Here is a 45,539-nt window from a genome sequence, read left to right as displayed (position 1 = left end):
CGAGCAAGCTCGACTCTACCGAAGTGCGCCTCCGACCAAAGCCGCATCGAACCCGGGCCGCGTGAGCGCCTACCATGGGATTCTGTTCCCGTTCCTGCCAGGTGCGTGCCGATGACCGCCGACCCCAGCATCCACACCATCGATACCGGCTTCCAGCGTCCGGATTTCGACGCGGCCTATCTGATCGTTGAAAACGGCCGCGCCGCGTTCGTTGACTGCGGCACCGGCCTGTCGGTGCCGGCGATGCTGCAGGCGCTGGCGGACGCCGGCCTGGGCGTGGAAGCGGTGGACTGGCTGCTGCTCACCCACGTGCATCTTGACCACGCCGGGGGCGCCGGCCTGCTGATGCAGCAGCTGCCGAACGCCAGGGCGGTACTGCACCCGCGCGGTGCGCCGCACATGATCGACCCGACCCGGCTGATTGCCGGTGCCACGGCGGTGTACGGTGGCGAGGAAATCGCGCGCAGCTACGGCCGCATCGAGGCGATTCCGGAGACGCGCGTTGTGGTGGCCGAAGACGGGCACCGCATCGATCTGGCCGGCCGCGAGCTGCTGCTGTTGCACACGCCGGGCCATGCGCTGCACCACTACTGCGTGTGGGACGCGCGCAGCCGCAGCTGGTTCACCGGCGATACGTTCGGCATCTCCTACCGCGAGCTGGACAGCGCGCAGGGCGCTTTCATCTTCCCCACCTCGTCGCCGGTGCAGTTCGACCCGGAGGCGATGAAGGCCTCGATCCGGCGCATGCTCGACTACGCGCCTCAGGCGATGTACCTGACCCACTATGGCCGCGTGCAGCAGGTGCAGAAGCTGGCCGACGATCTGTTCGAACAGATCGATGCGATGGCCACCATCGGCCGCCAGTGCGATGGCCGGCCCGATCGGCATCGCTGCCTGCTGGCCGCGTTGCAGGCGCTGTACCTGGAGCGCGCGCAGCAGCATGGCTGTGCTCTGGACCAGGCCGCGGTGACGGCCGTGCTGGCGATGGACATCGAACTCAACGCACAAGGCCTGGCCTGCTGGCTGGACCGCGTCCACAGGTAGATCCACGCCACGCGTGGATGAGGCGAGCCGACGCTGCACCGCGACGTCATGACCACGTTACACTCTGGTGACTTCCAAGCCTGCCGTGGTATTGCCGTGAATCCGATGCGCGTGTTGCTGCTGTCGTCCTGCCTGTTCGTGGGTGGCCTGGCCCAGGCGGCCAATGACCTGCCCGGCGGCGGCATCGATCCGCAGGCACTGTCGCGCCATGTGCGCGTGCTGGCATCGGATGAATTCGAGGGCCGCGCGCCGGCCACCGAAGGCGAAGAGCGCACGGTGCAGTACCTGATCGAGCAGTTCCGCAGTTACGGCCTGCAGCCGGGCGGTGTGGACGGCAGCTGGGTGCAGCCGGTGCCGCTGGTGCGTGCGCAGCTGGACGGCGCTGCCAAGGCCAGCCTGTCGCTGAAGGGCGGCAAGCGTGCACTGGCGAACGGCGAGGACGTGACCCTGCAGAGCCTGCAGCCGCGCAAGCGCGTGCAGATCAAGGACGCGCCGCTGGTGTTCGTCGGCTACGGCATCGACGCGCCGGAACGCCACTGGAACGACTACAAGGACGTGGACCTGCACGGCAAGATCGCCGTGGTGCTGATCAACGATGCCGATTTCGAGGCCGATGCGCCGGGCGCGTTCGATGGCAAGGCGGTGACCTACTACGGCCGCTGGACCTACAAGTTCGAGGAAGCCGCACGCCGTGGCGCCGAAGGCGTGCTGATCGTGCACGAGACCGCGCCGGCCGCCTACGGCTGGGCCACGGTGAAGAGCTCGGGCACCTCGCCGCTGTTCGACATCGAGCGCGGCCAGGCCGAGGCGATGGCCCAGCACACGCCGCTGCGTGGCTGGATGCAGCGCGGGCTGGCAGAGGCGATCTTCGCCGACGCCGGTCTCGACTTCGATGCCGAGAAGCGCAAGGCGATGCGCGCCGACTTCCGTCCGGTGGCGCTGGACAACGCAACGCTGAGCGTGGATTTCGCGCTGAAGCGCGAGCAGGTGGTGACCCGCAACGTGGTGGCCAAGCTGCCCGGCGGCGAGCACGGCGACGAGGCGGTGATCTTCTCGGCGCATTGGGATGCCTTCGGCATCGGCCAGCCCGATGCCAAGGGCGACCGCATCCGCCGCGGTGCGATCGACAACGCCACGGGTGTGGCCACGGTGCTGGAACTGGGCCGCGTGTTTGCCGCAGGCCCGCAGCCGCAGCGCACGCTGTACTTCGTGGCGCTGACCGCCGAAGAGAAGGGCCTGCTGGGTGCCAGCTACTACGCCGCGCATCCGCTGGCGCCGCTGGACAAGACCGCCGCGGTGCTGAACATCGAGATGTTCAGCCCGGACGGCCCGACCCGCGACATCGCCTCGTGGGGCAAGGGCCGGGTGTCGCTGGAAGGCGACCTGGAGCGCGTGGCCAAGGCCCGCGGCCGCAGTTACAGCCCGGACCCGAACCTGGAGGCGGGCTTCTTCTACCGCGCCGACCACTTCGCCTTCGCCCGCCTGGGCGTGCCGGCGATCACCATCGGCCCGGGCCTGGACAAGCTGGACGGTGGCGTGGAGGCCGGCCGCGCGCTGCGCGAGAAGTACTTCGCCGACTGCTACCACCAGGCCTGCGATGCCTGGACCCCGAGCTGGGACCCGAGCGGCCACGCCGCCGATACCCTGCTGGTCTACGACCTGGGCGCCGAGCTGGCCAACAGCCGCCGTTGGCCGACCTGGGAAAAGGAATCGGAGTTCCGCGGCGCGCGCGACAAGAGCGAAGCCGCCCGCCGCTGAGGTAGTGCCGGCCAGCGGCCGGCATTACCGTCGCTGGCGCAGCAGCTTCCATGCGCCCCAGCCACTGACGGCGAGCGCGGCCAGATAACACGCCACCATCGTGCGCAGGCCAACCTGCGACCCGGCGTTGATGCCGCGATGCAGGCGCAGCTGCAGCGAGCTGTGGCCGCTGCCCAGGTCCACCGCCAGCTGCAGCGCCAACGCGGCACAGAACACCAGCAGGGCGATCCCGAAGCCGATACGCGGCCACGCGGCCCGTGCGTTGGGGCGGCGCAGCAGCCAGGCCAGTGCCGTGGCTGCGGCCAGCGTCGCCGCGATCCACATCAGAGGCGTGGCGGGAGACGCAGCGGCCACCGGCAGTGCACCGGTGGCCGCGATCACTACAGCGCCCTTACTTGCGGGTGCCGTCGAGCCAGTTCGGGCCCTTGTTGGTGAGGAAGAACACATAGACCACCAACGATACCGCGATCGTCGCGGTGACATAGATGGCGAACCAGTCGACGTGGCCGGTCTTCAGCGCACCCTGGTACAGCAGCGGGGCGGTGCCGCCGAACAGCGAGTTGGCCAGTGCATAGCCCAGGCCCACGCCCAGTGCACGCACGTGGGTGGGGAACAGTTCGGCCTTCACCACCGCGTTGATCGAGGTGTAGCCGGTGAGGATGACGAAGGCCATGGCCAGGGTCAGGAAGGCCAGGGTGGCGTCATGCTGGTGCGGCAGCTGGGTGATCAGGTACCAGCTGTACAGCACGCCGCCGACGCCGAAGAACACCAGCAGGGTCTTGCGGCCGATGATGTCCGACAGCCAGCCACCGACCGGCTGCAGCACCATCAGGAACGTCAGCACGCCCAGGTTGATCAGGGTGCCGGTCATCGGGTCGTTGCCGGCGAAGGCGCTCTGGATCATCTTCGGGCCGTTCACCGAGTAGGTGTAGAAGGCCACGGTGCCACCGGCGGTGATCAGGAAGCACAGCAGCAGCGGCCGCCACTGGTGCACGAACAGTTCGTACATCGAGCCGGACTTCTGTGCCTTGCCTTCGCGCGCGGCCTCGATGGACGACTCCGACAGCGACTCGTCCATGCCCCGGCGCAGCCAGAACACCACCACCGCGGCGATGCCACCGATGCCGAAGGCGATGCGCCAGCCCCACTCGGAGATTTCCGGCTTGCCCCAGAAGGTCAGCATCAGCAGCAGGGTCAGCTGGGCCAGCACATGGCCGCCGACCAGGGTGACGTAGTGGAACGAGGACAGGAAACCGCGACGGCCGGGAATGGCGGCCTCGGACATGTAGGTGGCACTGGCACCGTACTCACCGCCGGTAGCGAAGCCCTGCAGCAGGCGCGCGAACAGCAGGATGACCGCCGCCCAGATGCCGATGCTGGCCGCGGTGGGCGTGATGGCGATGAGGAAGGAACAGACGGCCATCAGGGTGACCGACACGGTCAACGCCAGGCGGCGCCCGTGGCGGTCGGCGAAGCGGCCGAAGAACCAGGCGCCGATCGGGCGCATCAGAAACGTGGCGGCGAAGATCGCCCACACATACATGGTGGAGTTCTTGTCGTCCGGCGAGAAGAACTGCGATTCGAAGTACACGGCGAACACCGAGTACACGTAGACGTCGTACCACTCCACCAGGTTGCCGGCGGAGCCTTTGAGGGTGTTGGAGATCGACCGCCGCAGGGCGGCGCGGTCGTTCGCGGGAACAGCAGGTTGGGACGTGGTGCTCATCTGGGTGGGAATCCTCGATGCGGCGCGTCCGTGCGCAGGGAAAACGGCGCCCGGCCTTGGGGCGGCGCGGCCGGGCAGCCTCTTGGTACTGCATCGACCGTCAACACGGGGTAGCAGACCAGAGCAGGGTGCATGGATGGATGACAGCGTGCCACCGTCCGGGGTCCCGGACCATACTCAAAACGTCCTAGAATCCGCCTTCCCCCGGCTCCTTGGTGCGTCATGTCGGCTCCCCCCTCTCCGTCTGCGGCTGCCCCCCGGGGTGGCCTTGTCGCGCTGGCACTGCTGCTGGTCTATGTGGTCTGGGGCTCGACCTACCTGGGCATCGCCAAGGCCCTGCACGGCGGCGCGCTGCCGCTGACGATGGTCTCCGGCAGCCGCTTCATCATTGCCGGCGGGGTGATGTACCTGGCGCTGCGCCTGTTCTGGAAGCTGCCCAACCCGACCCTGCGGCAGTGGCGCAACCTGGTCATCATGGGCGTGACCATGCTGGTGCTGGGCAATGGCATGGTGGTGCTGGCCGAGCGCGAGGTGTCCTCGGGCCTGGCCGCCACGGCCGTGGCCTCGGTGCCGCTGTGGATGGCGCTGTTCTCGGCGCTGCGCGGCCAGCACGCCAGCCGCGGCGAGTGGCTGGGTATCGCCATCGGCTTCCTGGGCGTGGTCTGGCTCAATGCCGGCAGCAGCCTGACCGCATCGCCAACCGGGCTGGTGCTGCTGCTGATCGCACCGGTCGGCTGGGCGTTCGGTTCGGTGTGGGCGCGCGGCCTGGACCTGCCGGGCCCGTTCATGACCGCGGCCGGGCAGATGATCTGCGGCGGCGTTCTGCTGGTGCTGATCGGCCTGGCGGTGGGCGAGCGCCCGACCACCTTGCCCGACACCAGCGGCCTGCTGGCGATGGCTTACCTGTGCGTGTTCGGTTCCATCGTTGCGTTCACCGCCTACGTATGGCTGCTGCAGAACGTGCGCCCGGCGCTGGCCGGCAGCTACGCGTACGTCAACCCGGTGATCGCGGTGCTGCTGGGCGCGCTGCTCAACGGTGAACGGTTCGGCTGGCGCGACCTGCTGGCCATGGCGGTGATTCTTCTGGGCGTGGTGGTGTTGACGATGGCAAGGACGCGAAAGCAATGAGCATGGACGAGAAAGAACAACGCCGGGGCCTGCTGGTCACCGCGTCCACCTTCGTGATCTGGGGGCTGGTGCCGGTGTACTGGCACCTGCTCAACGAGGTGCCCTCGTTCCAGATCATCGCCCACCGCATCATCTGGAGCACGGTGATGGTGCTGGGCTGGCTGCTGATCAGCTCGCGCCTGGGGTGGTGGAAGAAGATCGCGGCGCAGCCGCGCGCGCTGCCGATCCTGCTGGTGTCCAGCCTGACCATTGCCTTCAACTGGGGCCTGTACATCTGGGCGGTCAATGCCGGGCATGTGATCGAGACCAGCCTGGGCTATTTCATCAATCCGCTGGTGAACGTGCTGCTGGGCGTGCTGGTGCTGAAGGAACGCCTGCGTCGCCTGCAGTGGGTGGCGGTGGCGATGGCGGCAGTGGGCGTGGCCTGGCTGACCATCGATGCCGGCACGCCGCCGTGGATCGCGCTGGGCCTGGCCTGTTCGTTCGGCCTGTACGGGCTGCTGCGCAAGCTGGTCTCGGTTGATCCGGTGGCTGGCCTGGGCGTGGAGAGCCTGTACCTGTTCCTGCCGGCGCTGGCGTTCGCGATCTGGGCCGAGAACGGTCATGGCGGTGCCTTCTTCCATGGCTGGGGCTGGCGCAACGACCTGCTGCTGATCTTCGGCGGCGCGGTCACTGCGGTACCGCTGATCGGCTTTGCCTACGGCGTGAAGCGCATCCCGCTGTCACTGGTCGGCATCCTGCAGTACATCGCGCCGAGCCTGCAGCTGCTGCTGGGCGTGTTCTTCTTCCACGAAGGATTCGATACCGGCAAGGCGATCGGTTTTGCGGCGATCTGGGCCGGCCTGGTGCTGTTTGTCGGCGACAACATCCGCACGATGCGGGCTGCGAAACGATAGCGCCTGGCCACGCCCGGCGAACACGATGCAGGAAAAAGAACGGCGCCCCGAAGGGCGCCGTTCTGCTTCCATCCACCGCCAGGAGAGAGAGATGGCGGTGGCGGGAACGCGGGTGCAGGCTTAGAAGCGCTGCTGGTACTTCATGTACATGAAGCGGCCGATGTCGAAGCCACCGTAGTAGGTGAAGCTGCTGTTCGGCTGGCTGTACATGGTCGGACCCTGGTGGTTGAACACGTTGTTCACGCCCAGCGACACGGTGCCATCCCACGGCAGGCTGTAACGCACCTGCAGGTCGTGGAAGGTGTTGGAGCCCACCTTGTTGGTCGGCGAGGTGCTGGTGTACGGCGAGTTGAAGTCCGGCAGGTTGCACTCGTCCATGTACGAGCACTTCTCCTTCATGCTGGAGTAGTAGCGCGCGGTCCAGCCGATGCCGAAGTCGCCGTACTGCCAATCCAGGTTGAAGGTGGAGCGCACGCGGAAGTCGCCGCCCCAACCGGTACGCTGTTCCACCGGAGTGGTGACGGCGTTGTCGTTGCGCTGCTCCAGGTAGTCGGTGTAGGTGGTGTTCCAGTTGACGGCGAACTTGCCGAACGTGGTGTCCGGCAGGCGGTAGCGCAGGTTGATGTCATAGCCGGCGGTCTCGCGGAAACCGGCGTTGACCAGCGAGCGGTCCAGGCTGTTGACCTGGCCGTTGCTGCCGCGGGTGAAGCGGCCGCAGGCGGCGTCCGAACCCTGCACGTAGCACTGTTCCAGCAGGTTGGTGGCCGACTCGCCGACGATGGCGTTGTTGATGCGGATCTTCCACCAGTCCAGGCTGACGTCCAGGCCTGGCACGAAGTCCGGGCTGTACACCAGGCCCACGGTCCAGGTCTTGGCGGTTTCCGGCTTCAGTTCCGGGTTGGAACCGGAGCTGAAATCGGTGGTGGCCTGCTGGCCGGGCTTGGTGGCCACGCTGCCATCGCTGTTGAGCTGGCGGAAGTTGGCCGGCACCTTCAGCGCCTGGCAACGGGCGGCGACGGCAGCGCTGGTGGCAGCGGTACCGAAGGAGGTATCGCACGGATCGGTGAACGCGTCGCGGCTGCTGACGGTGCCACCGTACAGGTCGTCCACGGTGGGCGCACGGAAGCCGGTGCCGTAGGTGGCGCGCACCAGCAGGCTGTCGATCGGCTTCCACTTCAGCCCGAACTTGCTGTTGGTGGTCGAACCGAAGTTGTTGTAATCCGAGTAGCGACCAGCCACGTCCAGCGACAGTTCGCGGGCGAACGGCAGGTCGGCCAGCAGCGGCACCTGCAGTTCCAGGTAGACCTCGTTGAGCGAGTAGTTGCCACGGGTCGGCTGGCCACTGGTACCGGCGATCTCGCCCTTCTGCACCTTCGCATCCGGGGTGTAGCTGGCTTCTTCGCTGCGGTGTTCGACGCCCAGCGCGGCCAGGATGTCGCCGGCCGGCAGGGTGAACAGCGAGCCGGAGATGTTGCCGCTGGCGACCTTGGTGGTGCTCTGCATCTTGTCGACGAAGCGGGTGAACAGGTAGTCCTGCACGTCCTGGTTGCTCAGCGAGCCCGGGCCGGTGTAGCCCATCGGCGCTGCCGGGTTCCACGGCACGCAGCCGGCGATCACCGCGCCCGGCGTACCGCAGCGGGCCACGTCGCCATCCATGAAGGACGGGCCGACGGCCAGGTTGACGTGCGGCTGGTACATGCTGCCGGTACCGATGCGCTCGCCTTCATTGCGGTTGTACATGTAGCTGACGTTCCAGTCCCAGTACCGCGAACCGGTTTCGAAGCTGCCTTCCAGGCCGATGCTGGCGCGCTTGGTTTCCAGGTTGTTCTCGGTGCCGCGCGGCAGTTCCTCGGTGCGGTGCGCGAACAGAACGTCCTGGCCCCACAGGTTGAATGCGCTGTCCTTGGACAGCGCGGCGCGGCTGCCGCTGCGTGCCTGCGCGGCACTCACCGAGTACGGGTAACCGGCCAGGTGCTTGATCGACTCGCGCTTGCTGTACAGCGCGTCGGCGACGATGCGCAGGTCGTCGGTGATGGAGAAGCCACCGTTGGCGAACACCGAGGTGCGCTCCAGGCCGGTCTGCAGGCTCATGTTCGACTTGGTGTTGGCACCGTCGGCCGGGTCCGGCGCGTGGAAGTTGCCCGCCTTGCTGGGGTCGCCGCCCGGGCCCACGGTCAGGTTCTTGCCACCCACGGTGACGTAGCCCCACGGGGTGTTGCCGTTCAGGCCGTCATTGGGGTGGCGCGGGCCGTTCGGGTAACGGCTGAACTCGCGGTCCTTGCCCAGCACCTCGTCTTCCTTGGTGCGCTCGGCGCCGACGCTGAACCAGCCGCGGTCGAAGGTCTTGCCGAAGGTGGCGCTGTAGGAGCGCTTCTGGCCGTCGCCTTCGCCGTACTGGCCGACGTAGGCACTGGCCTGGCCGCCATCGAAGTTCCTGCGGGTGATGATGTTGACCACGCCGGCGATGGCATCGGAGCCGTACAGTGCGGAGGCACCGTCGGTCAGCACTTCCACGCGCTCGACAATCGCCGATGGGATCGAGGCCAGATCGGAGTAACCGCCGGCGCTGACGCCCATGCGGCGGCCGTCGATCAGCACCAGGCTGCGTTCCGGGCCCAGGTTGCGCAGGCTGACGTACATGCCGCCGAAGTCGCGCGAGGAGGTCAGCGACGAGGCGCGGCTCATGCTGGGCGCGCCTGCTGCAGGAATGTCCTGCAGGATGTCGGCGACGTTGACGTAGCCCTTCTTGTCGATCTCGGCGCGGCTGAGCGCGATCACCGGCTGTGCGGTTTCGACACTGGCCTGGCGGATGCGCGAACCGGTGATTTCGATGCGGTCGAGGTTGGTGGTGGTATCGCCGGCGCTCTGCGCAAAGGCGGGGGTGGTGCAGCTGGCAGCCAGCGCGATCACGATCGCGTTGCGCAGCGGAGTGGTTTTCAGGGACATCCGTGACATCTCGTGTTTCAGGAAAAACAAGCGCCCGTTCTGTGGGCGCGTGGGGTGCTGCAAACCAACGTGGGGGGCCGGATTCTAGAGTGTTTCCATCCGTAACTGTTTGCCTCTGCGCTGCTGCATGCGTGCGAAAATGAATCGCAACCAACAATCCACAGATGCACTGTGCGCAACGTCACGTGCGCTGCGTTTGCAATGGGCAGAGGCATCGATAGCGGCACGAACCCGGCACGCTTGAGGGGTTGCGACAACACGCCGCAGCGCGCGCTTGTACGCAGGCGCGCATCCGTTGCGATGCATCAACCTGCATGAAATGCTCTTCGCGTCGTCGTCGAAAGTGGGAGATGAAGGAATGATCCAGCTCGAAGAAGCTCGCCGTCGCGTGCAGGCTGCGCTTGCAAGAGATGATGAGCCGGTTGCCATCACGCATGAGCATGAAGTGGTCGAAGGCTGGCTGTTCTGCTTCCAGTCGCTGCGCTACCTGCAATCCGGCGAAATCTCGGATGCGTTGGCCGGCAATGGACCGATCTTCGTCGACCGGCATACGGGCGAGCAGCACGTGCTGGGCACGGCGTATCCGCCGGAGGACGCCCTTCGCCAGCATCTGGCCTCGCGCGCCTTGCCGTCTGATGCCGCAGCGGCAGATTTCTGAGTTCGGCAAACGAAAAAAGGACGGAGCCTTCGCTCCGTCCCTCTGCGCGATGCGCATTCCATCGCTGCGTGATGCTCAGGTTTCACGCAGTGCCGTGGTGATCGGCAATCGCGCCGCACGCAGCGCCGGGAACAGGCCGCCGACCAGGCCGATGCCCAATGCCCATTTCAGGCCCGTCCACAGCAGTTCCGGCGACACATGGAACTTGAATACCACTGCGCTGAAATTGCTGCCGATGGTGGACACGCTGTAGCCGTTGAACAGCAGCCACGCCACCGCGCAACCGAGCAGCCCGCCGAGCAGGGCCAGCAGCATCGTCTCCAGCATCACCGCGGTCACCACCGGCAGGCCGCGGAAACCGATCGCGCGCATGGTGGCGATCTCGCGCGCACGCGTGGCCACGGCGGCATACATGGTGTTGAGTGCGCCGAACACCGCACCCACCGCCATGATCGTGCCGATCACCTTGCCGAGGATGTCGATCAGCTTGGTCAGACCGCCGCCCTGCTTGCTGTAGTAGACGCGGGTGGTTTCCACGTCCAGCTTCAGCCGCGGGTCGGCGGCAACGGCGGCCTTGAACTGCTCGAAGCCGGCCTTGCCATCGGTGCGCACGCTGATCGACTGCCAGGCACTGCGCTGATAGGTGGTGGCCAGCGTATCGGCATCGGTCCACAGTTCCGAATCATGCGCATCGCCGGTGGCGAACACGCCGACCACGGTCCAGGTCTGGTTGCCCAACGTCAGCGTCCTGCCGACATCCATATCGCGGAACTGGCCGCGTGCGCCCTGGCCGACCACGATCTCGCGCAGGCCGGCGGCGAACCGGCGCCCTTCGATGATCTTGACCTTGTCATGCACGGCCCACGCCTGCGGGCCGACGCCTCGGAACTGCGCGTTGACGTCGGTGCCATCGGCCTTCGACACCAGGTTGACCACCTGCGACAGCTCCGGCGACAGCATTGGCCGGCCCTGCGCATCACGGCTGATGCCGGGCAGCGTGGACAGCGTGGGTACCTGCTCGCGGGTGATCACCGAGTTGGTCTCGGCCTGCGAACCGCCGCGCAGCACGATGGCAGTGGTGTCATCGCCGGTGTTGTTGAGCGTGGCCTTGAAGCCTTCGCCCATCGCCAGCATCGCCACCAGCACGCCGACCACGCCGGCGATGCCGACCACGATCACCGAGGAGGCGCCCCAGCGCTGCGGCAGGCTGGCCACACCGATGCGGGTGGCGGCCAGCGCCAGCCGTCCGCCGCGGGTCAGCAGCAGCCACAGCGCCACCAGTACCGCCACGGCCAGTACGCCGATCCACGGCAGGCTGATCCACAGCACCAGGCCGATCACCAGCAGCAGCACGGTCAGCGCGTTGCCCAGCCACTTCTTGAGTTTGCTCTTGAACATGTCGGTGTCCTCCTCAGCGGCCGGCCAGTGCGTCGACGATCTTCAGGCGCTTGGCACGCAGCGCCGGCAACAAGCCGACGATGATGCCGATCACCACGATCAGGCCCAGCCCCATCAGCCAGGTCGGCGTTGGCACGTGCGGCGGCAGCATGCCCATGCTCTTCGGGCTGATCGCGGGCAGCACCAGTGCGGCCAGGCCCATGCCGATCAGGCCGCCGAGGCCGATCAGCAGCACCGACTCCACCATCACCAGGGTCAGCACGGTGCTGTCCCTGAAGCCCAGCGTCTTCAGCGTGGCCAGTTCGGGCACGCGCTCGCGCACCGCCTGCGCCATGGTGTTGCCGGTCAGCAGCAGCAGGGTGAAGAACACCGCGCCCATGATCGAGGTGACGATCATGCCGATATCGGCGAACTGCTTGACGAAGGCCTGCTGGAACGCCGACTCGGTCTGGGTCTTGGTCTCGTGGTCGGAGTTGGCCGAGATCGCATCGATGGCCTGCGCCACGCGCGAGGAGTGGTCGGGATTGTCCAGCGTCACCGTGTACCAGCTCACCTGGTTCTTGATGTAGTCGTTGGATTCATCGAAGTACTTCCAGTTCATCATCAACTGGCGTTCTTCGTTGGCGGCCAATGCACGGTCCTTGGAGCGGTAGATGCCCTTCAGTTCCAGCGGCCAGTCGTTGCTGCCGCCGCGCGGGAAGATCGTGGCCTGCAGCGGGATGGTGTCACCGATCTTCCAGCCGAACTGCTTGGCCAGGGTTTCGCCGACGATGGCGCCGGTGCGGGTCTGCTTCCAGTCTTCCAGCTGCGCCGGGTCGATCTGCAGTTCGCGGTACACGTCGAAGTAGTTGGGCGACACCGAGAAGTTCGGGAAGAAGTTCTTCGGGTCCTGGTAGATGCCGCCGAACCACATGCCATAGGCCACATCACGCACGCCGGCGACCTGGCGGATCTGGGTCTCCAGGCGGATCGGCAGCGACTGGGTGATCGACAGCCGCGAGGCCACCACCAGCCGGTTGGCCCCTTCCACGCTGCCGCCGGAATTGAAGGCCACGCGTACCGAGTCGAGCATGCCGAACAGCAGGAACGCGGCCACCACCGAGAGCAGGGTCAGCAAGGTACGTGTGCGGCTGCGGAACAGCTGCGCCCACACCAGTGAGAAGTATTTCATCGCGGTGGCCTCCGTCAGTGGGCCAGCGGGGCGTCGGCCAGCTCGCCCTTGTCCAGGTGCACGGTGTGCGTGGCGTACTCGGCCGCCTTCGGGTCATGGGTGACCATGATGATGGTCTTGCCGTGCTCGCGGTTGAGCTGCTGCAGCAGGCCCAGGATCTCTTCGGCGGACTGGCGGTCGAGGTCGCCGGTGGGTTCGTCGCAGATCAGGAAGGTGGGGTCGGAGACGATCGCACGGGCGATCGCCACGCGCTGCTGCTGGCCGCCGGACAGCTCATTCGGGCGGTGGCTGCGGCGGTCGGCCAGGCCGACCAGGGTCAGCGCGATCTCCGCATTGCGCTTGCGCTGCGCGGCGCTGAGGTGGGTCAGCAGCAGCGGCAGCTCGACGTTCTTCTGCGCGGTCAGCATCGGCATCAGGTTGTAGAACTGGAACACGAAGCCGACGTGGTGGCTGCGCCAGGTCGACAGCTGGCCGCCGCTCATCTGGTCGATGCGCTCGCCTTCGATGCTGATCTCGCCGCCGCTGGGGTTGTCCAGGCCGCCGATCAGGTTGAGCAGGGTGGTCTTGCCCGAACCGGAGGGGCCCATCAGCGCGACGAAGTCGCCGCGCGCGATGTCCAGGTCGATGCCGTGCAGCACCTGCACTTTCTCGGGGCCACGCTGGTAGGTCTTGGTGATGTTGCGCAGTGAAACCAGGGTCGACATGGGTGGTTCTCCACGGAAGGCGGGAAACGGGGCACTGCGCCCGCGGTGGCCGCGGGCGTGCGTCGAGCGGTGCTGCCGGCGGCGCGCGGGGGCGCCAGGCCGTTACTGCGCTTGTTTCTGTTGCACCTTGGCGCCATCGCGCAGGGTCTCCGGTGGATTGACCACCACCGACTCGCCCGCGCTCACGCCCTTGAGGATCTGGCGGTCCTTGCCCATCGCCTGGCCGGCCTCGACCGTGCGCTGCTGCACGCGGCTGTCATCGCCCAGCACGAAGGCGACCGTGCTGCTTTCACGCTGCACCACCGCGCCGGCCGGCACGCGCACACCCTGCGGCGTGCTGGCGGCCTGCGGCTGTGCCTGTTCCAGGAAGCTGACCCGCACGCCCATCTCCGGCACGATGCGCGGGTCCTTCACCTTCAGTGCCACGCGCACCTTCACCGTGGCCTTGCCGCGGTCAGCGGTGGGAATGATGGCGATCACCTCGCCCGGAATCTTCCATTCCGGGTAGGCGTTGAGCGTGGCTTCCACCGGCATCTTCGGCTGCACGCGGCCGATGAAGGCCTCGCCGACCTCGACCTCGATCTCCAGCGAATCCATGTCGACGATGGTGCCGATGCCGGTACGGGTGAAGCCGCCGCCGGCCGACAACGGCGAGACGATTTCACCCGGTTGCGCCGCCTTGGCGGTGACAACCCCGGAGAACGGCGCGCGCACCACGTTGTTGTCCACGCCGAGGTCGGCGATGGCCAGCTGGTCGTGGGCGACCTTGACGTTGCGCTGGGCGGTGTCGAGCTGGGCACGCAGGCTGTCACGCTGGGCCACGGCCTGGTCGTACTGCGAGCGCGACACCAGCTGCTGGCCGACCAGCGCCTGCAGGCGGCTGGCTTCGGCCGCGGCCTGCTTCTGCTGCGCTTCCAGCCCGGCGACCTGGCTGCGCGCGGCCTGCAGCTGCGAGGCATACAGGCTGCGCTGCGCGTCGGCATCGATCGGGTCCAGCGTGGCCATGATCTGGCCCTGCTCCACGCGCATGCCTTCCTCGATCATCACCTCGCGCACCTTGCCGGTGATCTTGGCCGAGACCGTGGCCATGCGCCGGGCCACCACGTAGCCGCTGGCGTCGAGCACCGAACTGCTGGCGCTGCCCTGCTGGATAGCCACGGCAGGCGCGGTTTCCACTTCCACGGCCGGCGTGCGGCCGAACAGGAAGGCGATGGCGGCGGCGATCAGCAGCACCACCACGATGATCGCGATCCACAGCCAGCGGCGGCCACCGCCACTACCGCCGGAGGCAGTTGGCGGCGATTTGCGGTCGATACGGAGTTCCTTCAACAGCTCGGCAGAAGCGTTCATTCGTTCCATCACAGGCGTTCGGGCGGGTGTGGCCGGAAGCGCGGACGGCGGCGGTTCCGGCGAGGGAGCGTGCGGCACAGCATGAAGGCAGGTACGGCGATGATGGCAGTGACAGCTGTCATCCGATGACACTGACGGTGGCAACTGCGAAACGTGACCACGGCGGCACAGGATGGCAACGTCCCCGCTACCGGTACCGCCCATGGATCCGATCGCCCCGTCGCTGGCCCGCCTGCAGCAGGTGCAGGTGCGCTATCGCGACCATACCGCCCTGCATGGCATCGACCTGCAGGTCCGCGCTGGCCAGGTGCTGGCATTGCTGGGCCGCAATGGTGCTGGCAAGAGTACCGCGATCAGCGTGTTGTTGGGCCTGCGGCGGGCCGATGCCGGCGAGGTCGAGCTGCTCGGCGGCGACCCGCAGCAGCGCACCAGCCGACTGGGCCTGGGCGTGATGCTGCAGAGCACCAGCCTGCCGCCGATGCTGCAGGTGGACGAGCTGGTGGCGCAGGCCAGCGCCTGCTATCCCGAGCCCATGCCTCTGCAGGAGGTGCTGCAGCGCGCCGGCCTGCAGGCGCTGGCGCGGCGCCGTTACGGCCAGCTGTCCGGTGGCCAGCAGCGTGCCGTGCAGTTCGCCATCGCGATCTGCGGCCGCCCGCGCGTGCTGTTCCTGGACGAGCCCACCACCGGCCTGGACATCCAGGCGCGGCAGGGGATGTGGCAGGCGATCCGGCAGCACGTGGCCGAAGGCTGCGGCGTGCTGCTGACCACCCATTACCTGGAGGAGGCCGAAGCCCTGGCCCAGCAGGTGGTGGTGCTGGAGCAGGGCCGGGTGCTGGCCGACGCGCCGCTGGCCGAACTGCGCCTGGCCGACCGGCCGCGGCGCATCCGGTGCCGCAGTGCGCTGGCCGTCGATGTGCTGCGGCAGTGGCCCGGCGTGCAGCAGGTGCAGCGCGAGGGCGAGCACCTGCAGCTGCTGGCCAGCCCGGCCGAGCCGGTGGTGGCGCGCCTGCTGGCCGCCGACGCACAGCTGTGCGAGCTGGAAGTACAGGGCGCGGCGCTGGCCGACGCTTTCCTCGACATGACCCGGGAGGCCGCATGAACACCGTGATCCGTACGCCTGCAGCCGCGCGCCCGGGATGGCGCCGCGCCCTGCGCCCCTACGCCGCTGAACTGCAGGCCGAGCTGCGCCGCGCCTGGCGCACGCCCGCGTTCGCGGTGCCGTCGCTGCTGTTCCCGGTGCTGTTCTACCTGCTGTTCGGCGTGCTGCTGGGGCGGGGCCATGCGCCGCTGTACCTGCTGGCCACCTACTGCGTGTTCGGCGCGATGGCGCCGGCCCTGTTCGGCTTCGGCGTGCAGCTCGCGCTGGACCGCGAAGGCGGCCTGCTGACCCTCAAGCGCGCGCTGCCGATGCCGGCAGCGGCACCGCTGCTGGCACGGCTGGCGATGGCGGTGATGTTCGCGCTGCTGGTGGCCGCGTTGCTGATCGGCGTGGCGCGCGTGCTGGGCGGCGTGCACCTGCAACCCGCGCAGATGCTGCAGCTGCTGGCGGTGGCCGGCCTGGCCGCACTGCCGCTGGGGGCGATCGGCCTGCTGATCGGCAGCCATGTCAGCGCCAGTGCGGCGCCGGCGATGGTCAACCTGGTCTACCTGCCGCTGGCCCTGCTGTCGGGGCTGTGGCTGCCGCTGTCGGCACTGCCTGCGCTGTTCTCGACGATGGCACCGCTGTGGCCGACCTGGCATCTGGCGCAGCTGGCGCTGCCGGTGGTCGGGCTGCCGTCGGCGGGCAGCATCGGCGGCCATCTGCTGGTGCTGCTGGCGGTGACCGTGGTGGCGTTGCTGCTGGCACGCCGCCGCCTGCGCCGGATCGGCTGAACTGGCATGATCGGCAACGTTCGTCCCCGCCTGGATCCTCCCGTGTCGTCGAGCTGGCTTGCGTCCCTGCTGCGCCCTGCGCCGGATTCGGCCGTGGCCGAACTGCTGCGACGTGGCAAGTCGCCCTGGAGCGGCGCGATCCACCTGCTGTGGTCGGTATGGATCTTCCTCACCCCGGTGCTGGGCAATGGCTTCACGCTGCGCTGGCTGCTGCTGACCCTGGTCAGCTATCCGCTGTTCCTGCTGCTCTACGCCAGGGTGATGCTGGCGCCACGGCACCATGGGTGGCGCTATGCGCTGGGCATGATCGTGCTGGCGCTGGTACTGCTGCCCTGGTACCCCTCGGGCTTGAGCTACTTCGTGTTCGGCTGCGTGATGATCCGCATGAGCGGGCGCAGCAGCTGGTGGGCGTACCTGCTGCAGCTGACCGGGCTGAACCTGCTGTTCTGTGGCACCGCGCTGTACTTCGGCTATCCGTGGCAGGCCATGGTGTGGATGCCGGCGGTGTCGTTCATTGTCGGGCTGGTGGTGAACGTGGAGGCCCTGAGCCAGCAGCGCGACGTTGCCCTGCAGCTGTCGCAGGACGAAGTCCGGCGGCTGGCGACCACCGCCGAGCGCGAACGCATCGGCCGTGACCTGCATGACCTGCTCGGCCACACCCTGTCGCTGATCACGTTGAAGCTGGAGCTGGCGCGCAAGCTGCACGACCGTGGCGACGCGCGCGCGCGGCAGGAGATCGGCGAGGCCGAGGCGATCGCCCGCGAGGCGCTGGCACAGGTCCGCAGTGCGGTGACCGGCATCCGCGCCAGTGACCTGGCCGGTGAGCTGGCCTCGGCACGCCTGCTGCTGGAATGCCAGCAGGTGCACCTGCAGTACACGACGCCGCCACCGATGCCGGTGGACGTGGAACGTGGACTGGCGCTGGTGCTGCGCGAAGCAGCCACCAATATCGTGCGCCATGCGCAGGCGACCCGGGTGCAGGTGGATTTCATGCTTGAGGAACGACAGTTGGCGATGCAGATACGCGATGACGGGCGCGGTGGCGTGCAGGCCGAGGGCAATGGACTGTGTGGCATGCGCGAACGGGCGGCGGCGCTGGGTGGCCAGTTGACGCTGCAGTCTCCGCGCGGAGAAGGCACGGTGCTGACCGTGCGCGTGCCGCTGGTGGCCGCCAGTACGCCGGTGCCGCCGGCGTCATTGGCACCGGGCGGTGCGGCATGATCCGCATCCTGCTGGCCGAAGACCAGGCGATGGTACGGGGTGCGTTGTCGGCGCTGCTGGGCCTGGAGCCTGATATCGAGGTACTGGGCAGCGCCGCCGACGGCGAAGCCGCATGGCGGATGCTGCAGCAGCTGAAGCCGGACATCCTGGTGACCGACATCGAGATGCCTGGCCTGTCCGGGCTGGAACTGGCGCAGCGCATCGCCCGCCATGAGCTGCCGATCAAGGTGGTGATCGTGACCACCTTCGCCCGTGCCGGCTTCCTGCGTCGCGCGTTGGAAGCCGGCGTGCTGGGCTACCTGTTGAAGGACGCACCGGCCGAGAACCTGGCCGACGCACTGCGCAAGGTGAACCAGGGCATCCGCGCGATCGACCCGCAGCTGGCGCTGGATGCATGGTCGCAGGCCGACCCGCTGACCGACCGCGAACGCCGGGTGCTGCGGCTGGCGGGCGAGGGCCGCACGGCCAGCGAAATCGCCGAGCAGCTGGGGTTGTCGCACGGCACGGTGCGCAATTACCTGTCCGAGTGCATCGGCAAGCTGGGCGTGGCCAATCGCATCGAGGCGTATCGGCTGGCGCGGCAGAAGGGGTGGTTGTAGGGGCGGCTTGCTGTTTGCGTGATGTCGTTTCCGCGACCGCGGGGGGGTGTCACTTTCTTTGCGCGCAAAGAAAGTAACCAAAGAAACGCTCCGCCGGCCGCGAGCCGGCGTGCTTCGCACGCCGGTGCCCTGTGCTCCTCGGCCCGTCGAGGGGCGGTGCGGGAACTCGCTGCGCTCAGACACCCGCACCTCTTCGCCCTCGCCGGACCTGCGGTGCTCGGCTCGCTCAAGGCGGACCCAAGGTCAAATGCCACAGCTGCACCCAGTAGATCCACGCCATGCGTGGATGCCGTTGCCGTTGATCTTGACCTTCCAATCCGCCTTCAAGCGAGCCGAGCATCGCAGGGGAATCAGGGGCGAAGAGGCGCCGGTGTTTGAGCGCAGCGAGTTCGGCGCCATCCCCTGTTTCCCCGAGAAGCGCAGGGCACCGGTGCGTAGCACCGGCTCGCGACCTGGCGGCGTGTTTCTTTGGTTACTTTCTTGATGGCGCACATCCATGTGCGCCACCCTACGGGCCGGCTGCGCCGTTCCGCGCTGCTCCTGCAGCGCGGTGCACGAGCAAAGAAAGTGACACCCCTCCGCAGTCGCGGAAACGATCCGCCGGGAACTCCCGGCGAACCCGATCAATCCTTCCCGCGCGCCATCGCCTGGAACACCCCGTCACGCCGCACCCACAGGTGGAACAGCGCCGCCCCCACGTGCATCAGCACGGTGGCGAACAATACATAGGCCAGCAGGCTGTGCGCGTTGCGCAGCGCGGCATACAGGGCCGGGGTGTGCGGCACGATCGGCGGCAGGTGCAGGCCACCCCACAGCACGATCGGGTAACCGCCGGCCGACAGCATCGCCCAGCCGATCAGCGGCATCGCCAGCATCAGCGCGTACAGCATCCAATGCGACGCCTTGGCCGCCATCACCTGCCACACCGGCAGATCGGCCGGCAGCGGCGGCGGGCGATGGCGCAGCCGGTTGTACAGGCGCAGCAGCACCAGCAGCAGGATCGCGATGCCCAGTGGACGGTGCAGGTCGATCAGCACGGGGCGCAGATGCAGCGAGGCGACCATGGTCACGCCGATGAACAGCATGGCGATGATCATCAGCGCCATGGACCAGTGCAGTACCCGCGCCAGCAGGTTGAAGTGGCCATTGCCGGTGCTCATCGTGCGGCCTCCTTCGGTTGCTCCACGTTGCCGCTGGCGCGCTCGCGCTCGCGGCGGTTGAACGACTGCGAGTACACGGCCGAGCGTGCGGCCAGGATCGGATCGTCGCTGCCGCGCACGCCGCTGGGCAGGATCAGCGGATCGAAGTTGATCTGTCCGCAGGCGCCTTCTTCCTGCGACTGCATGCGGTCCAGGCTGAGCACGCCGGCCACCACCTGTTCACGCGACTCGGGCCACGCTACCGACGGATCATCGATGGCGTCGCCGGGCTCGGCGGTGCTGACGACCAGGTTCCAGCGCACCGGACCACTGGCCAGGCGCTGCTGCAGTTCCTGGCTGAGGAAATCGACGCTGGCCTGCTTGCGCGTTTCGGCGTCCATTTCCACCACCGGCGCCTGCGGCTGCCAGCGCCAGCGCACCGCGCGCTTCTGGCCCTGCGCGTTGGTGAACCAGAAGCTGTTGACACTGTTGAAGGTGGTGTCGGCCCAGCTGCTGGTCCACGGCGCGGTCTTGGCCCATTGCTGGAAGGCCTGTGCACTGGGGTACTTCGCCAGCACGGCCGCCATCTTCTGCGGGTCGGGCTTGCCGGTGGCCGGGTCGGGAATGGAGGCGCGGGTCTGCTCGAAGAACGCCTCTGCATCGGGAACGGCGAAGAACGGGAAGCTGTTCATCGCCATCCGCCACTCCTGGCCGTCATCGCTGACCATCTGCACCGCCAGGCTGCGCACGCGTGCGGTGTTGTCGGCACCGTAGGGATCGCCGCCGCCGATCGACAGCCGCCCCATCACCGGCACGCGCGGTTGCGAGAACACCCGTGCGCTGGACAGCGTCGGCGCCTGCGCGCTCGGTTCGAACCAGCCGCTCACACAGATGCCCTTGCTGTGCGCACGGCGGAAGCCTGGATGCGCCGGGCCGGTGGCTTCGATGGTGTCGGTGAAGCGCTGCGCGGTCAGGCGGTTGCCGATCCAGCCGGCCAGCCAGGCGAAGGTCAGTGCGACGGCACCCAGGATGAGCGCGATCAGTGCGATCCAGAGCAGCGGCGAATGCCTGCGCGGTGCGCCCGGCGCCTGGCCGGCGCGGGTATAGCGGAAGAGCGACATGGTCGGGTTCCTGCCTTCACGGAGCGTGTGGGTGGTCGACCCGCACATCCTCGCAGAACCCTTCCAGGCCCGGTATTCAAATTTTCGTCAAGTTTGCCGGGGAAGGCGTGCCGACCAAGGTCGGCACCCACCCGATCAGCTGTAGCGCGCCTTCAGCATCGCCCAGGCCGAACGCAGCGCCAGCGCTTCGCCACCGGCCGGACGGCCCGGTCGCTCGCCGTCGTTCCAGGCATAGACGTCCAGATGCGCCCAGCGCTGGCCGTCTTCCAGGAAACGTTCCAGGTACAGCGCGGCAGTGACCGAGCCGGCCATGCGCGAACCGGCATTGGCCAGGTCCGCGATGCCACTGGTCAGATAACGCAGGTAGGGGCGCCACAGCGGCATGCGCCAGACCGGGTCGCGGGTCGCGTCGCCGGCCTGCAGCCACTGCTGGGCCACGCTGTCATCGTTGCTGAACAGTGCCGGCAGGTCCGGGCCCAGCGCGATGCGTGCAGCACCGGTGAGGGTGGCGAAGTCCAGCACCAGGTCGGGTTTCTGCTCGCTGGCGAAGGTCAGCGCGTCGCACAGGATCACGCGGCCTTCGGCGTCGGTGTTGTCGATCTCCACGCTCAGGCCCTTGCGCGTGGCGATGACTTCGCCCGGGCGGAAGGCATCCGGGCCGATCGCGTTTTCCACCGCCGGCACCAGCAGGGTCAGCCGCACCGGCAGCCCGCGGGCCATCACCAGGCCGGCCAGGGCCAGCGCGTGCGCGGCGCCGCCCATGTCCTTCTTCATGTTGCGCATGCCGTCGGCCGGCTTGATGTCCAGGCCACCGGTGTCGAAGCACACGCCCTTGCCGACCAGCACCAGTGCCGGATCGGTGTCCTTGCCCCAGCGCAGCACGACCAGGCGCGGAGCGCGGTGCGAGGCGCGGCCCACGGCATGGATGGCCGGGAAGTTCTGCTTCAGCAGCGCATCGCCGGTGATCGCCTCGACCTCGGCGCCATGCGCGTCGGCCAGCGCACGTGCGGCGTCTTCCAGCTGCTGCGGACCCATGTCCTCGGTCGGGGTGTTGACCCAGTCACGCACGCGCAGGCTGGCGGTGATCAGGTCGGCCGCTTCGCCGGTGGGGGTGGCCACCAGCTGCGCCGGCGCACGGTGGCGCTTGCGGTAGCGGTCGAAGCGGTAGCTGCCCAGGCCCCAGCCGAGCTGCATCAGCGCCTGTTCGGCGGCCGGCAGTTCGCTGGCCAGCTGCCACACGCTGCCTTCCGGCAGGGCGTGCGGAGCGTGCGAGTAGCTGTAGGCGTCGGCGCGATCACCGACGCCGATCACCGCACCGGCCAGGCCGTCGGCACCGGGCAGCAGCGCGGTGCTGAACGCGCCGGCAGTAAAGCCCTGCGATGCCAGCCAGGCCTGGGTGGCGGCCGGCTGGCCGTCCTTCCAGGCCGCGAACTGCTCGCGGTCCAGCACGTACAGCGGCAGCGCTGCGGTGGCGTCAGTGGTGAAACCAGTGATCTCGCTCATGCGTCAGATACTCCGGGGTGCGGCAGCGTCGAGGTTGGCATCCAACCAGTCGGCCAGGCCGGTGAGGGTGTCGAACTGCAGGTCCGGCTGCAGCTGCGGATGGGTCCAGGTGGCGGCTTCACGGTTGATCCAGCATCCGCGCAGGCCTGCGGCGATTGCCCCGGCCACGTCCATCTCGGCATGGTCGCCGACATGCAGCACCTGTACCGGCGCCACACCCAGGCGGTTGCAGGCGGCGTGGAAGATGCTTGCCTCGGGCTTGGCCGCGCCGTGCTCGCGCGCACCCAACTGGAAGGCGAAATGATGGGCCAGGCCGATCCGTTCCAGATCGGCGTTGCCATTGCTCAGCGCCGCCACCGGCACCCGCGCGGCAATCCGCGCCAGTGCCTCGATCGCATCGGGGTAGCACTCCACCTGGTTGCGCGCGGCGTAGAACACTTCATACGCCGGCTCCAGCAGGTCGAGGCTGGCGCCGCTGCCGTGCAGGGCTTCGTGCAGGGTCAGCCGGCGCAGTGCGCTCAGGTCGTGATGGAGGTGCGGATGGGCGTGGTACAGGCGCTCGCGCAGTTCGCGCATGGCCGCCACCGGATACATCGCGGCGGTGGCGGGGCTGTGTTCACGCATCCACTCGTGCAGGACCAGGTCGATGCGGGCGCCGATCGGAGCGAACGGCCACAGCGTGTCGTCAAGGTCGAGGGTGATGGCTTGGACGGGGAAATTCACCCCGCCATTCTACGCCTGCGCGCGCGGGCTTTCATTCCAGCAGGCGCGCCCAGCCCTGCATGCCGTCCAGCCGTGCCAGCACCAGCTTGATGCACACCAGCAGCGGCACTGCCAGCAGCAGCCCGATCATGCCCCAGGCCCAGCCGAACACCATCAGTGCCAGGATCAGCACCAGTGGCGACAGCTTCATGCGCCGCCCCAGCACGATCGGGGTCACCACCTGGCCCTCCACGGTATGCAGGGCCAGGTAGGCGGCCGCCGGCAGCAGCGCCTGCAGCGGGTCGCTGAATTCCACGAAACCCATCAGCAGCATCAGGGCCACGCCGATCAGCGGGCCCACGTAGGGCGCGAAATTCAGCAGCGCCGCCACCGTGCCCCACAGCAGTGCATCCTGCAGGCTGATGCCGAACAGCATCAGGACGCCGGCAAACACCAGCCCGACCAGGGTATTGATCACGCTGATGGTCAGCACGTAGCGCGAGACCTCGCGCTCGATCGAACGCAGGATGTCGCTGGTGAAGCGCTGTTGCTGGCGGTTCGGGAACAGCGCGATCGCCGCGCGCTGCAGGTTCTGCCCGTAGATCATGAAGAACAGGGTCAGCAGCACCACCGCCAGCACCGAGGCGGCCAGCCGTGGTGCACGGGTCAGCATGCGGTACGGGTCGTCGAGCTGGGTGCGGATCACCTGCACCTTGCGGTTGCTGTCACCGCCGGCGACGCGCGCGAAGTTCTCTGCGGCCTGGTTGGCCTGCTGCACCGGCTTGGTCAGGTCCTGTACCTGGCGCGCGACCTTGCGCAGCTGCTGCGGGGCTTCCTGTGCCCACTCCATCGCCGGGCCGATCAGCTGCACCGCCAGCGCACCGGTCACGCCGAGACCGGCGCCGAGCACCAGCAGTGCGCCCAGCGCACGTGGAATCCACAGCTTCTGCAACAGGCGCAGGATCGGGTTGCCGACCAACGCGAAGAACATCGCCAGCAGCACCGGCAGGATGATGTCCTGTGCGGCCCACAGGGTGTAGCCCACCGCCAGCGTGGCCAGCACCACCAGCGACATCGGCCCGCGCGGGCGCGACGGTGGCGGCAGCGGCGCCTCGGGCAGTTCGGGGCCGGCCGCTGACGGGGACAGGAGGGGCTCGCTCATCGACGCATCAACCGGGAAGGGAAGCGCATTATCCGCCGGCCGTGATCGGCGCGGCGGATTCCATCCATCAACGTTCGGACAGTTCAGTGGCCGCTTCGGCCGGACGCGGCTCGCGCAGTTCCGGTTCCGCCGCCGGCTGTGCTACCTGTGCCGGGCGTGCAGCGGATGCCGATGCGGCCGCCTGTGCCTGCTCGCTGGCATCGTCGGCTTCTTCGGCGGCATCGTCGGCGGTGGCTGCGGCCTGCGCCGCCATGGCCGTAGCGAACGCCGCCTGCGCGCTGGCGAACAGGCTCGAGACCGAGCCCACCATCTGCAGCCACCGCGCACCGTTGACCTTCCCCGGCACTTCCAGCTTGCCGGCGATGAAGCCGCCGGCCAGGCCGACCACCACGATGCGCAGCGGCGACCAGCCCTGGCGCCAGACCTGGCTGAGCGTGGACCAGTGGTCCTGGGTCTCGACCAGTCGCACCGTCACCACCTGTTCGCAGCGTTTCACCCGCCGCTGCAGCGCACCGAACTTCATGGCTTGCCCTCCGGCAGCTGCACATCGGCATCCGGGTCATCTTCGCTGGGCTCGTCGAACAGGCCCAGGCGTGACAGCTGGCGCCGGGTGGCGTGCATGCCGGTGTGGTGGAAGAAGTAGGACACCCGCCAGATCGCATAGCCGGTCACGGCCAGGCTCAGCAGCGAGGTGATCAGCAGGGCCTGCAGCCAGCTCAGGCCCCAGCTCTGCAGCAGGGCGATGAGGGTGGCCGCCATCAGCAGCCAGGCCGACGCACCGAACACGATCGCCACGCCGGCCCAGGCCAGTGCACGGCCGAACGCACTGCGTGCCAGCGCGAAGTCGGCCGAAGCCAACCGGCGCAACGAGCGCAGCGAATGCTTGGCCGAATCGGCAGCGGCACGGCCGGCTGCACCGACCTGGCGGATGCTCTCATCCAGCGGCGGGGTGGCCGCCGGATCAGGCGCTTGCGCGTTGTCTTCGCTCACGCTGCGGCTTACTTGTCGCTGCTGCCGCGGGCCAGCTTGGCGATGATCCAGCCGGCGGCGAAGGCGACGCCGAACGAGGCCAGCGGACGTTCGCGGATCAGCTCAGCGGCGCTGTCGATCAGATCCTTGCCCTTGTCCATCAGTGCATCGACCTGTTCCTTGGCGGCGGCACCACCGAACTCGGCGGCGGCCAGGCCGGACAGCGCGCTGTCGGACAGTTCGGCCTTGACGTTGGCCTTGCCGATGCGCAGTTCATCGGTCGCAGCACCGGTTGCGCCCTTGATCGCGCCGCCGGCGGCCGTGGCGGCCTGCTTCAGGTGGGAACCGGCTTCACCCAGGTGTTCCTTCAGGTTCTCGGTATTGGTGGGGCTCATCGAATCACTCCTGTTGCGATGGGGGAACGGGTGTCGGCGGTGCCGACCTGGACTGACAGCAATAGCATTGCCGGGGTATAGGGGGTGTTACGGCGGGGCGATCAGCGCATCACGAGCTGGCCCTGCTGCTGGCCGTTGTTGCGCAGCACGCGCAGTACCAGGGTCGGCGGGCGCTGCTGGAAGTTGGCACGCCAGCTGGCCAGGTCGGCGAATTCACCCACCGTGGCGTCGGTGATGATGTCGCCCTGCTGCAGGCCGTTGCTGGCCGCGCGACTGCCGCGCTTGACCTCGCTGACCAGTACGCCGCCAACGCCCGACTGGCGCAGCGATTCGGGCAGGTCGACGAAGGTGGCGCCGCCCAGGCGTGGGTCCAGGCTGTCGCCGGTCACTGCACGTGCCTGCTCCTTCAGCGTCGCCTTGATCTGCAACGGCTTGCCTTCGCGGCGCACGTCCAGCGTCAGCGGGCTGCCGACCGCGGCCAGGCCTTCCACGTTGTGCAGCGCCTCGGCGCTGTCCACGCGCTGGCCATTGGCTGAGACCACCACGTCGCCTGGTTTCAGGCCAGCGGTCGCGGCGGCCGAACCGGCCAGCACGCGGGTGATCAGCGCGCCGCGGCTTTCGCCCAGGCCCAGGCCCTGCGCGATCTGCGCGGTCAGGTTCTGGCTCTCCACGCCCAGCGTGCCGCGCACCACCACGCCATGCTTGACCAGCTGGTCGACCACGCTGCGCGCCAGGTTGGAGGGAATCGCCAGGCCCAGGCCGATATTGCCGGCCATGCTGCCCTGCGGATTGAAGCTGGCGGTATTGATGCCGACCAGCTGGCCCTGCAGGTCGACCAGCGCGCCGCCGGAGTTGCCCGGATTGATCGACGCATCGGTCTGGATGAAGTTCTGGTAGCCCAGGCCGCGGATGCCGCTGCGGCCCACAGCCGAGACGATGCCGGAGGTAACCGTCTGGCTGAAGCCGAACGGATTGCCGATGGCCACCACGAAGTCGCCCACTCGCAGCTGGTCGCTGTTGCCCAGTTTGATGTCGGTCAGGTTCTGCGCCGGGATGCGGATCAGCGCGATGTCGGTATCGCGGTCCGAACCGAGGAATTCGGCCTTGACCGTGCGCCCGTCGGCCAGCGTCACCTGCACGTCATCGGCATTGTCGATGACGTGGTGGTTGGTCAGCACCAAGCCTTCCTTGGCGTCGATGATCACGCCCGAGCCCAGCGATTCATTGATGCGTTCCTGCGGGATGTCCGGGAACAGGCGGCGGAAGAACGGGTCGTTGAAGAACGGGTTGCGTACGCGCACCACCTGCTTGGTGTTGACGCTGACCACTGCCGGCATCGCCTTTTCCAGCATTGGCGCCAGCGAGGGCACCGCCTGTCCGGCCACCGAGGCCGGCAATGCCGCGGTGGTCGGCAACACCGCCGGCAGCGGTGCGGCATCGGCGCGGTTGTCCAGGTGTGCATTGAGGCCGGTGGCAACGAAGCCACCGAAGGCAGCGGCGATTGCGAGCGTGAGCAGGGTGGGGAGCGGTCGCATGGGCGTCGGTTCGCAGGCGTGGGTGGGGGCGGTTCGGCCCTACGGTAAAACAAGCTGAATGAGTGTGTCGCGATCTGGATAAATGCGCCATGAAAACCGCGTGCCCGGCAGGCGGATCCGAATGCCGGCGGCGAGGCCAAAGCGACCGTCATGGCAGCGATGCGTGCACTGCCGAAGGTGGCCGACCGCGAGCTGGACACAGACGGATACCTGCGCAGTTCCGCGCAACCGAGTGCCGCAATGCGCCACAACCTGCGCGGATCAGCGCATCGGTGCCGGCCACTGCGGTGCTGCCCATCCTGCGTGTGGCGCGTGTGGCGCAGTCCTTAAAAAAAGGGGTTTGCTGCAAAGCAGTCGTGCTGGCGACCGTGCCTGGCTACACCATTGCCGTCGCAGCAGATGCGATTGTCGGCGTGTGCCCCGTTCCACGATCGTCAATGTCGGTATAGCATCGCCCCGTTTTGATACTAAAGGCCCCCAGGAGGGCAACATGAGCAACGGTAATGGTAATGGTGTGTCGGTCGTGACCGACGCCGTCGAGAACGTCAAAGAAGCCGCCACCAATGTTGGCGAGACCATCGCCCACGCCGCCGAAGACGCCGTGAAGTCGGTCAAGAAGACCGTCAAGCGCGCCACCAAGGCTGCCGGTACCCGCGTTGCCAAGGCCAAGAAGGCCGTGGCCAAGGTCGAGAAGACCGTTGCCAAGAAGGCCGAGAAGGCTGCCAAGTCGGTCGGCAAGACCGTTGCCAAGGCCAAGCAGAAGCTGGAAGCCGCCAAGAAGAACGCCAAGGCCGAAGCCGCTGCCCTGAAGAAGGAAGTGGCCAAGAAGAAGGCCGCTGCGGGCAAGGCTGTGACCAAGAAGGCCGCCGCTGCCAAGAAGACCACCAAGGCCGCCACCAAGGCTGCCGGCAAGAAGGTCGCCACCGTGAAGAAGGCCGCCACCAAGAAGGCTGCCGTGGCCAAGAAGACTGTTGCCAAGAAGGCCGCGGCCGCCAAGAAGGTGGTCGGCAAGAAGGTCGCCACCGCCAAGAAGGCTGTGGCCAAGAAGACCGTCGCCGCCAAGAAGGTCGCCGGCAAGAAGGCCGTGGCTGCGAAGAAGGTTGTCGGCAAGAAGGTTGCCGCCACCAAGAAGGTCGCCACCAAGAAGACCGCTGCGGCCAAGAAGGTTGTCGGCAAGAAGGCGGCCGTTGCCAAGAAGGCCGTCGGCAAGAAGACCGCTGCGTCCAAGAAGGTCGTCGGCAAGAAGACCGCCGTCGCCAAGAAGGCGGTTGGCAAGAAGGTTGCCGCCACCCGCAAGACGGTCGCCAGGAAGGCTGCACCGCTGAAGAAGGTCGCCGCCAAGAAGGCTCCGGCCAAGAAGGCCGTGCGCAAGGTCGCCAAGCGCAAGTAATCGCGCCGTGACCGAAGGCCCTGCCACCCTCCGGGTGGTGGGGCCTTTCGCGTTTCTGGGACATGGCCTGGGGCAAGATGCAGGCTCTTCCCGCCGGAGTGCCGAGCATGCGCGGTATCGACTTCAGTTCCTGGCAGGGCGTGCTGTCCACCTTGGCCGGCCTGGTCCTGATCACCCTGCTCGGCGTGGGCATCCGCCTGCTGGTGATGCAGACCCTGCAGCAGCGTCGCGAGCGCGAGAACCGGCAGATCAATGAGCGGCTGCGCACGCTGATGGCCGCCTACAAGACCCTGGGCGGTTCGTTCACCGGCGAACTGGGGGTGGACCCCAGCCATCGCCGCGACCTGCGCCAGCGCGAAGATGCCGAAGGCATCGCCGAACCGCGTTCGGACCGCGCCCGCCGCATCCGCGATGCGGTCGAGGCGGCACTGTCGGACATCCTGCTGCTGGGCACCGACGAACAGGTGCGGCTGGCCGCGCGCGCCGCCAACGAACTGGCACAGGGTCGGCCGGTGCACACCCACGACCTGGTGGTATCGCTGCGTGACTTCGTGCGCGAAGCGCTGGACCTGGCGCCGATCCCGGCCGGCCTGCAGATTCCACCGCAGGGCCCGACCCGGCCCGGCGCCAGCGGCGGCGGCAAGGGCCGCAACGACGGCGATGCGAAGGGCGGTCGTTCGGGTGGAGGCGGTGGTGGCGGCGGCGGAATGGGGGCCGGCATGGGCCTGGGTGCCGGCGCCGCACTGGGCGCCGGCCATGCCGCTGCCAGCGATGACACGGACGCGCGCTGAGCGCGCCCACACCCTTCAGGGCGTAAGTTCGTAGATCGGCACGAAGCCGCCGAAGATCATCCGCGCGCCGTCGAACGGCATCGGATTCTTCGACGGGTCCAGCCGCGGATCTTCCATCATCTTCTGCATGCCGGCGTCGCGGGTCACCTTGTCCGGCCATTCGATCCAGGAAAACACCACCGTCTCATCCGGCGTGGCCTTCACTGCGCCGAAGAAGTCGGTGGTCTTGCCGCGTGGCACGTCGTCACCCCAGCACTCGACCACGCGCAGGGCACCGTATTCGATGAACACCACGTCGCCGCTGCGCGCGTGGGCGAGGAACTTCTCCTTGTTGGCGGTGGGCACCGCCATGACGAAACCATCGATGTAGCTCATTGCCTGCCTCCGGATGGACCGCGCCGCATGCACGGCCTTCAAGTACCCGACGAACCAGGGCGGCGTGGATCGACACCCTGGCGATGCCTGTTCAGCCCGGGCCACCGGGCAGCGGCGCCAGCATCGTATCCGGCGGCTGCCGGCCGGCCAGGTGGCGCACGAAGTAGTCCCACATGCGGTGCGTGTAGGTAGCGTCGTTGCGGAACAACTCATGGTCCTGGCGGGCCAGGTACAGCAGGTCATACTCGCGCTGGGCCTTGTTGAGGGCGGCGGCCAGCTGCAGGGTCAGCGCTGGTGGCGCGTTCTCGTCCAGTTCGCCATAGACCAGCAGCAGATGCCCGCGCAGGTTGCCGGCCAGCGCGGCATTGTCGAGTCCGGCAAACGGCGCTGGCACGCCGTCGGCAGTGGACGTGGCCGGCTGCACGCCGCCGAACAGCCGGTCCATGCCGTGCAGGGCCCCACCGTACATGCCCTGGAAATTGTGGCTGCCGGCCGAGGCCACGCCCACCTTGTAGAACGCCGGGTAGCGCAGCACGGCGCGCGCCGCGCTGTAGCCACCGAACGAATGCCCATAGATGCCGACCCGCTGCAGGTCGATGCCCGGGTAGCGTTCGCCCAGCTGGCGCAGCGCCGCCACATGGTCATCCAGCTGCACATCGGCGGCGCGCAGGAAGCTGCTGTCATGGAACGCCTTGTCGCGCCCACCGGTGCCGCGCGCATCGATGCTGACCACCACGAAGCCGAGTTCGGCCAGGCTGGCCCGTGACACCGGATTCAATGCGGACACCGCTTCGGCGTAGGTCACCGGCGCATTGCTGATGAAGGCGCCGCCGTACATCGCGTCGATCACCGGGAAGCTGCCATCATCGCGATAGTCACGGGGCAGGTAGACGGTGGCGAAGATCGGCGTGCGCCCATCGGCGGCCAGCAGCCGCTCGCGCCGTGGTGCGCGCCAGCCTGCCGCAACGATCGCGCTGTCATCGGCTGTTTCCAGCACCATCACTTCACGGCCGTCATCGCTGGCCCGCAGCACGGTGCGTGGTGGCTGGTCGAGACGGGAAACCGTATCCACCAGATAGCCACCGCCAGGCGACAGCGCCTGCGGCGCGCGTCCGCCGAACAGCGCGCCGGTGCCGGCATCGGCCAGGTGGTCGTTGCCATCGGCGGCCAGGCGGTGGATCGGCCCGCCCTGCAGCGATACCCGGTACAGGCCGCGCACGTAAGGGTCGCCACCGTCCACGCCGCCGGCACTGAAGTAGGCCCAACCGCCTGCGCCGTCCACGCCCAGCAGGTCGCGTACCACCCAGGGGCCACGGGTCAGCTGGGCCAGCACCTTGCCGTCGGACAGGCGCACCCGGTACAGGTGGCCGCGGCCGTCGCGCTGCGAGAACCACACGGCGGTGTCCTGCCCGGGCAGGATCGCCACGGCCGGTCGGTTGTACGAGTACACGTTGAGCTGCAGGCGGGTGTCGCTGGCTTCCTCCAGTACGGTGCGCACTGCACCGCTGCCGGCTTCGATCTCCACCAGGCGCAGGCGCCGTGGCGTCCCGAAGTGCGCGATCACCGCGTACAACCGGCCGCCCTCCCAGCCCAGCACGCCGGCTTCGCTGAGCGTGTTCCAGCCCTCGGGCAGCGCGATGTCGTGCTGTTGGCCGCTGCGGGTATCCACCACGTACAGGCTGTCGCGCACCTGCTGCGCATCACCCAGCACGCCCAGCTTCACCGCATGCACGCGCGGGCGCGCGCTGTCGACGGGCGTGCTTTCCAGATAGGGATAGTCCAGCAGGGCACGCTCCTCATAGCGGATGCCGGCCACGTAGCGTCCATCCGGTGACCAGCCGACCGCGAACGGCCGCATCGGCATCCGGCCCTGCCGGCGCGGAATGCCACGCAGGGCGAAGTCCGGCAGCACGCCATAGCCATGGCCGGGTTCACCGCCAGCCGTCAGCGCGCGTGCCACGGTTCCAGGCGAATGCAGCCATAGATCGTGGTCGCGCACCTGCAGCCATGCATCGCCAACGGGCGAAGGCAGTGCGTCGGCCGGCGGCAACGGATCCTGCGCGCGCGCGCATTGCCAGCGTGGCCACTGGCAATCGATCGGCACCTCACCGTTGAAACGCAGGCGCAGGCCAGCGTCCACCGCCTGCACGCTGGCCAGGCGCAGGTATGGCCCGTTGGCAGCGAAGGGGGCCACCGCCGTGTCCAGCGCGGCGGGCTCGAACAGGATCTGGCGACGGGCCGTTTCCGGATCGACCAGCACGGCCTGGCGCCGGCCCTGCGCGTCTTCGCGCTCGTACCAGAAGCGCCCGTCGGGCAGCCAGTTCGGCAGCACCGACGCATTGCGCAGTGCACCGCGCAGATGACTGTCGTGCACGCGTTCGGCGCGTTGGTAGTCGCTGGCCTGCAGCGCATGTGCAGGCGTGGAAGAAAACAGCGCAGCGCTGGCCAGGAAGGTCGCGCGGACCATCCTCTGAAGCGGGTCGGGCAGGTGCAAGGCAACCTCCTGTTGCAATCGTCGAGGGATCACAAATGCACGCGCGGCGCGCGCGTATGCCAGAGAGAGCCTGAATCAAGGCAAAAAATTCAGCAATGCGAAGACCGCTGTTTTCAGGGAGCGTTGTGGCGAATAACGGAGAATTTACATTCCCGATGCGATGGCGCCCTGGCGCTGCTGCACACCATAAGAAAGTAAAGGTGTACCCCCATGAAGAATTCGCTGATTGCTCTGGCCCTGGCCGCTGCCCTGCCGTTCACCGCTTCGGCCGCTGAGAACCTGTCCTACAACTACGCCGAAGCCAACTACGCCAAGATCGACAACGATGCGTTCAAGTCCGACGGTTGGGGCGTGAAGGGTTCCTACGGCTTCCTGCCGAACTTCCACGCCTTCGGTGAGTACAGCCGCCAGGAGTTCGACCACACCAACATCAAGCTGGACCAGTGGAAGATCGGTGCCGGCTACAACGTTGAAATCGCTCCGTCGACCGACTTCGTTGCCCGCGTTGCCTACCAGAAGCTCGACCAGAAGCACGGTCTGGACTTCAACGGCTACAGCGCTGAAGCCGGTGTCCGCACTGCCTTCGGCGCCCACGCCGAAGTCTACGGCCTGGTCGGCTACGAAGATTACGCCAAGAAGCACGGCGTCAATCCGGATGGCCAGTGGTACGGCCGCCTGGGTGGTCAGGTCAAGCTGAACCAGAACTGGGGCCTGAACGGCGAGCTGAAGATGAACCGTCACGGCGACAAGGAATACACCGTCGGCCCGCGCTTCAGCTGGTAATAGCTGCCCCGGCGCGATCGCGCGCTGGAAAAGCTTCGACAGGCCCGGCTTCTGCCGGGCCTGTTGCGTTTGCGAAGGCGCAAAACCGAATGCCATCTGACTGATGGGTCAGGCAGGCCTGGCATTGCAAGGAATTGGATTCCGCCGCTGCGGTCTCCGTTCTACCGTGGCTGTCCCATGTTGCTGGACATGCCCCCCCATGCCGCCCGCACTTCCACCCCTGCTTCCCGACCGGCCCCAACGCCTGGCATTGCTGGACCCGCATCCGGTATTGCGATTGGGCGTGGAAGTGCTGTTGCGACAGCAGAGTGGCGTGCAGGTCCGGGTGAGCCTGTCCAGCGAGGCGCATCTGCTGCAGCTGCTGGAGCGCAGCCCGACCTGTGTGGACCTGCTGCTGATCGACGCGCTGCCGATGGGCGATCTGGGCGATGGATTGGCCCTGCTGCGCCGCTTGTCGCAACGCTGGCCGGCGCTGCCGGTGCTGGTGTTGTCGGCACACTGCAACGCCAGCACGGTGACCACCAGCATGCGTGCCGGCGCGCGTGGCTTCCTGTCCAAGTCGACCGCGCCGGATGTGTTGTTGCACGCGATCGACGTGGTGGCCCGCGGAGGATGCTTCGTGCCACCGGAGCTGCGTGCGGAACTGAACGCATCGCGGGCGCGCAGCACGCCGGCGCCGGTGCTGGCGCCGTTGAGCCGTCGCGAGCGCGAAGTGCTTGGCCTGGTGCTCAAAGGGGTCAGCACCGGCGAGATGGCGCTGCAATCGGGACGTTCGGCCAGCACGATCAGCTCGCAGAAAACCTCGGCCTACCGCAAGCTCGGCATCCGCGGCGACGGTGACCTGTTCCGCTTCCGCCACCTGCTCGATTGCGGATGAGAGGGCTTATTCGCCCTGGTACTGCTTCTCTTCCACCAGCACCGAACCGGCCACGCGGTTGATTTCGTTCTTCACCTGCACGCGTTCGCCGTTGGTGCCATAGACGCCACGCGCCAGCTGGATGAACGCATCGTCGAACACCTGGGCCGCTTCCTTGTCGCGCAGCTGGTCCTGGATGTCCCACATGCGCTCGTTGATCACCTTCAGCTGCTGCTTCAGCGCGGCCAGCTCCGGCTGCGCCTGCAGCAGCTGCTGCAGCAGCGGCAACAGGCCATCCAGCTCGGTATGGATGTTGGCCAGCTTGGCGGCATCGTCGATGCGCTCGACCTTGATCTCGAGAATGGTGATCTTGTCGATCAGCTCGCCGATCGATACCGGGGTCAGGATGGCGTCCACGTGGTTGGTTCCTGGAAACAGGCCAGCATGATAACGCGCCCATGCCGATGCGCCGCCCCTCCACGGGATTTACGCCGAATTTGCGCTGCGGGCCGGGCAACGCCCTCGATCCGTTACGGCCCGGCCCTCGACACTGCCGTCCCGGCGGCAGGACCGCCTTCGACGAGGAAAACAGTGCAGTGAACAGCAAGGGGATGATGGCGGCCATGGTGGCCGCCCTGGCAGGGCTGCTCGCAATCGGCAGTGCGCAGGCCCAGGTACAGGTCAGTGGCAGCGCGGCGTTGACCAGCGACTACGTGTGGCGTGGCAGCTCGCAGAGCGACGGTGACCCGGCGGTGCAGGCCGGTGCGAAAGCAGCCATCGCATCGGGCTGGTACGCCAGCGTGTGGGGCTCGAACGTTTCGTTCAAGCCGGACAATGGCGCGCGCAGCGAGTTCGACCTGGTGGCGGGCTGGTCCGGCACGCTCGCGCCGGACTGGGCGCTGGATGCCAACCTGACCCGCTATGTGTACCCGGGCACCGGTCGCGCGCTGGACTGGACCGAACTCAATACCACGCTGACCTGGAAGCAGCGCGCCTGGCTGCAGGTCGCACACTCCAACGACGCGCTGGCCGGCGGCCATCGCGGCACCTATGCCCAGCTGGGTGTACGGGTGCCGCTGCACGAGCGGGTCCGCCTGGAAGCGGCGGTGGGCCAGTACTGGCTGGCCACCGCGCAGGGGCCGGATTACCTGCATGGCCAGCTCAGTGCGGTTGCCACGCTGGCGCCGGCATGGGAACTGCGCGCCACCGTGCACGACACCGACAGTGCGGCCAAGCGCCTGTTCCCGGGCAATGCCGGTGGACGCTGGGAGCTGGCGCTGCAGGGCAGCTTCTAGTTCGACGCCGCAGCCTGGCGCGCGCGCAGCGCGCCGGGCAGCCACAGCAGCAGGGCCAGCACCGCCACCGCGGCACCAGCCACACAGACACCGGTCCAGCCGAAGCGCTGGTAGACCTGCGCCGACAGCAGCGAGCCCAGCGAACCGCCGATGAAGTAGCCGGTCATGTAGCCGGCATTGAGCCGGTTGCGTGCAGCAGGCTGCAATGCATAGATCAGGTTCTGGTTGCTGACGTGCAGCAGCTGCGCGGCCAGGTCCAGCACCACCACGCCCACCAGCAGCGCCAGCAGCGAATGTGCAGACAGCCCCAGCGGCAGCCATGACAGCAGCAACAGCACCAGTGCGATGGCGGTGGCGCGGCCGGTCTGCCCGCGATCGGACATGCGCCCGGCCAGGCCTGCGGCCAGCGTACCGGCGGCACCGACCAGTCCGAACAGGCCGATGGTGGCATCGCTGTACTCATACGGCGGTTGTGCCAGCAGGAAGGCGAGCGGGGTCCAGAAGATCGCGAACATGGCGAAGCTGCAGGCACCGAGCAGGGTGCGCTGGCGAAGCACCGGTTCCTGCACGAACAGCACGCCGATCGAGCGCAGCAGCGCGAAGTAACCCAGGCCGGCGCTGTGGTGGAAACGCGGCAGCCCGCGCTGCAGCGCCAGTGCGGTCAGCACCAGCGTACCGGCGGCGATCGCATACACCAGGCGCCAGTCGCCCAGGCTGGAAAGCAGGCCGGCCACGGTGCGTGCCAGCAGGATGCCCAGCAACAGGCCACTCATCAGCGTGCCGACCACCCTGCCCCGATGCTCCGGCGCGGCCAGCGTGGCGGCGAACGGCACCAGCACCTGCGCCACCACCGAGAACAGGCCGGTGATCGCGGTGCCCACCAGCAGCCAGGTCAGCGACGGCGCACAGGCGCTGATCACCAGGCCGCCGGCCGACAGCAGGCTCATCACCACGATCAGGCGGCGGCGTTCGAACAGGTCTCCCAGCGGCACCAGCAGGATCAGCCCGGCGGCATAACTCAGCTGCGCAGCGGTGACCACCATGCCGACCTGGCCGAACGGCACGCCGAAGGCATCGGCGATGGTGTGCAGCAGCGGCTGCGCGTAGTAGTTGCTGGCCACCGCGACACCGGTGGCGACCGACATCAACAGCACCTGCCAGCGATGCAGTGGGGGGAGAGTGGGGCTCACGCGATGTTCCAGAAAGCGGGGTGCACAGTGTCCGCCTGCTGCAGTCATGATGGAAATGAATCATCATCATCCCTGTCATCTGGAATTGAGATGGTTGCGTGAATCTCAAGCAGCTCGAATTCGCCGTGGCCCTGGCCGAGGAGGGCAACTTCACCCGTGCCGCCGAGCGCTGCCACGTGGTGCAGTCCGCGCTCAGCCACCAGATTGCCTACCTGGAGCAGGAACTGGGCACGCCGCTGTTCGAGCGCCTGCCTCGCCAGGTACGCCCGACCGCCGCGGGTGAGGCGCTGCTGGTGCACGCGCGCCAGGTGCTGGCCAGCCTGCGCCACCTGCGCGCCGACGTGGCCGCCGTCAGCGGTGAAGTACGCGGGCTGCTGGCGATCGGTCAGATTTCGTCGCTCACCGACATCGACGTGGTGGCGATGCTGGCCGCCTTCCAGCAGGCGCACCCGCAGGTGGAGTTCCAGCTGCGGGTAGAGAAAAGTGAAGTGCTGATCGCGCAGGTACAGTCGCGCGAGCTGGATGTGGCACTGGTCGGGCTGGCGCCGTCGGCGGCGCTGGACGGCGTCTGCCACCGCATGCTGCAGGAGGAGGATCTGGTGGCGGTGCTGGCGCCGTCGCACCGGTTGGCCAGGCGCAAGCGGCTGCCCCTGGCCGAACTGCAGGATGAGGCACTGGTCGACTTCCCGCGCGGTACCGGCGCGCGCCGGCAGACCGATGATGCGTTCGCTGCTGCGGGACTGCCGCACACGGTGCGCTTCGAGGTCAACCTGATGGAACTGGTCGAGCGTTTCGTCCGCCACGGGTTGGCGGTCGGCATCGTGCCGGCGTTGATCGCCGACGGTTTCGAGGGCGTGGTGCAGATTCCGCTGCAACCCACCCCGACCCGCCGCGTGCATCTGGTCTGGCAGCGGGTGCCGACGCCGGCGGCGCGCGCGTTCGTCGAGGCCGTGCTCAGCCGCGCAGGCGCAGGCTCAGGCCCTTGAGGAAATTGCGCAGCATCTGGTCCAGGCAGCGCCGGTAGTTGGCATGGCCGGGCTGGCGGAACAGTGCGCCGACTTCCGACTTGGATGCCTTGAAACCGGCGCTGGCGAAGATCTCCATCAGGTCCACGTCACGCAGCTGGAAGGCCACCCGCAGCTTCTTCAGCACCAGGTTGTTGTCGATGCGGGTTTCCACCGCACGCTGCGGCTGGCTCTCGTCGCGGCCGCGCAGGTGCACGATCAGGCCATCGAGGAAGTGCGCCAGCGCGCTGTCGCTCATTGCTTCGAAGCCGGCTTCGTCCTCGCGGCGCAACCAGGCCTTGACCTGCTCGGTATCCACGGCGAACGCCGGATCGGCCATCTGGCACAGGGTCACCACGTGGTGGTCGCCCAGGTCCAGGGAGTAGCGCACGCTGCGCAGGACATCGTTGTTGATCATGGCGCAATTGTACCGGTCACCCCGACAGGTGGGGCCGGATCTGGCCGATCCGGCAACGCAAGCCCCGGCCGACGGTGCCAGAATGGGGGTCTGGTTCCCCACGGAGTTGCCTGCATGACCCGCACCGTCCTGATTACCGGCGCCACCTCCGGCTTCGGCGCCGCCGCCGTCCACCGCTTCGCGCAGGCTGGCTGGAAGGTGATCGCCACCGGCCGTCGCAGCGAGCGCCTGCAGCCGCTGGTCGAGCGCTATGGCAAGGACGTGGTGCATGCCGCCGCCTTCGACATCCGCGATCCGGTGGCGATGGAAGCGGCCCTGCTGGCGTTGCCGCCCGCGTTCGGCGAGATCGATCTGCTGGTCAACAACGCCGGCCTGGCGCAGGGCACCGCGCCGGCGCAGGGCGCCAAGCTGTCGGACTGGACCACGATGATCGACACCAACATCACCGCACTGGTGACCCTGACCCATCGCCTGCTGCCGCAGCTGGTGGAGCGCAAGGGCGCGATCATCAACATCTCGTCGGTGGCCGGCGTCTATCCGTATCCCGGTGGCAATGCCTACGGCGGTACCAAGGCCTTCGTCAGCCAGTTCTCGCTGGGCCTGCGTTCGGACCTGCACGGCACCGGCGTGCGGGTGACTACGATCGAACCGGGCATGGCCGAAACCGAGTTCACCGTGGTGCGTACCCATGGCGACCAGAACGCGTCGGACAAGCTGTACAGCGGCGCCAACCCGATGACCGCCGAGGACATCGCCGAACAGATCTTCTGGGTGGCCACGCTGCCGCCGCACCTGAACATCAATCGCCTGGAACTGATGCCGGTCAGCCAGTCGTTCGCCGGCTTCCAGGTGGCCCGCGAAGGCTGAAGCCCTTGTAGAGTCGAGCTTGCTCGACTGCTCATCTGTTGTTGAACGGCAGTCGAGCACGGCTCGACTCTACGGGAGCAAAAAAAAAGCCGGGCAATGCCCGGCTTTTTCCGTTCAGGCGAGAAGGCTCATTGTGCCTTGATCGCCATCGCCTGCAGACCGGTGCCATCCAGCTTCTGCTTGGCCTCGGACAGCTCGCCGGCGCTGCCATACGGCCCCATGCGCACGCGGTACACGGTCTTGCCGTTGATCTGCGCCGACTCCACGCGTGCGGCCAGGCCCATCATCGCCAGCTTGGCCTTGGTGGCTTCGGCATCGCCGGAAGCACCGAACGCGCCGGCCTGCAGGATGTAGCGGGCATTGTCCACGGCGGCCGGTGCGGCAGCGGCCGGAGTGCTGGCTGCTGCCGGTGCGGTTTCCGCGCGCGCGGCCGGCGTGGCAGCGGCGGTGCTGGTCGATGCCGGCGGCGTGCTGGCCGGCGGCGTTGCCGTAGCCGGACGCTCGCTCAGCGGAGCCGGCAGCGGACGGTTGGTGGCCGTCACCTGCGCGGTGCTGGCGACGCTGGTGGTCGTTGCCGGTGCAGCTGCGGTGGCCGCAGCCGGCGGTACCGGCTTGCCTTCCAGTGCGGCCTGCGCGCGCTGCGCCTCGGCCTTGGCCCGGCGCTGGTCTTCGGCGCGCGCGCTGGCGGCCAGTTCGGCGTCGGACATTTCAACTTCCTTGCCCGGCAGCAGGGTGTAGAAGTCGTACTGGGTGGCGGCCGGTTTTTCCGCTTCGGCCGGCTTCGGCGTCGCGGGCTGCGCGGCCGGCTGGGTACCGACATCGCTGTCGGCATCGGCGACCGGGGCCGGCTGCGCGTTCGGGTTCGGCTGTGGGCCGGCGCGAAGGAAACCATCGCCTTCGCCCTTGAACAGGTTCGGCGCCGCCAGGAACACCACTGCAGCAATGGCCACACCGGCGACCAGCCACACCCATCCGGGTGTGCCCTGGCTGCCGCTGTTGCGTCGTGCCTGGCTTTTGCCGCGTCGTGCTGCCATGAGTACTGCGTCTCCTGATGCTTACATTTTTTCCGGGGCGCTGACGCCCAGGAGGTCGAGGCCGTTGGCCAGCACCTGGCGTGCCGCGCAGGCCAGGGTCAGCTTGGCATTGCGATCGGCGGCGTCATCCACCAGTACCGGCGTCCCGTGATACCACGTGTGGAACGCATGCGCCAATTCACGCAGGTACTGCGCTACCAGATGCGGTTCCAGCGCCACGCCGGCCGCTTCCACCACTTCCGGATACCGCGAGATCTCGTTCATCAGCAGCAGCGAGGCGTCGTCGACCAGGCGGCCGAGATTGGCCAGGCCGTTGCCCTGCTCGTACACCAGGCCCTTTTCCTGCGCCTGGCGCAGCAGGCTGCAGACGCGGGCATGCGCGTACTGCACGTAGAACACCGGGTTGTCGTTGCTCTGCTGGCGGGCCAGGTCGATGTCGAAGGTGAGCTGCGAATCGGGCTTGCGCGCGATCAGGAACCAGCGGGTCGCGTCGCGGCCGGCTTCTTCGATCAGGTCGCGCAGGGTGAAGTAGCTGCCGGCACGCTTGGACAGCTTCACTTCCTCGCCGCCGCGCATCACGGTGACCATCTGGTGCAGCACGTATTCCGGCCAGCCCTGCGGGATGCCCACTTCCATCGCCTGCAGGCCGGCGCGCACGCGCGCCAGCGAGCCGTGGTGGTCGGCGCCCAGTTCGGTGATCGCGCGCTCGTAGCCGCGCTGCCACTTGGACAGGTGGTAGGCCACGTCCGGCACGAAGTAGGTGAAGGTGCCGTCGGACTTGCGCATCACGCGGTCCTTGTCGTCACCGAAGTCGGTGCTGCGCAGCCACAGCGCGCCGCCTTCCTCATAGGTGTGGCCGGAGGCCTGCAGCTTGGCCACCGCTTCGGCTACCTTGCCGTCGGCATACAGCGAGCTTTCCAGGAAGTAGATGTCGAAGTCGACGCCGAACGCGGCCAGGTCCAGGTTCTGCTCGTTGCGCAGGTAGGCCACGGCAAAGCGGCGGATCGCCTGCATGTCATCCGGGTCCTTGGCGCCGACCACGGTGCTGCCTTCCAGATCGACGCTGGCGCCGGCCATGTAGGCGCGGGCCACGTCGGCGATGTATTCACCGCGATAGCCACCTTCCGGCCAGCCGTCCTGGTCCGGCGCGATGCCCTTGATCCGGGCCTGGGTGGACAGCGCCAGGTTCTCGATCTGCACGCCGGCATCGTTGTAGTAGAACTCGCGCTTGGCGTTCCAGCCATTGGCATCGAGCACGCGGGCCACGCAGTCGCCGATCGCTGCGGCGCGGCCGTGGCCGACGTGCAGCGGGCCGGTCGGGTTGGCCGACACGTACTCCACGCCTACCGTGCGGCCATTGCCGGACAGGTTGCGGCCGTAGTCATGGCCTTCCTTGATCACCGACGCGGCTTCGCGCTGGTACGCGGCCGGGGCCAGGTGGAAGTTGATGAAGCCAGGGCCGGCGATCTCGACCTTGCTCACGTCCTCGCTGCGCGGCAGCGCCTCGACCAGCGCCTGTGCCAGTGCGCGCGGATTGCTGCGCGCGGCCTTGGCCAGCAGCATGGCGGCGTTGGTGGCGAAGTCGCCGTGGTCGCGGGTCTTCGGGCGCTCGACCACGAAGTCCGGCGGCAGGGAGTCGGCGGGCAGGGTGCCATTGGCGCGCAAGGCTTCGATGCCTTGGCTGATCAGGGCGCGGAGGAGATTTTTCACGAGGCCTGCTGTGAGAATGAGCGGCGGAATCGCCCATTTTAGCGCAGATACCAGTGACCACGCTGACCAGGACATGCCTGCGGGGCCGGCCGGTGGCGCCGGGCGGGCGTGCGCTCAGCCGAACAAGCGGGGCTGGGGCGGGGACAGCAGGCCTCGTTCAGCAAACGAAACGGGGCGGCCCTCGCCCACTACGAAGTGGTCCAGCAGGCGTACGTCCACCAGCGCCAGCGCCTGCTGCAGCTCATCGGTGATACGGGTGTCGGCCCCGGAGGGCTCAGGATCGCCCGAGGGATGGTTGTGGCTCAGGATCACCGCCGCCGCGTTGTGCAGCAGGGCACGCCGCACCACTTCACGCGGGTAGACCGGGGCGGCGTTGATGGTGCCGTGGAACAGTTCCTCGCAGGCGATCAGGCGGTGGCGATTGTCCAGGAACAGGGCCATGAAGATCTCGCGGGCCTGGCCGCGCAGGCGGTGCTGCAGGTAGCGGCCGACCGCGGCGGGGTTGTTGCCGACCGCCTCGCCGTGCTCCAGCTCGGCGGCAAGGTAGCGGTGGGCCAGCTCCAGCCCGGCTGCCAGCGTGCAGCTGCGCGCCGGGCCAAGCCCGGGCAGGCGGGCCAACTCGCGGGCGGGGCGGGCGAGCAGCGTCCGCAACGGACCCTGCGCCTGCAGCAGGTCACGCGCGGTCTGCACGGCATCGCGGCCACCGAATCCGGAGCCGAGGAACAGTGCCAGCAGTTCGGCATCGGAAAGTGCCGCAGGCCCGCGGGCGATCAGCTTCTCGCGGGGACGTTCCTGTTCGGGCCAGTCGTGGATGGGCATGCGCGCATCATCGCGGGCCCAGCCGCCGGCTCCCATCAGGACACGCCGCGGCCCCGGGTCGGTCGATGCCTCACTCGCGCCGGGTCTTCAGGTAGTCGAACAGCTCCTGGTTGTTCTGCAGGCCCAGCTTGCGCTTGGCTTCGGCCTTCTGCCGGCTGATCGTCTTCGGGCTGCGCCCGCAACGCTCGGCGACGGCGTTCACGTTGAGGCCGGCCGCGAGCAGATCCAGCACTTCCTGCTCGCGTGCCGACAGCGGCGTCGGCTCGCGTGGGAACAGCAGGTCACGGGCCTGCAGGTGGTGGCGCAGCTGCTGGGAGACGAACACCTGCCCGGCCAGTGCCGCGTTCAGCGCCTGCGGCAGTTCGGTGAAATCGGCGCATTTGTCGACCAGGCCGCTGATGCCTTCGCGCAGCAGGCCGTCGAGCAGCCCGGGATGGCGTGCGCCGGTCAGCACCACCACCGGCAGGCCGGGATGGCGAGCGCGCAGCGCATCGATCAGTTCCGGACCATCCGGGCCGTCCCCCGGCATCGACAGGTCGGTCAGCACCACGTCGCAGTCGTGGCGGGCCAGCAGCTGCAGCAGCCCGGCGCCGTCGCAGGCACTGCCGACGACCTGCATCAGGTGGGCCTGCAGCACGATGCGGATGCCGTGCAGGACCACGGGATGGTCGTCGGCGATGATGATGCGCGGATGCACGCGGCTCCTCGGAGATCGAACAGACCCCTGCGCGCAGCGGCCAACGCCTGATTCTGCAAAAGGGCAGGGCCACAGAGGTATAGGAAAGGTCCGAAAGCGTTGCCGGTGAACCCCGGGTCGATGCGGGAGGACTCCATCTGCTCATAGCTGTGCGCTATGTGCGCCATGCACCGGGACATTACCGGCCATCGGGTAAGCTAATGCCCTCGTTTGCACAGGAATTCCAGGTGGCTGACTCCCCCAACGCTTCCCCCGCGCCGGCCCGCGCGCTGGAAGGTCAGAAACTGCTGTTGTGCGTGGGAGGCGGGATCGCAGCCTACAAGGCCCTGGAACTGGTGCGGCGCCTGCGCGACGCGGGGGCCCAGGTGCAGGTGGCAATGACCGCCGGTGCCCAGCAGTTCGTCACGCCGCTCAGCTTCCAGGCGCTGTCCGGGCAGCCGACCCGCACCACGCTGTGGGACAGCGCCGCCGAACAGGCCATGGGCCACATCGAACTGGCCCGCTGGGCCGACCGCATCGTGGTCGCGCCCGGCACCGCCGATCTGCTGGCACGGCTGGCCCAGGGCCACGCCGATGACCTGGTCAGCACCCTGTGCCTGGCCAGCACCGCGCCGCTGACGATCTGCCCGGCCATGAATCACCGCATGTGGCTGCATCCGGCGACCCAGGCCAACATCGCCCTGCTGCGCCAGCGCGGTGCGCAGGTGATCGGCCCGGTCGACGGTCCGCTGGCCGAAGGCGAATCCGGCCCCGGCCGGCTGGCCGAGCCGGGCGACATCGTCGCCGCGCTGGCCGCCAACGGCGGCGCAGCGGCCCCCGTGGCGCCGCCGGAGACCCGCGCGCTGCAGGGCCTGCGCCTGCTGATCAGTGCCGGCCCCACCTATGAGGACATCGATCCGGTGCGCTACGTGGGCAACCGCAGCAGCGGCAAGATGGGCTTCGCCCTGGCCGCCGCAGCGGCGGCGATGGGTGCGCAGGTGGTGCTGGTCAGCGGCCCGGTGCAGCTGCCGACGCCGCCCGGCGTGCAGCGTGTCGATGTGCGCTCGGCCGCGCAGATGCGCGATGCCGTGCTGAAATCGCTGCCGGCCGACATCTATATCGGTGCCGCCGCGGTGTCCGATTACACGCCGCGCCAGGTGGCCGCGCAGAAGCTGAAGAAGACTGCCGACAGCCAGTCGCTGGTGATCGAGCTGGTGCGCACGCCGGACATCCTGGCCGAGGTCGCCGCGCAGACGCAGGCGCTGAAGCTGGTGGTCGGCTTCGCCGCCGAGACCCACGACGTGGAGAAATACGCGCGCGGCAAGCTGGTCGACAAGCGCCTGGACCTGGTGATCGCCAACCAGGTCGGCATCAGCGGCGGCGGCTTCGAGAGCGACAACAATGCCGCCACTGCCTTCTGGCAGGACGGTGAACAGGTATTCCCGGCCACCTCCAAGCGCGAGCTGGCCGAACAACTGCTGGCGCTGATCGCGCGGAGACTCCAGGCATGACCCAGGCTTTCACTTCCCAACCGCTGCAGGTCAAGCTGCTCGATCCGCGCTTCGGCGACAGCTGGCCGCTGCCGGCCTATGCCACCGAAGCCAGCGCCGGCATGGACCTGCGCGCGGCGCTGGATACCGCGCTGACCCTGCAGCCCGGCGATACCGCGCTGGTCCCCAGCGGCCTGGCCATCCACATCGCCGATCCGAACCTGTGCGCGGTGATCCTGCCGCGTTCGGGGCTGGGCCACCGCCACGGCATCGTGCTCGGCAACGGTACCGGCCTGATCGACGCCGACTACCAGGGGCCGCTGCTGATCAGCGTCTGGAACCGTGGCCGCGAGACCTTCACCATCGAGCCGGGCGATCGCATCGCTCAGCTGGTGGTGGTGCCGATTGCCCGCGTCAGCCTGCAGGTGGTGGATACTTTCACCGACAGCGTGCGGGGAACGGGTGGATTCGGCCATACCGGGGTGCGTTGACAGGGGACATCGATGAGCGGCATCGGGGAAGGACAGCGGGGACGGTCGTTGGGACGCAGCGCGCCACTACTGGGGGTGCTGCTGGTCCTGCTGGCCGGCTGGTTCGGATGGAGCGCGGTGCAGCAATGGCGGCAGGAGGCCAACGGCCAGGCGCTGGAACACGCGCGTGACCAGGCCGTGCAGGGGCTGCAGGATGCCGCCGCTGGCCAGCTGAAGCAGCTGCAGCAGCAGTTGAAGAATGAACGCGTGCAGCAGGCCCTGCAGGCCGGCGATGCCGCCGCGGCAGCACTGGCCGTGCGCGAGAGCTGGACCGGCGTGGAGCAGGTGGACGTGCTGGCCGCGGATCTGGCCAACGCCTACGCCGACCCGGCCACCTTCGGCTATGCCCGATTGGCACTGCTGGAAGCCGCACTGGCCGACGGCAAGCCGCGCCTGCGCGTGGTCCGCGACGGCGGTGGCAACCGCCTTGGCCTGGCGGCACCGGTCGAGCTGGGCAACCTGGGCCCGGCCGTGCTCTATGTGCGCCAACCGTTGCTGCGCCTGACCTCGCCGCTGGACCAGGTGAGTGCGCCGTCCACCGGCTTCCTCGGCCTGCGCCAGGGCTCGCACGATCTGGTGACCCAGGGCAATGCGCATCTGGCTGAGAGCGCCGAGGCGCTGGCGCGGCCGGTGGCCGGCACCCCGCTGCGGCTGGTGGCCGCGGTGCCCAATGTCGAACCGGGTCCGCTGGGACTGGGGGCGCTGGCCAGTGCCATCGTTGCGCTGCTGCTGGCCTTCATCGCGGTGCTGCTGGTGGTCGGTCGTGGCCGCCTGCCGAAGGCACTGCCGCTGCCGCGCCGCGCCGCGGCGGCGGACGCCG

Annotated in this window: 43 protein-coding genes and 1 pseudogene; 19 read left to right on the top strand and 25 right to left on the bottom strand. The window is 68.1% G+C overall.

Features of this window, described 5'->3' with window-relative positions:
• Positions 1-111: 111 nt before the first annotated feature.
• Positions 112-1,044 carry an MBL fold metallo-hydrolase gene (locus QRO93_RS06575; protein ID WP_180878673.1) on the top strand — a complete coding sequence of 311 codons (933 nt, stop codon included), beginning with the start codon at positions 112-114 and terminating at the stop codon, positions 1,042-1,044.
• A gap of 105 nt (positions 1,045-1,149) precedes the next feature.
• Positions 1,150-2,802 carry a M28 family metallopeptidase gene (locus QRO93_RS06570; RefSeq protein ID WP_164086524.1) on the top strand — a complete coding sequence of 551 codons (1,653 nt, stop codon included), beginning with the start codon at positions 1,150-1,152 and terminating at the stop codon, positions 2,800-2,802.
• 24 nt (positions 2,803-2,826) lie between these two features.
• On the opposite strand, the gene QRO93_RS06565 is transcribed toward QRO93_RS06570, so the two are convergent.
• Together QRO93_RS06565 and QRO93_RS06560 are read right to left on the bottom strand one after the other, a co-directional pair.
• The gene (locus QRO93_RS06565) at positions 2,827-3,126 is read right to left on the bottom strand and encodes a hypothetical protein (protein ID WP_180880109.1); all 300 of its coding nucleotides are present in this window, start codon (positions 3,124-3,126) and stop codon (positions 2,827-2,829) included.
• A gap of 67 nt (positions 3,127-3,193) precedes the next feature.
• On the bottom strand, positions 3,194-4,528 hold the full coding sequence (locus QRO93_RS06560) for an MFS transporter (protein WP_008265793.1): 1,335 nt from the start codon (positions 4,526-4,528) through the stop codon (positions 3,194-3,196).
• 222 nt (positions 4,529-4,750) lie between these two features.
• Here QRO93_RS06560 and yedA point away from each other — a divergent pair, with 222 nt between their 5' ends.
• Together yedA and rarD are read left to right on the top strand one after the other, a co-directional pair.
• Positions 4,751-5,656, top strand: coding sequence for a drug/metabolite exporter YedA (gene yedA / locus QRO93_RS06555; RefSeq protein WP_040006616.1), 906 nt, complete (start codon positions 4,751-4,753; stop codon positions 5,654-5,656).
• Positions 5,653-6,552: an EamA family transporter RarD gene (rarD, locus tag QRO93_RS06550; RefSeq protein WP_004153791.1), complete on the top strand. Its 900-nt coding sequence runs from the start codon at positions 5,653-5,655 to the stop codon at positions 6,550-6,552. The genes yedA and rarD overlap by 4 nt, the downstream gene beginning before the upstream one ends.
• 120 nt (positions 6,553-6,672) lie before the next feature.
• On the opposite strand, the gene QRO93_RS06545 is transcribed toward rarD, so the two are convergent.
• Positions 6,673-9,498: a TonB-dependent receptor gene (locus QRO93_RS06545; protein WP_040006614.1), complete on the bottom strand. Its 2,826-nt coding sequence runs from the start codon at positions 9,496-9,498 to the stop codon at positions 6,673-6,675.
• A 274-nt stretch (positions 9,499-9,772) separates the two neighbouring features.
• On the opposite strand from QRO93_RS06545, the gene QRO93_RS06540 reads away from it, so the two are divergent.
• Positions 9,773-10,156, top strand: coding sequence for a YrhB family protein (locus tag QRO93_RS06540; protein ID WP_258011002.1), 384 nt, complete (start codon positions 9,773-9,775; stop codon positions 10,154-10,156).
• Between the two features lie 75 nt (positions 10,157-10,231).
• On the opposite strand, the gene QRO93_RS06535 is transcribed toward QRO93_RS06540, so the two are convergent.
• From QRO93_RS06535 to QRO93_RS06520, 4 genes are all read right to left on the bottom strand, one after another.
• The gene (locus tag QRO93_RS06535; RefSeq protein ID WP_180880105.1) at positions 10,232-11,554 is read right to left on the bottom strand and encodes an ABC transporter permease; all 1,323 of its coding nucleotides are present in this window, start codon (positions 11,552-11,554) and stop codon (positions 10,232-10,234) included.
• A 13-nt stretch (positions 11,555-11,567) separates the two neighbouring features.
• Complete coding sequence (locus QRO93_RS06530; protein WP_004153798.1) at positions 11,568-12,725, bottom strand: ABC transporter permease; 1,158 nt, start codon at positions 12,723-12,725, stop codon at positions 11,568-11,570.
• A 14-nt stretch (positions 12,726-12,739) separates the two neighbouring features.
• The gene (locus QRO93_RS06525) at positions 12,740-13,429 is read right to left on the bottom strand and encodes an ABC transporter ATP-binding protein (protein ID WP_004153799.1); all 690 of its coding nucleotides are present in this window, start codon (positions 13,427-13,429) and stop codon (positions 12,740-12,742) included.
• A gap of 102 nt (positions 13,430-13,531) precedes the next feature.
• Positions 13,532-14,779: an efflux RND transporter periplasmic adaptor subunit gene (locus QRO93_RS06520; RefSeq protein WP_180880103.1), complete on the bottom strand. Its 1,248-nt coding sequence runs from the start codon at positions 14,777-14,779 to the stop codon at positions 13,532-13,534.
• Positions 14,780-14,981: 202 nt separating this feature from the next.
• On the opposite strand from QRO93_RS06520, the gene QRO93_RS06515 reads away from it, so the two are divergent.
• From QRO93_RS06515 to QRO93_RS06500, 4 genes are read left to right on the top strand one after another with little or no spacing between them, the layout of a single operon-like run.
• Entirely contained in the window at positions 14,982-15,878 is an 897-nt protein-coding gene (locus QRO93_RS06515; protein ID WP_180880100.1) for an ABC transporter ATP-binding protein, read from the top strand.
• Complete coding sequence (locus QRO93_RS06510) at positions 15,875-16,651, top strand: ABC transporter permease (protein WP_053448541.1); 777 nt, start codon at positions 15,875-15,877, stop codon at positions 16,649-16,651. Before QRO93_RS06515 ends, QRO93_RS06510 begins: the two co-directional genes overlap by 4 nt.
• Positions 16,652-16,657: 6 nt before the next feature.
• Positions 16,658-17,872, top strand: a complete 1,215-nt coding sequence (locus tag QRO93_RS06505; RefSeq protein WP_180880098.1) for a sensor histidine kinase — start codon at positions 16,658-16,660, stop codon at positions 17,870-17,872.
• Positions 17,869-18,471: a response regulator transcription factor gene (locus QRO93_RS06500; protein WP_008268231.1), complete on the top strand. Its 603-nt coding sequence runs from the start codon at positions 17,869-17,871 to the stop codon at positions 18,469-18,471. Before QRO93_RS06505 ends, QRO93_RS06500 begins: the two co-directional genes overlap by 4 nt.
• 623 nt (positions 18,472-19,094) lie before the next feature.
• On the opposite strand, the gene QRO93_RS06495 is transcribed toward QRO93_RS06500, so the two are convergent.
• The 9 genes from QRO93_RS06495 to QRO93_RS06455 all read right to left on the bottom strand — a co-directional run bounded on the left by QRO93_RS06495 (position 19,095) and on the right by QRO93_RS06455 (position 26,997).
• A complete protein-coding gene (locus tag QRO93_RS06495) occupies positions 19,095-19,631 on the bottom strand; it encodes a cytochrome b (RefSeq protein ID WP_004153827.1) in 537 nt (178 codons plus the stop codon).
• Entirely contained in the window at positions 19,628-20,731 is a 1,104-nt protein-coding gene (locus tag QRO93_RS06490) for a catalase family peroxidase (RefSeq protein WP_164086501.1), read from the bottom strand. Before QRO93_RS06490 ends, QRO93_RS06495 begins: the two co-directional genes overlap by 4 nt.
• A gap of 135 nt (positions 20,732-20,866) precedes the next feature.
• Positions 20,867-22,234 carry a M17 family metallopeptidase gene (locus tag QRO93_RS06485; protein ID WP_053509532.1) on the bottom strand — a complete coding sequence of 456 codons (1,368 nt, stop codon included), beginning with the start codon at positions 22,232-22,234 and terminating at the stop codon, positions 20,867-20,869.
• Between the two features lie 3 nt (positions 22,235-22,237).
• Positions 22,238-22,957, bottom strand: a complete 720-nt coding sequence (locus QRO93_RS06480; RefSeq protein ID WP_180880096.1) for an HAD family hydrolase — start codon at positions 22,955-22,957, stop codon at positions 22,238-22,240.
• 31 nt (positions 22,958-22,988) lie between these two features.
• A complete protein-coding gene (locus tag QRO93_RS06475) occupies positions 22,989-24,098 on the bottom strand; it encodes an AI-2E family transporter (RefSeq protein WP_040006610.1) in 1,110 nt (369 codons plus the stop codon).
• Between the two features lie 67 nt (positions 24,099-24,165).
• Positions 24,166-24,621, bottom strand: a complete 456-nt coding sequence (locus QRO93_RS06470; RefSeq protein ID WP_180880094.1) for a protein sip-5 — start codon at positions 24,619-24,621, stop codon at positions 24,166-24,168.
• Positions 24,618-25,088 (bottom strand): phage holin family protein, encoded by a 471-nt coding sequence (locus tag QRO93_RS06465; protein WP_004153834.1) that lies wholly within the window; start codon positions 25,086-25,088, stop codon positions 24,618-24,620. The genes QRO93_RS06470 and QRO93_RS06465 overlap by 4 nt, the downstream gene beginning before the upstream one ends.
• An 8-nt stretch (positions 25,089-25,096) precedes the next feature.
• A complete protein-coding gene (locus QRO93_RS06460; RefSeq protein ID WP_004153835.1) occupies positions 25,097-25,462 on the bottom strand; it encodes a hypothetical protein in 366 nt (121 codons plus the stop codon).
• Positions 25,463-25,563: 101 nt separating this feature from the next.
• Positions 25,564-26,997: a Do family serine endopeptidase gene (locus QRO93_RS06455; RefSeq protein WP_053448547.1), complete on the bottom strand. Its 1,434-nt coding sequence runs from the start codon at positions 26,995-26,997 to the stop codon at positions 25,564-25,566.
• 490 nt (positions 26,998-27,487) lie between these two features.
• On the opposite strand from QRO93_RS06455, the gene QRO93_RS06450 reads away from it, so the two are divergent.
• Both QRO93_RS06450 and QRO93_RS06445 read left to right on the top strand, forming a co-directional pair.
• Positions 27,488-28,387 carry a histone gene (locus QRO93_RS06450; protein WP_285304022.1) on the top strand — a complete coding sequence of 300 codons (900 nt, stop codon included), beginning with the start codon at positions 27,488-27,490 and terminating at the stop codon, positions 28,385-28,387.
• A gap of 107 nt (positions 28,388-28,494) precedes the next feature.
• On the top strand, positions 28,495-29,178 hold the full coding sequence (locus QRO93_RS06445; RefSeq protein ID WP_180880090.1) for a hypothetical protein: 684 nt from the start codon (positions 28,495-28,497) through the stop codon (positions 29,176-29,178).
• Positions 29,179-29,193: 15 nt separating this feature from the next.
• Here QRO93_RS06445 and QRO93_RS06440 read toward each other — a convergent pair whose 3' ends face one another.
• Together QRO93_RS06440 and QRO93_RS06435 are read right to left on the bottom strand one after the other, a co-directional pair.
• Positions 29,194-29,553: a DUF1428 domain-containing protein gene (locus tag QRO93_RS06440; RefSeq protein ID WP_180880088.1), complete on the bottom strand. Its 360-nt coding sequence runs from the start codon at positions 29,551-29,553 to the stop codon at positions 29,194-29,196.
• Between the two features lie 91 nt (positions 29,554-29,644).
• The gene (locus QRO93_RS06435) at positions 29,645-32,047 is read right to left on the bottom strand and encodes a prolyl oligopeptidase family serine peptidase (protein WP_180880086.1); all 2,403 of its coding nucleotides are present in this window, start codon (positions 32,045-32,047) and stop codon (positions 29,645-29,647) included.
• A gap of 210 nt (positions 32,048-32,257) precedes the next feature.
• Between QRO93_RS06435 and QRO93_RS06430 the strand changes: the two genes are divergently transcribed.
• Positions 32,258-32,830, top strand: a complete 573-nt coding sequence (locus QRO93_RS06430) for an Ax21 family protein (protein ID WP_164086507.1) — start codon at positions 32,258-32,260, stop codon at positions 32,828-32,830.
• A 199-nt stretch (positions 32,831-33,029) separates the two neighbouring features.
• Positions 33,030-33,707: a response regulator transcription factor gene (locus QRO93_RS06425; protein ID WP_180880085.1), complete on the top strand. Its 678-nt coding sequence runs from the start codon at positions 33,030-33,032 to the stop codon at positions 33,705-33,707.
• Positions 33,708-33,713: 6 nt separating this feature from the next.
• Here QRO93_RS06425 and QRO93_RS06420 read toward each other — a convergent pair whose 3' ends face one another.
• On the bottom strand, positions 33,714-34,103 hold the full coding sequence (locus QRO93_RS06420; protein ID WP_053448552.1) for a DUF6165 family protein: 390 nt from the start codon (positions 34,101-34,103) through the stop codon (positions 33,714-33,716).
• Between the two features lie 179 nt (positions 34,104-34,282).
• Between QRO93_RS06420 and QRO93_RS06415 the strand changes: the two genes are divergently transcribed.
• Positions 34,283-34,981 carry a TorF family putative porin gene (locus QRO93_RS06415; RefSeq protein WP_180880084.1) on the top strand — a complete coding sequence of 233 codons (699 nt, stop codon included), beginning with the start codon at positions 34,283-34,285 and terminating at the stop codon, positions 34,979-34,981.
• On the opposite strand, the gene QRO93_RS06410 is transcribed toward QRO93_RS06415, so the two are convergent.
• The gene (locus QRO93_RS06410) at positions 34,978-36,126 is read right to left on the bottom strand and encodes an MFS transporter (protein ID WP_337999991.1); all 1,149 of its coding nucleotides are present in this window, start codon (positions 36,124-36,126) and stop codon (positions 34,978-34,980) included. The two genes, QRO93_RS06415 and QRO93_RS06410, sit on opposite strands and share 4 nt — an antisense overlap.
• Positions 36,127-36,269: 143 nt before the next feature.
• Between QRO93_RS06410 and QRO93_RS06405 the strand changes: the two genes are divergently transcribed.
• Positions 36,270-37,157 (top strand): LysR family transcriptional regulator, encoded by an 888-nt coding sequence (locus QRO93_RS06405; RefSeq protein WP_008268218.1) that lies wholly within the window; start codon positions 36,270-36,272, stop codon positions 37,155-37,157.
• Here the strand turns inward: QRO93_RS06405 and QRO93_RS06400 are convergent.
• The gene (locus tag QRO93_RS06400; protein ID WP_008265228.1) at positions 37,126-37,593 is read right to left on the bottom strand and encodes a DUF1456 family protein; all 468 of its coding nucleotides are present in this window, start codon (positions 37,591-37,593) and stop codon (positions 37,126-37,128) included. The genes QRO93_RS06405 and QRO93_RS06400 overlap by 32 nt on opposite strands.
• A 114-nt stretch (positions 37,594-37,707) precedes the next feature.
• Here QRO93_RS06400 and QRO93_RS06395 point away from each other — a divergent pair, with 114 nt between their 5' ends.
• The gene (locus QRO93_RS06395; RefSeq protein ID WP_008265780.1) at positions 37,708-38,460 is read left to right on the top strand and encodes an SDR family NAD(P)-dependent oxidoreductase; all 753 of its coding nucleotides are present in this window, start codon (positions 37,708-37,710) and stop codon (positions 38,458-38,460) included.
• Positions 38,461-38,588: 128 nt separating this feature from the next.
• On the opposite strand, the gene QRO93_RS06390 is transcribed toward QRO93_RS06395, so the two are convergent.
• The 4 genes from QRO93_RS06390 to QRO93_RS06375 all read right to left on the bottom strand — a co-directional run bounded on the left by QRO93_RS06390 (position 38,589) and on the right by QRO93_RS06375 (position 42,720).
• A complete protein-coding gene (locus tag QRO93_RS06390; protein WP_180880083.1) occupies positions 38,589-39,494 on the bottom strand; it encodes an SPOR domain-containing protein in 906 nt (301 codons plus the stop codon).
• A gap of 21 nt (positions 39,495-39,515) precedes the next feature.
• Positions 39,516-41,204 (bottom strand): arginine--tRNA ligase, encoded by a 1,689-nt coding sequence (argS, locus tag QRO93_RS06385; RefSeq protein ID WP_053448558.1) that lies wholly within the window; start codon positions 41,202-41,204, stop codon positions 39,516-39,518.
• A gap of 114 nt (positions 41,205-41,318) precedes the next feature.
• A complete protein-coding gene (radC, locus tag QRO93_RS06380; protein ID WP_080375962.1) occupies positions 41,319-42,023 on the bottom strand; it encodes a DNA repair protein RadC in 705 nt (234 codons plus the stop codon).
• A 70-nt stretch (positions 42,024-42,093) separates the two neighbouring features.
• On the bottom strand, positions 42,094-42,720 hold the full coding sequence (locus tag QRO93_RS06375) for a response regulator transcription factor (protein WP_180880082.1): 627 nt from the start codon (positions 42,718-42,720) through the stop codon (positions 42,094-42,096).
• A gap of 200 nt (positions 42,721-42,920) precedes the next feature.
• Here QRO93_RS06375 and coaBC point away from each other — a divergent pair, with 200 nt between their 5' ends.
• The 3 genes and pseudogenes from coaBC to QRO93_RS06360 form a co-directional block, all read left to right on the top strand.
• Positions 42,921-44,210 carry a bifunctional phosphopantothenoylcysteine decarboxylase/phosphopantothenate--cysteine ligase CoaBC gene (coaBC, locus tag QRO93_RS06370; RefSeq protein ID WP_008265288.1) on the top strand — a complete coding sequence of 430 codons (1,290 nt, stop codon included), beginning with the start codon at positions 42,921-42,923 and terminating at the stop codon, positions 44,208-44,210.
• A complete protein-coding gene (gene dut, locus QRO93_RS06365) occupies positions 44,207-44,680 on the top strand; it encodes a dUTP diphosphatase (RefSeq protein ID WP_053448561.1) in 474 nt (157 codons plus the stop codon). Before coaBC ends, dut begins: the two co-directional genes overlap by 4 nt.
• A 12-nt stretch (positions 44,681-44,692) precedes the next feature.
• Positions 44,693-45,539: pseudogene (locus QRO93_RS06360) on the top strand (phosphomannomutase/phosphoglucomutase); the annotation flags it as partial.

This window comes from Stenotrophomonas maltophilia group sp. Smal17, assembly GCF_030237045.1.
GTDB lineage: Bacteria > Pseudomonadota > Gammaproteobacteria > Xanthomonadales > Xanthomonadaceae > Stenotrophomonas > Stenotrophomonas forensis.
Note: the sequence above shows the minus strand (reverse complement) of the source record. Positions and strands in the feature narration are given on the sequence as shown.

Bases quoted from the DNA above. Each gene is read 5' to 3' on its own strand.
- QRO93_RS06505 (WP_180880098.1), top strand. From the start codon at position 16,658: ATGATCGGCAACGTTCGTCCCCGCCTGGATCCTCCCGTGTCGTCGAGC.
- QRO93_RS06575 (WP_180878673.1), top strand. From the start codon at position 112: ATGACCGCCGACCCCAGCATCCACACCATCGATACCGGCTTCCAGCGT.
- QRO93_RS06560 (WP_008265793.1), bottom strand. From the start codon at position 4,528: ATGAGCACCACGTCCCAACCTGCTGTTCCCGCGAACGACCGCGCCGCC.
- QRO93_RS06510 (WP_053448541.1), top strand. From the start codon at position 15,875: ATGAACACCGTGATCCGTACGCCTGCAGCCGCGCGCCCGGGATGGCGC.
- QRO93_RS06400 (WP_008265228.1), bottom strand. From the start codon at position 37,593: ATGATCAACAACGATGTCCTGCGCAGCGTGCGCTACTCCCTGGACCTG.
- radC (WP_080375962.1), bottom strand. From the start codon at position 42,023: ATGCCCATCCACGACTGGCCCGAACAGGAACGTCCCCGCGAGAAGCTG.
- coaBC (WP_008265288.1), top strand. From the start codon at position 42,921: ATGCCCTCGTTTGCACAGGAATTCCAGGTGGCTGACTCCCCCAACGCT.
- QRO93_RS06525 (WP_004153799.1), bottom strand. From the start codon at position 13,429: ATGTCGACCCTGGTTTCACTGCGCAACATCACCAAGACCTACCAGCGT.
- QRO93_RS06535 (WP_180880105.1), bottom strand. From the start codon at position 11,554: ATGTTCAAGAGCAAACTCAAGAAGTGGCTGGGCAACGCGCTGACCGTG.
- QRO93_RS06520 (WP_180880103.1), bottom strand. From the start codon at position 14,779: ATGAACGCTTCTGCCGAGCTGTTGAAGGAACTCCGTATCGACCGCAAA.
- QRO93_RS06455 (WP_053448547.1), bottom strand. From the start codon at position 26,997: ATGCGACCGCTCCCCACCCTGCTCACGCTCGCAATCGCCGCTGCCTTC.
- QRO93_RS06470 (WP_180880094.1), bottom strand. From the start codon at position 24,621: ATGAAGTTCGGTGCGCTGCAGCGGCGGGTGAAACGCTGCGAACAGGTG.
- dut (WP_053448561.1), top strand. From the start codon at position 44,207: ATGACCCAGGCTTTCACTTCCCAACCGCTGCAGGTCAAGCTGCTCGAT.
- QRO93_RS06500 (WP_008268231.1), top strand. From the start codon at position 17,869: ATGATCCGCATCCTGCTGGCCGAAGACCAGGCGATGGTACGGGGTGCG.
- rarD (WP_004153791.1), top strand. From the start codon at position 5,653: ATGAGCATGGACGAGAAAGAACAACGCCGGGGCCTGCTGGTCACCGCG.
- QRO93_RS06445 (WP_180880090.1), top strand. From the start codon at position 28,495: ATGCGCGGTATCGACTTCAGTTCCTGGCAGGGCGTGCTGTCCACCTTG.
- QRO93_RS06475 (WP_040006610.1), bottom strand. From the start codon at position 24,098: ATGAGCGAGCCCCTCCTGTCCCCGTCAGCGGCCGGCCCCGAACTGCCC.
- QRO93_RS06545 (WP_040006614.1), bottom strand. From the start codon at position 9,498: ATGTCCCTGAAAACCACTCCGCTGCGCAACGCGATCGTGATCGCGCTG.
- QRO93_RS06565 (WP_180880109.1), bottom strand. From the start codon at position 3,126: ATGTGGATCGCGGCGACGCTGGCCGCAGCCACGGCACTGGCCTGGCTG.
- QRO93_RS06495 (WP_004153827.1), bottom strand. From the start codon at position 19,631: ATGAGCACCGGCAATGGCCACTTCAACCTGCTGGCGCGGGTACTGCAC.
- QRO93_RS06450 (WP_285304022.1), top strand. From the start codon at position 27,488: ATGAGCAACGGTAATGGTAATGGTGTGTCGGTCGTGACCGACGCCGTC.
- QRO93_RS06570 (WP_164086524.1), top strand. From the start codon at position 1,150: ATGCGCGTGTTGCTGCTGTCGTCCTGCCTGTTCGTGGGTGGCCTGGCC.
- QRO93_RS06490 (WP_164086501.1), bottom strand. From the start codon at position 20,731: ATGTCGCTCTTCCGCTATACCCGCGCCGGCCAGGCGCCGGGCGCACCG.
- QRO93_RS06440 (WP_180880088.1), bottom strand. From the start codon at position 29,553: ATGAGCTACATCGATGGTTTCGTCATGGCGGTGCCCACCGCCAACAAG.
- QRO93_RS06395 (WP_008265780.1), top strand. From the start codon at position 37,708: ATGACCCGCACCGTCCTGATTACCGGCGCCACCTCCGGCTTCGGCGCC.
- yedA (WP_040006616.1), top strand. From the start codon at position 4,751: ATGTCGGCTCCCCCCTCTCCGTCTGCGGCTGCCCCCCGGGGTGGCCTT.
- QRO93_RS06515 (WP_180880100.1), top strand. From the start codon at position 14,982: ATGGATCCGATCGCCCCGTCGCTGGCCCGCCTGCAGCAGGTGCAGGTG.
- QRO93_RS06485 (WP_053509532.1), bottom strand. From the start codon at position 22,234: ATGAGCGAGATCACTGGTTTCACCACTGACGCCACCGCAGCGCTGCCG.
- QRO93_RS06460 (WP_004153835.1), bottom strand. From the start codon at position 25,462: ATGAGCCCCACCAATACCGAGAACCTGAAGGAACACCTGGGTGAAGCC.
- QRO93_RS06530 (WP_004153798.1), bottom strand. From the start codon at position 12,725: ATGAAATACTTCTCACTGGTGTGGGCGCAGCTGTTCCGCAGCCGCACA.
- QRO93_RS06425 (WP_180880085.1), top strand. From the start codon at position 33,030: ATGCCGCCCGCACTTCCACCCCTGCTTCCCGACCGGCCCCAACGCCTG.
- QRO93_RS06390 (WP_180880083.1), bottom strand. From the start codon at position 39,494: ATGGCAGCACGACGCGGCAAAAGCCAGGCACGACGCAACAGCGGCAGC.
- QRO93_RS06430 (WP_164086507.1), top strand. From the start codon at position 32,258: ATGAAGAATTCGCTGATTGCTCTGGCCCTGGCCGCTGCCCTGCCGTTC.
- QRO93_RS06410 (WP_337999991.1), bottom strand. From the start codon at position 36,126: ATGTCGGTCGCCACCGGTGTCGCGGTGGCCAGCAACTACTACGCGCAG.